The 57496-nt window shown below is 63.9% G+C and carries 50 protein-coding genes and 1 tRNA gene (1 of these 51 cut by a window edge); 25 read left to right on the top strand and 26 right to left on the bottom strand.

Annotated elements, in window-relative coordinates:
- The 8 genes from sucC to IVB31_RS28840 all read left to right on the top strand — a co-directional run.
- Positions 1-696 carry the 3' portion of an ADP-forming succinate--CoA ligase subunit beta gene (sucC, locus tag IVB31_RS28875; protein ID WP_247330908.1) on the top strand. It extends 501 nt beyond the left edge of the window, so only the last 696 of its 1197 coding nucleotides appear in the window; the start codon falls outside the window, past its left edge; the stop codon is at positions 694-696.
- Positions 697-700: 4 nt separating this feature from the next.
- On the top strand, positions 701-1180 hold the full coding sequence (locus IVB31_RS28870) for a DUF1579 family protein (protein WP_247330906.1): 480 nt from the start codon (positions 701-703) through the stop codon (positions 1178-1180).
- A 33-nt stretch (positions 1181-1213) separates the two neighbouring features.
- Positions 1214-2098 carry a succinate--CoA ligase subunit alpha gene (gene sucD / locus IVB31_RS28865; RefSeq protein WP_247330904.1) on the top strand — a complete coding sequence of 295 codons (885 nt, stop codon included), beginning with the start codon at positions 1214-1216 and terminating at the stop codon, positions 2096-2098.
- Positions 2099-2236: 138 nt separating this feature from the next.
- On the top strand, positions 2237-5215 hold the full coding sequence (locus tag IVB31_RS28860) for a 2-oxoglutarate dehydrogenase E1 component (protein ID WP_247330901.1): 2979 nt from the start codon (positions 2237-2239) through the stop codon (positions 5213-5215).
- Positions 5216-5395: 180 nt separating this feature from the next.
- The gene (gene odhB / locus IVB31_RS28855) at positions 5396-6640 is read left to right on the top strand and encodes a 2-oxoglutarate dehydrogenase complex dihydrolipoyllysine-residue succinyltransferase (protein WP_247330898.1); all 1245 of its coding nucleotides are present in this window, start codon (positions 5396-5398) and stop codon (positions 6638-6640) included.
- A gap of 55 nt (positions 6641-6695) precedes the next feature.
- Positions 6696-7457 (top strand): SDR family oxidoreductase, encoded by a 762-nt coding sequence (locus tag IVB31_RS28850; RefSeq protein ID WP_247330896.1) that lies wholly within the window; start codon positions 6696-6698, stop codon positions 7455-7457.
- Positions 7458-7514: 57 nt separating this feature from the next.
- On the top strand, positions 7515-8915 hold the full coding sequence (gene lpdA / locus IVB31_RS28845; protein WP_247330894.1) for a dihydrolipoyl dehydrogenase: 1401 nt from the start codon (positions 7515-7517) through the stop codon (positions 8913-8915).
- 34 nt (positions 8916-8949) lie between these two features.
- Positions 8950-9480 (top strand): hypothetical protein, encoded by a 531-nt coding sequence (locus tag IVB31_RS28840; RefSeq protein ID WP_247330892.1) that lies wholly within the window; start codon positions 8950-8952, stop codon positions 9478-9480.
- Positions 9481-9680: 200 nt separating this feature from the next.
- Here the strand turns inward: IVB31_RS28840 and IVB31_RS28835 are convergent, their stop codons facing one another.
- Complete coding sequence (locus IVB31_RS28835; RefSeq protein ID WP_247330889.1) at positions 9681-10271, bottom strand: DUF4337 domain-containing protein; 591 nt, start codon at positions 10269-10271, stop codon at positions 9681-9683.
- A 113-nt stretch (positions 10272-10384) separates the two neighbouring features.
- Entirely contained in the window at positions 10385-11350 is a 966-nt protein-coding gene (locus IVB31_RS28830) for a tyrosine recombinase XerC (RefSeq protein ID WP_247330887.1), read from the bottom strand.
- Between the two features lie 112 nt (positions 11351-11462).
- On the opposite strand from IVB31_RS28830, the gene IVB31_RS28825 reads away from it, so the two are divergent.
- Positions 11463-13673: a primosomal protein N' gene (locus IVB31_RS28825; protein WP_247330885.1), complete on the top strand. Its 2211-nt coding sequence runs from the start codon at positions 11463-11465 to the stop codon at positions 13671-13673.
- A gap of 339 nt (positions 13674-14012) precedes the next feature.
- On the opposite strand, the gene IVB31_RS28820 is transcribed toward IVB31_RS28825, so the two are convergent.
- A complete protein-coding gene (locus IVB31_RS28820; RefSeq protein ID WP_247330883.1) occupies positions 14013-14519 on the bottom strand; it encodes a septal ring lytic transglycosylase RlpA family protein in 507 nt (168 codons plus the stop codon).
- A 650-nt stretch (positions 14520-15169) separates the two neighbouring features.
- Between IVB31_RS28820 and IVB31_RS28815 the strand changes: the two genes are divergently transcribed.
- The 6 genes from IVB31_RS28815 (at position 15170) to IVB31_RS28790 (ending at position 22134) form a co-directional block, all read left to right on the top strand.
- The gene (locus IVB31_RS28815; RefSeq protein WP_247330880.1) at positions 15170-15730 is read left to right on the top strand and encodes a F0F1 ATP synthase subunit delta; all 561 of its coding nucleotides are present in this window, start codon (positions 15170-15172) and stop codon (positions 15728-15730) included.
- Complete coding sequence (atpA, locus tag IVB31_RS28810; RefSeq protein ID WP_247330878.1) at positions 15730-17259, top strand: F0F1 ATP synthase subunit alpha; 1530 nt, start codon at positions 15730-15732, stop codon at positions 17257-17259. Before IVB31_RS28815 ends, atpA begins: the two co-directional genes overlap by 1 nt.
- Positions 17260-17411: 152 nt before the next feature.
- Positions 17412-18287 carry a F0F1 ATP synthase subunit gamma gene (locus tag IVB31_RS28805; RefSeq protein ID WP_247330876.1) on the top strand — a complete coding sequence of 292 codons (876 nt, stop codon included), beginning with the start codon at positions 17412-17414 and terminating at the stop codon, positions 18285-18287.
- Between the two features lie 68 nt (positions 18288-18355).
- Positions 18356-19798 (top strand): F0F1 ATP synthase subunit beta, encoded by a 1443-nt coding sequence (atpD, locus tag IVB31_RS28800; protein ID WP_247330874.1) that lies wholly within the window; start codon positions 18356-18358, stop codon positions 19796-19798.
- Between the two features lie 87 nt (positions 19799-19885).
- Positions 19886-20293, top strand: coding sequence for a F0F1 ATP synthase subunit epsilon (locus IVB31_RS28795; RefSeq protein WP_247330872.1), 408 nt, complete (start codon positions 19886-19888; stop codon positions 20291-20293).
- A 149-nt stretch (positions 20294-20442) separates the two neighbouring features.
- Positions 20443-22134: an adenylate/guanylate cyclase domain-containing protein gene (locus IVB31_RS28790; protein WP_247330870.1), complete on the top strand. Its 1692-nt coding sequence runs from the start codon at positions 20443-20445 to the stop codon at positions 22132-22134.
- Positions 22135-22282: 148 nt separating this feature from the next.
- On the opposite strand, the gene IVB31_RS28785 is transcribed toward IVB31_RS28790, so the two are convergent.
- From IVB31_RS28785 to proB, 10 genes are all read right to left on the bottom strand, one after another.
- Positions 22283-22783 (bottom strand): RNA pyrophosphohydrolase, encoded by a 501-nt coding sequence (locus tag IVB31_RS28785; protein WP_247330868.1) that lies wholly within the window; start codon positions 22781-22783, stop codon positions 22283-22285.
- Positions 22784-22847: 64 nt separating this feature from the next.
- Complete coding sequence (locus IVB31_RS28780; protein ID WP_247330865.1) at positions 22848-23354, bottom strand: RNA pyrophosphohydrolase; 507 nt, start codon at positions 23352-23354, stop codon at positions 22848-22850.
- A gap of 77 nt (positions 23355-23431) precedes the next feature.
- Positions 23432-24661, bottom strand: coding sequence for a divergent polysaccharide deacetylase family protein (locus IVB31_RS28775; protein WP_247330863.1), 1230 nt, complete (start codon positions 24659-24661; stop codon positions 23432-23434).
- Positions 24662-24818: 157 nt separating this feature from the next.
- Positions 24819-26177, bottom strand: a complete 1359-nt coding sequence (locus IVB31_RS28770; RefSeq protein ID WP_247330861.1) for a S41 family peptidase — start codon at positions 26175-26177, stop codon at positions 24819-24821.
- Positions 26174-27508 carry a peptidoglycan DD-metalloendopeptidase family protein gene (locus IVB31_RS28765; protein WP_247330859.1) on the bottom strand — a complete coding sequence of 445 codons (1335 nt, stop codon included), beginning with the start codon at positions 27506-27508 and terminating at the stop codon, positions 26174-26176. Before IVB31_RS28765 ends, IVB31_RS28770 begins: the two co-directional genes overlap by 4 nt.
- A gap of 33 nt (positions 27509-27541) precedes the next feature.
- Positions 27542-28024, bottom strand: a complete 483-nt coding sequence (rlmH, locus tag IVB31_RS28760; protein WP_247330857.1) for a 23S rRNA (pseudouridine(1915)-N(3))-methyltransferase RlmH — start codon at positions 28022-28024, stop codon at positions 27542-27544.
- 118 nt (positions 28025-28142) lie between these two features.
- Positions 28143-28508 (bottom strand): ribosome silencing factor, encoded by a 366-nt coding sequence (gene rsfS / locus IVB31_RS28755; RefSeq protein WP_247330855.1) that lies wholly within the window; start codon positions 28506-28508, stop codon positions 28143-28145.
- 195 nt (positions 28509-28703) lie between these two features.
- Positions 28704-29348 (bottom strand): nicotinate-nucleotide adenylyltransferase, encoded by a 645-nt coding sequence (locus tag IVB31_RS28750; RefSeq protein ID WP_247330851.1) that lies wholly within the window; start codon positions 29346-29348, stop codon positions 28704-28706.
- Between the two features lie 22 nt (positions 29349-29370).
- Entirely contained in the window at positions 29371-30666 is a 1296-nt protein-coding gene (locus tag IVB31_RS28745) for a glutamate-5-semialdehyde dehydrogenase (RefSeq protein ID WP_247330849.1), read from the bottom strand.
- 136 nt (positions 30667-30802) lie between these two features.
- Positions 30803-31924 (bottom strand): glutamate 5-kinase, encoded by a 1122-nt coding sequence (gene proB, locus IVB31_RS28740; protein WP_247330847.1) that lies wholly within the window; start codon positions 31922-31924, stop codon positions 30803-30805.
- Positions 31925-32121: 197 nt separating this feature from the next.
- Between proB and IVB31_RS28735 the strand changes: the two genes are divergently transcribed.
- Positions 32122-33087 carry a Bug family tripartite tricarboxylate transporter substrate binding protein gene (locus IVB31_RS28735; protein ID WP_247330845.1) on the top strand — a complete coding sequence of 322 codons (966 nt, stop codon included), beginning with the start codon at positions 32122-32124 and terminating at the stop codon, positions 33085-33087.
- 134 nt (positions 33088-33221) lie between these two features.
- Here IVB31_RS28735 and IVB31_RS28730 read toward each other — a convergent pair whose 3' ends face one another.
- From IVB31_RS28730 to IVB31_RS28720, 3 genes are all read right to left on the bottom strand, one after another.
- Positions 33222-34856: an alkaline phosphatase family protein gene (locus IVB31_RS28730; RefSeq protein ID WP_247330843.1), complete on the bottom strand. Its 1635-nt coding sequence runs from the start codon at positions 34854-34856 to the stop codon at positions 33222-33224.
- A gap of 220 nt (positions 34857-35076) precedes the next feature.
- On the bottom strand, positions 35077-36117 hold the full coding sequence (obgE, locus tag IVB31_RS28725; RefSeq protein WP_247330841.1) for a GTPase ObgE: 1041 nt from the start codon (positions 36115-36117) through the stop codon (positions 35077-35079).
- A gap of 101 nt (positions 36118-36218) precedes the next feature.
- Positions 36219-36698, bottom strand: coding sequence for a MaoC family dehydratase (locus tag IVB31_RS28720; RefSeq protein ID WP_247330839.1), 480 nt, complete (start codon positions 36696-36698; stop codon positions 36219-36221).
- A gap of 123 nt (positions 36699-36821) precedes the next feature.
- On the opposite strand from IVB31_RS28720, the gene IVB31_RS28715 reads away from it, so the two are divergent.
- Positions 36822-37736: a DMT family transporter gene (locus IVB31_RS28715; protein WP_247330836.1), complete on the top strand. Its 915-nt coding sequence runs from the start codon at positions 36822-36824 to the stop codon at positions 37734-37736.
- 84 nt (positions 37737-37820) lie between these two features.
- On the opposite strand, the gene IVB31_RS28710 is transcribed toward IVB31_RS28715, so the two are convergent.
- From IVB31_RS28710 to rplU, 3 genes are all read right to left on the bottom strand, one after another.
- Positions 37821-38414 carry a GNAT family N-acetyltransferase gene (locus IVB31_RS28710; RefSeq protein WP_247330834.1) on the bottom strand — a complete coding sequence of 198 codons (594 nt, stop codon included), beginning with the start codon at positions 38412-38414 and terminating at the stop codon, positions 37821-37823.
- A 156-nt stretch (positions 38415-38570) separates the two neighbouring features.
- Positions 38571-38840 carry a 50S ribosomal protein L27 gene (gene rpmA / locus IVB31_RS28705; protein ID WP_092028004.1) on the bottom strand — a complete coding sequence of 90 codons (270 nt, stop codon included), beginning with the start codon at positions 38838-38840 and terminating at the stop codon, positions 38571-38573.
- Positions 38841-38937: 97 nt separating this feature from the next.
- Positions 38938-39327: a 50S ribosomal protein L21 gene (gene rplU, locus IVB31_RS28700; protein WP_247330832.1), complete on the bottom strand. Its 390-nt coding sequence runs from the start codon at positions 39325-39327 to the stop codon at positions 38938-38940.
- 333 nt (positions 39328-39660) lie between these two features.
- Between rplU and IVB31_RS28695 the strand changes: the two genes are divergently transcribed.
- A complete protein-coding gene (locus IVB31_RS28695; RefSeq protein ID WP_247330830.1) occupies positions 39661-40806 on the top strand; it encodes an ROK family protein in 1146 nt (381 codons plus the stop codon).
- 480 nt (positions 40807-41286) lie between these two features.
- On the opposite strand, the gene IVB31_RS28690 is transcribed toward IVB31_RS28695, so the two are convergent.
- Positions 41287-41544 carry an alpha/beta fold hydrolase gene (locus tag IVB31_RS28690; RefSeq protein WP_247330828.1) on the bottom strand — a complete coding sequence of 86 codons (258 nt, stop codon included), beginning with the start codon at positions 41542-41544 and terminating at the stop codon, positions 41287-41289.
- 167 nt (positions 41545-41711) lie between these two features.
- On the opposite strand from IVB31_RS28690, the gene IVB31_RS28685 reads away from it, so the two are divergent.
- From IVB31_RS28685 to IVB31_RS28665, 5 genes are all read left to right on the top strand, one after another.
- A tRNA-Ser gene (locus IVB31_RS28685) sits at positions 41712-41801 on the top strand.
- Positions 41802-42277: 476 nt separating this feature from the next.
- Entirely contained in the window at positions 42278-44962 is a 2685-nt protein-coding gene (locus tag IVB31_RS28680; RefSeq protein WP_247330826.1) for a DNA methyltransferase, read from the top strand.
- The gene (locus IVB31_RS28675; protein ID WP_247330824.1) at positions 44959-47121 is read left to right on the top strand and encodes a DEAD/DEAH box helicase; all 2163 of its coding nucleotides are present in this window, start codon (positions 44959-44961) and stop codon (positions 47119-47121) included. The genes IVB31_RS28680 and IVB31_RS28675 overlap by 4 nt, the downstream gene beginning before the upstream one ends.
- Positions 47114-48160 carry a GIY-YIG nuclease family protein gene (locus tag IVB31_RS28670; RefSeq protein ID WP_247330822.1) on the top strand — a complete coding sequence of 349 codons (1047 nt, stop codon included), beginning with the start codon at positions 47114-47116 and terminating at the stop codon, positions 48158-48160. The genes IVB31_RS28675 and IVB31_RS28670 overlap by 8 nt, the downstream gene beginning before the upstream one ends.
- Before the next feature lie 496 nt (positions 48161-48656).
- A complete protein-coding gene (locus IVB31_RS28665; RefSeq protein ID WP_247330820.1) occupies positions 48657-49517 on the top strand; it encodes a DMT family transporter in 861 nt (286 codons plus the stop codon).
- Between the two features lie 7 nt (positions 49518-49524).
- Here the strand turns inward: IVB31_RS28665 and IVB31_RS28660 are convergent, their stop codons facing one another.
- Both IVB31_RS28660 and IVB31_RS28655 read right to left on the bottom strand, forming a co-directional pair.
- On the bottom strand, positions 49525-50739 hold the full coding sequence (locus IVB31_RS28660; RefSeq protein WP_247330818.1) for an EAL domain-containing response regulator: 1215 nt from the start codon (positions 50737-50739) through the stop codon (positions 49525-49527).
- 593 nt (positions 50740-51332) lie between these two features.
- Positions 51333-52496, bottom strand: coding sequence for a hypothetical protein (locus IVB31_RS28655; protein WP_247330816.1), 1164 nt, complete (start codon positions 52494-52496; stop codon positions 51333-51335).
- A 341-nt stretch (positions 52497-52837) separates the two neighbouring features.
- Here IVB31_RS28655 and IVB31_RS28650 point away from each other — a divergent pair, with 341 nt between their 5' ends.
- A complete protein-coding gene (locus tag IVB31_RS28650; protein WP_247330814.1) occupies positions 52838-53461 on the top strand; it encodes a helix-turn-helix transcriptional regulator in 624 nt (207 codons plus the stop codon).
- Positions 53462-53493: 32 nt separating this feature from the next.
- Here the strand turns inward: IVB31_RS28650 and IVB31_RS28645 are convergent, their stop codons facing one another.
- The 4 genes from IVB31_RS28645 to IVB31_RS28630 all read right to left on the bottom strand — a co-directional run bounded on the left by IVB31_RS28645 (position 53494) and on the right by IVB31_RS28630 (position 56029).
- On the bottom strand, positions 53494-53742 hold the full coding sequence (locus IVB31_RS28645) for a hypothetical protein (RefSeq protein WP_247330812.1): 249 nt from the start codon (positions 53740-53742) through the stop codon (positions 53494-53496).
- Between the two features lie 162 nt (positions 53743-53904).
- Positions 53905-54282, bottom strand: a complete 378-nt coding sequence (locus IVB31_RS28640; protein WP_247330810.1) for an Hpt domain-containing protein — start codon at positions 54280-54282, stop codon at positions 53905-53907.
- A 151-nt stretch (positions 54283-54433) separates the two neighbouring features.
- A complete protein-coding gene (locus IVB31_RS28635; RefSeq protein ID WP_247332279.1) occupies positions 54434-55132 on the bottom strand; it encodes a Crp/Fnr family transcriptional regulator in 699 nt (232 codons plus the stop codon).
- 186 nt (positions 55133-55318) lie between these two features.
- The gene (locus IVB31_RS28630) at positions 55319-56029 is read right to left on the bottom strand and encodes a Crp/Fnr family transcriptional regulator (RefSeq protein WP_247330808.1); all 711 of its coding nucleotides are present in this window, start codon (positions 56027-56029) and stop codon (positions 55319-55321) included.
- A gap of 437 nt (positions 56030-56466) precedes the next feature.
- Here IVB31_RS28630 and IVB31_RS28625 point away from each other — a divergent pair, with 437 nt between their 5' ends.
- Entirely contained in the window at positions 56467-56949 is a 483-nt protein-coding gene (locus tag IVB31_RS28625; protein ID WP_247330806.1) for a response regulator, read from the top strand.
- Positions 56950-57496: the final 547 nt, after the last annotated feature.

Here is a 57496-nt window from a genome sequence, read left to right as displayed (position 1 = left end):
CATCACGGCCGCACCGTCGCCAATGCGCTCAAGCTCTCCGGCGACCTCGCCAAGCAGGCCGAGAAGCTCACCGCGCAGCTCTACGCAGCCTTCGTCGCCAAGGACATGTCGATGCTCGAGATCAACCCGCTGGTCGTGACCAAGCAGGGCCAGCTCCGCGTGCTCGACGCCAAAGTGTCGTTCGACGACAACGCGCTGTTCCGTCATCCCGAGGTGCTCGCGCTGCGCGACGAGACCGAGGAAGACGCCAAGGAAATCGAGGCGTCGAAATACGACCTCAACTACGTCACGCTCGACGGCAACATCGGCTGCATGGTCAACGGCGCCGGTCTCGCCATGGCGACCATGGACATCATCAAGCTCTACGGCATGGCGCCGGCGAACTTCCTCGACGTCGGCGGCAGCGCCAGCAAGGAGAAGGTCGCGGCCGCGTTCAAGATCATCACCGCGGATCCGAACGTGAAGGGCATCCTGGTCAATATCTTCGGTGGGATCATGAAGTGCGACGTGATCGCCGAGGGCGTCACGGCTGCGGTTCGTGAAGTCGGCCTCAGCGTGCCGCTGGTGGTCCGCCTCGAAGGCACCAATGTCGAGCTCGGCAAGAAGATCATCCGTGAATCCGGCCTGAACGTGGTGCCGGCCGACAATCTCGACGACGCCGCGCAGAAGATCGTGAAGGCCGTCAAGGGAGGCTGAGGCCATGACCCAGGACCATCTCGCCGCATCGTCCCCGCTTCCGGAGCACGCGCGTCTTGCCGCGTTCGCCGGCGAATGGAATGGCGAAGAGGTGGTCTTTCCGTCGCGCTGGACGGAGGGCGGGACTGCGACCTCGCACGTCGTGGCGCATATGGATCTCAACGGCTTCTACCTGATCCAGGACAGCGTCCAGACGCGCGAGGGCAAGCAGAGTTTCGCCACCCATGGCATCTTCACCTTCGACCGCGAAGATCGGACCTACAAATTGTTCTGGTACGACTCGCTCGGCTACACGCCGCCCTCGCCCGCTTCGGGCGGGTGGGTCGGCAAGACCCTGACGCTGGTGCGCGGCTCGCTCCGCGGCAATGCGCGCCACGTCTACGAGATCATCGACGACAATTCCTATTCGTTGAAGATCCAGTTCTCGCCGGACGCGGAAGGCTGGGCCGACGTGCTCACCGGCGTCTACCGCCGCATCCACTGACCTCTCACTGTTAGTTTCGCGAAAGCAGACCTCATGTCCATCCTGATCGACAAGAACACCAAGGTCATCTGCCAGGGCTTTACCGGCAAGAACGGCACCTTCCATTCCGAAGCCGCGATTGCCTATGGCACCAAGATGGTCGGCGGCACCTCGCCGGGCAAAGGCGGCTCGACCCATCTCGGCCTGCCGGTGTTCGACACCGTGCGCGAGGCGCGTGAGAAGACCGGTGCCGATGCGTCGGTGATCTACGTGCCGCCGCCGGGCGCGGCGGACGCCATCTGCGAGGCCATCGATGCCGAGATCCCGCTGATCGTCTGCATCACGGAAGGTATCCCGGTCATCGACATGGTGCGGGTGAAGCGCTCGCTGGCCGCCTCCAAGTCGCGCCTGATCGGGCCGAACTGCCCGGGCGTCATGACCGCCGGCGAATGCAAGATCGGCATCATGCCCGCCAACATCTTCAAGACCGGCAGCGTCGGCATCGTTTCCCGCTCCGGCACGCTCACTTACGAAGCGGTGTTCCAGACCTCGCAGGAGGGCCTCGGCCAGACCACCGCGGTCGGTATCGGCGGTGACCCGGTCAAGGGAACCGAGTTCATCGACGTCCTCGAAATGCTGCTGGCCGACCCCAAGACGGAGTCGATCATCATGATCGGCGAGATCGGCGGTTCGGCCGAGGAAGACGCCGCCCAGTTCCTCAAGGACGAGGCCAAGCGCGGCCGCATGAAGCCGATGGTGGGCTTTATCGCCGGTGTGACCGCACCTCCCGGCCGCCGCATGGGCCATGCCGGCGCGATCATTTCGGGCGGCAAGGGCGACGCCGGTTCCAAGACCGACGCGATGAAATCCGCAGGAATTACAGTGTCCCCGTCTCCCGCCCGCCTCGGCCACACGCTTGCCGAAAAATTGAAGGGCTAATTCACTTCTTCGTGCTTTTCCGGGCGAAGTTTCGCAGCAAATAGGGTAAATGGTGCCTGTCCGTCGAGCCTCTGCCGGGAAGCTCGACGCCAGCGCCGTTTGTTATGCGCGAACCGAAAAATCGCCAGGAACTCAAGTATGTCTCGCCAGGACGCGAACGCAGCCTTTGCCCTCTCCTCCTTTTTGCAGGGCACCAACGCCACCTACATCGACGAAATCTACGCCCGCTACGAGAAGGACCCGTCCTCGGTCGACGCCGAGTGGCAGGAATTCTTCAAGAGCCTCAACGACCAGCCCGCTGACATCAGCAAGAACGCCGAAGGCCCGTCCTGGGAGCGCGCCAACTGGCCGCTGATCCCGCAGGACGATTTGACCTCCGCCCTGGACGGCAATTGGGCCGAAGTCGAAAAGGCTGTCGGTGCCAAGATCGCCGCCAAGGCGCAGGCCAGGGGTGCTGACAAGGGTGGTGACAAGGGCGGCGGCCTCTCCTCCGCCGACGTGCTCCAGGCCACCCGCGACTCGGTCCGCGCGCTGATGCTGATCCGCTCCTACCGCATGCGCGGCCACTTCCACGCCAAGCTCGATCCGCTCGGCATCGAAGCCCAGCGCAATCGCGAAGAACTCGACCCGCGTACCTACGGCTTCAGTGAAGCCGATTTCGACCGCAAGATCTTCCTCGATCACGTGCTCGGCCTCGAATACGCCAGCCTGCGCGAAATCACCGCGATCTGCGAGCGGACCTACTGCCAGACGCTCGGCGTCGAGTTCATGCACATCAGCAATGCCGCGCAGAAGGCCTGGATCCAGGAGCGCATCGAGGGCCCGGACAAGGAAATCTCGTTCACCCGCGAAGGCCGCCGCGCCATCCTGATGAAGCTGGTCGAAGCCGAAGGCTTTGAAAAATTCTGCGACACCAAGTTCACCGGCACCAAGCGCTTCGGTCTCGACGGTGCGGAATCACTGATCCCCGCGCTCGAGCAGATCATCAAGCGCGGCGGCAATCTCGGCGTGAAGGAAGTCGTGGTCGGCATGCCGCATCGCGGCCGCCTCAACGTGCTGACCCAGGTGATGGGCAAGCCGCATCGCGCGCTGTTCCACGAATTCAAGGGCGGCTCGGCCAATCCCGACGCGGTCGAAGGCTCGGGCGACGTCAAATATCACCTCGGCGCCTCCTCGGACCGCGAGTTCGACGGCAACCGCATCCATCTGTCGCTGACCGCCAACCCCTCGCATCTCGAGATCGTCGATCCCGTGGTGCTCGGCAAGGTCCGCGCCAAGCAGGACCAGCACGGCGATCCGCCGGACCAGCGCATCTCGGTGATGCCGCTGCTGATGCACGGCGACGCCGCGTTCGCCGGCCAGGGTGTGGTTGCGGAGTGCTTCGGTCTGTCGGATTTGAAGGGCTACCGCACCGGCGGCTCCGTGCACTTCATCGTCAACAACCAGATCGGCTTCACTACCTATCCGCGTTATTCCCGTTCTTCGCCCTATCCGTCGGATGTGGCGAAGATGATCGACGCGCCGATCTTCCACGTCAACGGCGACGATCCGGAAGCCGTGGTGTTCGCGGCCAAGGTCGCGACCGAGTTCCGGCAGAAATTCCACAAGCCCGTCGTCATCGACATGTTCTGCTACCGCAGGCATGGCCATAACGAGGGCGACGAGCCGGCTTTCACCCAGCCGGTGATGTACAAGAAGATCGCGGCCCACCCCACGACTCTGGAGCTCTACGCCCGTCGCCTGATCAGCGAAGGCGTGCTGACTGAGGGCGAGGTCGACAAGGCCAAGGCGGACTGGCGCGCGCGGCTCGATGCCGAGCTCGAAGCCGGCTCCGGCTACAAGCCCAACAAGGCCGACTGGCTCGACGGCAAGTGGGCGGGCTTCAAGATCGCCGACCAGGAAGAAGATGCGCGGCGCGGCGTCACCGGCGTCGACATCGCCGAGCTGAAGGATATCGGCCGCAAGATCACCAAGGTGCCGGACGGCTTCCGCGCCCACCGTACCATCCAGCGCTTCCTCGAAAACCGCTCCAAGGCGATCGACGGCGGCACGGGCATCGACTGGGCGACCGGCGAGGCGCTGGCGTTCTGCACGCTGCTCCGGGAAAACCACCACGTCCGTCTGTCGGGACAGGATTCGGAGCGCGGCACCTTCTCGCAGCGCCACTCGGTCCTGATCGACCAGGAGGACGAGAGCCGCTACACGCCGTTCAATCATCTCGGCGAGCAGGGGCATTACGAGGTCATCAACTCGCTGCTGTCGGAAGAAGCGGTGCTCGGTTTCGAATACGGCTATTCGCTCGCCGAGCCGAACACGCTGACGCTGTGGGAAGCCCAGTTCGGCGACTTCGCCAACGGTGCGCAGGTCGTGTTCGACCAGTTCATCTCCTCGGGCGAGCGCAAATGGCTGCGCATGTCGGGCCTCGTCTGCCTGCTGCCGCACGGCTATGAGGGCCAGGGACCGGAGCATTCCTCGGCGCGTCTGGAGCGTTACCTCCAGATGTGCGCGGAGGACAACATGCAGGTGGTCTACCCGACCACGCCGGCGAACTACTTCCACGTGCTGCGGCGCCAGCTGCACCGCGAGATCCGCAAGCCGCTGATCGTGATGACGCCGAAGTCGCTGCTGCGTCACAAGCGGGCGGTGTCGCGTCTCGAGGAGCTCGCCAAGGGAACGACCTTCCACCGCATCCTGTACGATGACGCCCAGATGCTGCCGAGCGAGGCGATCAAGCTCGTCCCCGACGAGAAGATCCGCCGCATCGTGCTCTGCTCAGGCAAGGTCTATTACGACCTCTACGAGGAGCGCGAGAAGCGCGGCATCGACGACATCTATTTGATGCGCGTCGAGCAGCTCTATCCGGTGCCGCTGAAGGCGCTGGTGGCCGAGCTGTCCCGCTTCAAGAAGGCTGAAGTGGTGTGGTGCCAGGAAGAGCCCCGCAACATGGGTGCCTGGCACTTCATCGAGCCCTATCTGGAATGGGTGCTGAACCAGGTGAGCGGCGTAAGCCGGCGTCCGCGTTATGTCGGCCGCGCCGCTTCCGCCGCGACCGCCACTGGTCTGATGTCCAAGCATCAGGCGCAGCTGAAGGCGTTCCTGGACGAAGCACTGAGCTGAACTTTCTGAACTGCGTCATGCCCCGCCCCCACTGCGTCAACGCGCACAAGGGCGGGGCATCCGGCAAGTTGCGACGTGCTCGTGAATGCGATGCGTCCCGCTTGCCGGATGGCCTGCTTTTTGCGGGCCAATGACATCCGCATTTGTGACCGCACCGGCGATCTCCTTAAGGAAAAGACCATGACTGAAATTCGTGTGCCGACGCTCGGCGAATCCGTCACCGAGGCCACCATCGGCCGCTGGTTCAAGAAGGCCGGCGATCCCGTCGCCGTCGACGAGCCCCTTGTGGAGCTGGAGACCGACAAGGTCACCATCGAAGTCCCGGCGCCGTCCGCCGGCACGCTGAGCGAGATCATCGCCGCCGATGGCGTGACCGTCGCGGTCGGTGCGTTGCTCGGCCAGATCACCGAGGGTGCCGCTGGCGCTGCCAAGCCGGCCGCCGCTCCGGCCAAGCCCGCTGCGGCTCCTGCCGCCGCGGCTGCCGCCTCCGCGCCCGCGCCGGCCGCGAAGGCGCCTCCGGCCGACGCCCCGCTTGCCCCGTCCGTGCGAAAACTCTCGGCGGAGACCGGCGTCGATGCCTCGACCGTTCCGGGCTCCGGCAAGGACGGCCGCGTCACCAAGGGCGACATGCTCGCTGCGATCGAGCGCGCGGCGTCCGCGCCGACCCCGGTCAACCAGCCCGCCGCCGCCGTGCAGGTGCGCGCGCCGTCGCCGGCCGATGACGCTGCCCGCGAGGAGCGGGTCAAGATGACCCGGCTGCGCCAGACCATCGCACGCCGCCTCAAGGACGTGCAGAACACCGCGGCCATGCTCACGACCTTCAACGAGGTCGACATGACCAACGTCATGGCGCTGCGTGCGCATTACAAGGATGCGTTCGAGAAGAAGCACGGCTCGAAGCTCGGCTTCATGGGCTTCTTCACCAAGGCCGTGGTGCAGGGCCTGAAGGACATCCCGGCGGTCAACGCCGAGATCGACGGCACCGACCTGATCTACAAGAACTATTACCACATCGGGGTCGCCGTCGGCACCGACAAGGGCCTGGTCGTGCCCGTGGTGCGCGACTGCGACAACAAGTCGATCGCCGACATCGAGAAGGGCATCGCCGATTTCGGCCGCCGCGCCCGTGACGGCCAGCTCAAGATCGACGAGATGCAGGGCGGCACCTTCACCATCACCAATGGCGGCATCTACGGCTCGCTGATGTCGACCCCGATCCTGAACGCGCCGCAGTCCGGCATCCTCGGCATGCACAAGATCCAGGAGCGGCCGATGGTCGTCGGCGGCAAGGTCGAGGTGCGCCCGATGATGTATCTGGCGCTGTCCTACGATCACCGCGTCATCGACGGCAAGGAAGCCGTCACCTTCCTGGTGCGCGTCAAGGAAAGCCTGGAAGATCCGGCGCGCCTGGTGCTCGATCTCTGATCCCTGATGCTCTACGAGCGCCGTCGCATGATCGCGCGACGGCGCGTGTCGAACCATGGAGGCGCGTGTGACCGATAAAGTCGTTGTCATCACCGGCGGCAGCCGCGGCATCGGTCGCGCCACGGCGCTCGCGGTCGCCGCGCGCGGCTTCCGCGTCGTGGTCGGCTATGCCAGCAACAAGCAGGCGGCCGACGAGGTTGTCGCACAGATCGCGGCCAGCAATGGCAAAGCCATTGCGGTGAAATGCGATGTCGCCGAGGAAAGCGATATTGTCGCGCTGTTCAAGGAAGCCGACAAGTTCGGCACGCTGGGCGCGCTCGTCAACAATGGCGGCATCGTCGGCCAAAGCGGCGTGCGCGTCGACGAGATGTCGGCCGAGCGCATCCAGCGCGTGATGGCGGTCAACGTCACAGGCTCCATTCTCTGCGCGCGCGAAGCCGTCAAGCGGATGTCGACCAGGCATGGCGGCAAGGGCGGCGTCATCGTCAATCTGTCATCGGTTGCTGCCAAGCTCGGCGCGCCCAATACCTATGTCGATTATGCCGCGTCCAAGGGCGCGATCGATTCCTTCACCATCGGCCTCGGCTACGAGGTCGCGAGCGAAGGCATTCGCGTCGCGGGCATCCGCCCCGGCCTGATCGATACCGAAATTCACGCCTCCGGGGGCGAGCCAGATCGGCACCATCGCCTGGCCCATATGGTGCCGATGAAGCGCGTCGGCACCGCGGACGAAATTGCCAATGCCATCGTCTGGCTGATGTCCGACGAGGCCTCCTACGTCACCGCAGCCACACTCGATGTGTCCGGCGGACGCTGACGCGCCGCGCGGACGCTGACACATCCTCATCACGCTAAACTTACGGGACTTTCTCTCATGGCTACCTACGATCTCGTCGTCATCGGCACTGGACCTGGCGGTTATGTCTGCGCGGTGCGCGCAAGCCAGCTCGGCATGAAAGTCGCCGTGGTCGAAAAGAACGCCACGCTCGGCGGCACCTGCCTCAATGTCGGCTGCATGCCGTCCAAGGCGCTGCTGCACGCCTCCGAGATGTTCGAGGAAGCCGCGCACTCCTTCGCCAAGATGGGCATCAGCGTCTCCGCGCCGAAGCTCGAATTGCCCGCGATGATGAACTTCAAGCAGCAGGGCATCGACGGTAACGTCAAGGGCGTCGAGTTCCTGATGAAGAAGAACAAGGTCGACGTGCTCAAGGGCACCGGTAAGATCCTCGGCACCGGCAAGGTCGAAGTCTCCGCCGACGGCAAGTCGCAGGTCATCGAGACCAAGAACATCGTGATCGCGACCGGCTCGGACATCGCGCGTCTCAAGGGCATCGAGATCGACGAGACGCGCATCGTGTCGTCGACCGGCGCGCTGTCGCTGGACAAGGTCCCCGGCAAGCTCCTGATCGTCGGCGCGGGCGTGATCGGCCTCGAACTCGGCTCGGTCTGGCATCGCCTCGGCGCCGAAGTCGTCGTCGTCGAATTCCTCGATCGCATCCTGCCCGGGATGGACGGCGAGATCGCCAAGCAATTCCAGCGCATCCTGGAAAAGCAGGGCTTTGCATTCAAGCTCGGCGCCAAGGTCACGGCCGTCGACACCTCGGGCAAGACGCTGAAGGCGACGATCGAGCCCGCGGCCGGCGGCGCTGCCGAGACGCTGGAGGCCGACGTCGTTCTCGTCTGCATCGGCCGCGTGCCCTACACCGACGGGCTCGGCCTGAAGGAAGCCGGCGTTGCGCTCGACAATCGCGGCCGCGTGCAGATCGATCCGCATTTCGCCACCAGCGTGAAGGGCGTTTATGCCATCGGCGACGTCGTCGCGGGCCCGATGCTCGCGCACAAGGCCGAGGACGAAGGCGTCGCGGTGGCCGAGATCATCGCAGGCCAGGCCGGCCACGTGAACTACGATGTTATTCCAGGCGTCGTGTATACCACGCCGGAAGTGTCCTCCGTCGGCAAGACCGAGGAGGAGCTGAAGCAGGCGGGTGTGGCTTATACGGTCGGGAAGTTTCCCTTTACCGCCAACGGCCGCTCCAAGGTCAACCAGACCACCGACGGTTTTGTGAAGATTCTCGCAGATGCGAAGACCGATCGCGTGCTCGGCGTTCATATTATCGGCATCGAGGCCGGCGAAATGATCCATGAAGCCTGCGTTCTCATGGAATTTGGCGGCAGCGCGGAGGATCTCGCGCGCACCTGCCACGCGCATCCGACCCGCTCGGAAGCCGTCAAGGAAGCGGCGCTTGCGGTCGGCAAGCGGGCCATCCATATGTAGGGACGCGCCCAGCACCGAATCGGGCGGGAAACATATGCTGCGCCGCCTACTTCAACCGGTCTGGGTCCTGCTGGCGATCATCTTCCTGATCGAAGCCTGGCTGTGGGACCATTGCGAGCCGATCGTCGCGCGATTTGTCGCGGCCATCCCGCTCGCACGATTCAAGCAATGGCTGACCGAGCGCGTCGATGCGCTGCCGCCGGCCATGACGCTGGTCGTGTTCGCGGTGCCGATCATCCCGCTGTTTCCGCTCAAGCTGATCGGCCTGTATCTGCTGACGCATGAATACTGGCTGACCGGCGTCTCCACCTTTCTGTTCGCAAAACTGCTCGGCGTCGGCGTCACCGCCTTCGTGTTCGACGTGACGCGCGACAAGCTGATGGAGATGGGCTGGTTCGAGCGGCTCTATCAGCTCGTGATGAAGCTGCGCGCAAAAGCCTCGGAGCTGGTCGACCCAATCAAGCAGCGCATCCGCGAGCTGATCGCCGGCAACGGTGAGGGCTGGTCCTCCCGCACGCTGCGTTTGATCCAGCGTTTCCGCAAGAGCGTGCACGAAGCGCGCTGAGCGTGGCGGCGATTGGACTTGTCGGGCCAGAGCTTGCGCCAAATCTCCAGTGTCGTCCCGGCGAAGGCCGGGTTCCATAACCACAGGGAGAAGTTGGGCGAAGACTCGTCGTTCGGTATTCCTGCCACCCGTATTCGATACATCACGCGGTATGGGTCCCGGCCTTCGCCGGGACGACGGCGGAGTTGGTCACATCAGCCTCAATGCAAATGCAGCAGATGCGGCAACCACAGGCCGAGCCCGGTCATGGCGATGCCGGCGATCGTCAGCAGGCCAGCGACATAAGCGAGCCCAATCATGCCGGTGATGATGGTGGCCGAGGCGAGAACGATGCCGATCTGGAAGGCGGCGGACGCCAGCTCGAAGTGATGATACTTCGCAGTCGCCTCGTCGCGTTCATGCTCGGCGTGCTTGGCCTTTTCGGCCAGCTGCTCGGTGCCTTCGCCGGTCTCGGGCTCGGAGCGGTAACGCTGCGCGGTCTTCTGCCAGTCCTCGATCTGCTTCTGAGCCGCGGCCTTGGTGGCATCGTCGGTCGCGGCGCCGAACGTCAGCTTGCCCTGCTCGGCCGCGGTCACCACCACGGTGCGGCGGATGCTCTTGGCCTGGAAGAACGCCCAGAGGTTGGAAGCCTCGACGTTCTTGCTGATCGATTCGGTCTGGGCGCCCTTGCCGAGCGTCTCGGAGATCGCCAGGAACAGCGCCAAGACGGCGATCAGGAGCGCGATCTTCTTGTTCGAGCCGGACGCGTGTTCGGCGTGCTCGGCATGCTCCATGCTTTCGTGTGCGCTCATGAGTCCTCTCCTGTGTCGGTTCCGCACGATTGACCGAACCGCGGGCGCCGCGCAAGAGGCACGCGAGCTATGACAGCTTCATGTCAGGATTCATCGGCAATTCGGCGCCTCTCTCACCGCCGCGGATGCGCGCTGGCGTAGACCTCCAGCAGGCGCTCGGAATCGATGCCGGTGTAGATCTGCGTGGTCGAGAGCGAGGCATGGCCGAGCAATTCCTGGATCGCGCGCAGATCCCCGCCGCGCGACAGAAGATGCGTCGCAAAGGAATGCCGAAGCGCGTGCGGCGTCGCGCTGTCGGGCAGGCCGAGCGCGCCGCGCAGCCGCTCCATCGCGAGCTGGATGATGCGCGGGCTGAGCGGGCCGCCGCGGGCGCCGACGAAGATCGGTCCCTCCGGCGGCAACGGATGCGGGCACATCGACACATATTCCTGAACGAGCGCGAGCACGTTCTGGAGCACCGGCACCATGCGGGTCTTGTTGCCTTTGCCTGTCACGATCAGCACGTCGCCCTCGCCCGGACGCGGCACCTCGCGGCGCGTCAGGCCGAGCGCTTCGGAGATGCGCAGGCCGGAGCCGTACAGCAGCGCCATCACGGCGGCGTCGCGCGCCAGAATCCAGGTTTCGCGATCCTCGCCGGCGCGTTCGTCGGCGTCCGTAAGACGTTTTGCAGATGCCATCGGCAGCGGCTTCGGCAAGGTCTTGGCCACCTTGGGTGCGCGGATCGCCGACAATGCCCCGACCTTGCCCTTGCCCTCGCGTTCGAGAAAGCGGCCGAACGAGCGCAGGCCCGCGAGCGCGCGCATCAACGAGCGGCCGGCGATCTCGTCGGCGCGGCGCATCGCCATGAAGGCGCGGATGTCGGTGGCCTCGAGCGCGGCGAAACGCTTGAGCGTCACGCGCTCGCCCCAATGGGCACAGAGGAAATCCAGGCACTGCCGCAAATCGCGGCCATAGGCCTCCAGCGTCTTCGGCGACAGCCGCCGCTCGGCGCCGAGATGCGACAGCCAGCGCGTCATCTCCTGCGCGATCGAGGGATCGGCGCTGGCGAGCTCGATTTGGGGGGCGGCCGCTTTGCTCATGCGCTCTGGACGTAATGATTCCGCTCAGTATATCGCATCACACCCGTTTACTGTTCGCTAAGGCCGTCGCGGGCGGCTAGCTTCAAGGCCTCAAGGTTCCGATTCTCCACCCATGGATCATTCGCCGCGCAGCACCGCCGCCGCTACCAACGCGACCCGCATGGTCGACGTGCTGGTGCCGGTGGCGCTCGACCAGACCTATTCCTACAAGGTGCCGCGCGGGATGGAGCTGAAGGCGGGCGATCTCGTCGGCGTGCCGCTTGGCCCGCGCGAGGTGCTCGCAGTGGTCTGGGCGGAAAACGCCAACCCCGATCCGCGCCTGCACAACCGCCTCAAGGAAATCAGCGAAAAGCTCGACTTTCCGCCGCTGAAGCCGGAGCTGCGCGCCGTCGTCGACTGGGTCGCCAATTACACTCTGAGCCCGCGCGGCATGGTGCTGCGCATGTGCCTGCGGATGGGCGAGAATCTCGGCCCGGAGCGGGTGCGCGCCGGCGTGCGCCTGGTCGGCGATCCTCCCAAGCGGCTGACGCCGGCGCGGCAGCGCCTGATCGAGGTGCTGTCGGACCGGCTGCTGCATGGCAAATCCGAGGCCGCCAAGGAAGCCGGCGTCTCGGCCGGCGTGATCGACGGCCTTGTCGACGAAGGCACGCTCACGGTCGAGCCGATGCCGCCGCCGCCACCGCCGCCGGCCCCCGATCCGGATTTCGGCCGGCCGGATTTTTCGCCGCTCCAGCGCGCTGCCGCCGATACGATGCGGGCGCTTGCGGCCAATGGCACGTTCCACGTCGCGCTGCTCGACGGCGTTACCGGCTCCGGCAAGACGGAAGTTTATTTCGAGGCGGTCGCGGAGGCGATCCGCCGCGGAAAACAGTCGTTGATCCTGATGCCGGAGATCGCGCTCACCGGCCAGTTCCTCGACCGCTTCGCGCAACGTTTCGGCGTGCGGCCGATCGAATGGCACTCCGAGCTGACGCCGCGCACCCGCGCGCGCAATTGGGCGGCGATCTCCGAGGGCACCGCGCCGGTCGTGGTCGGCGCGCGCTCGGCGCTGTTTCTGCCTTACGCCAGTCTCGGCCTCATCATCGTCGATGAAGAGCACGACCAGGCCTACAAACAGGACGAGGGTGTGCATTATCACGCCCGCGACATGGCCGTGGTGCGCGCGCATATCGCAAAGATTCCGGTCGTGCTGGCCTCGGCCACGCCGTCGGTCGAATCCGAGGTCAACGCGCGCAAGAACCGCTATCAGCGCATCGCGTTGCCCTCGCGCTTCGGCGGCCAGCACATGCCGCATATCGAGGCCATCGACCTGCGCCGCGAGCCGCCGGCGCGCGGCCGCTTCATCTCGCCGCGCCTGGCCTCCGAGATCAAGATCGCAATCGAAAAACGCGAGCAGGCGCTATTATTCCTCAACCGCCGCGGCTATGCGCCGCTGACGCTATGCCGCGCTTGCGGCCATCGCTTCGCCTGCACCATCTGCGATGCCTGGCTGGTCGATCATCGTTTCCGCCAGCGCCTGGTCTGCCATCATTGCGGCTTCTCGATGCCGCGTCCGCAAACCTGCCCGCATTGCGCGGCGGAGGAATCGCTGGTCGCGGTCGGGCCCGGCGTCGAGCGCTTGCAGGAGGAGGCGGCCGCGCTGTTTCCCGAGGCGCGCACCATGGTGCTGTCGAGCGATCTCATCACCTCGATCGAGACCATGCGCAGCGAGCTTGCCGAGATCGCCGAGGGCCGCGTCGACATCATCATCGGCACGCAGCTCGTCGCCAAGGGCCACAATTTCCCGCGGCTCAATCTGGTCGGCGTGGTCGATGCGGATCTCGGTCTCTCCAATGGCGATCCGCGCGCCTCCGAGCGCACCTGGCAATTGCTCAACCAGGTGATCGGCCGCGCCGGGCGCGAGCAGGGCCGCGGCGTCGGCTATCTTCAGACCCACCAGCCCGATCATCCCGTGATGAAGGCGCTGATCGCCTGCGACCGCGAGGCCTTCTACGACAGCGAGATCGATCTGCGCGAGCGCACGCTGTATCCGCCGTTCGGACGGCTCGCGAGCCTGATCATTTCCGCCGGTGACCGGCCGAGCGCCGAAGGCTTTGGCCGCAGCCTGGTTGCGCTCGCGCCGCGCGACGAGCGCGTGGTGGTGCTGGGGCCCGCGGAGGCGCCGCTCGCCGTCATCAAGGGACGCTATCGTTTCCGCATCCTGGTGAAATCGGCGCGCGGCTTCGATCTGTCGGATTATTTGCGCAACTGGCTCGCAGTGTGCCCGAAGCCGAAGGGCAATCAGAAGCTCGAAGTGGATGTCGATCCGCAGAGCTTTTTGTAGAGGGCTGCAAAACTCTCTCCCCGTCATTGCGAGCCAAAACCGCCGTCTCGTGCCCCGGACGCAGCGCAGCGCCTCTTCGGCAGTGCGCTGCAGAGCCGGGGCCCATGCCGCAGCGATCCGTGTCGCTTTCTGGGTCCCGGCTCTGCGCAGCAACGCTACGCGCTGCAGCGCGTCCGGGACACGGGAGGGACGGTTGCGCTGCTCTTACGGCAAGACAACAAAAAGCCCGCCGTCCCCCAAGACGGCGGGCTTGTTCACCCCGCGCTGATCCCGCCGCTCACATGTCCGGGCGGACGATGACGAGAACTTCGCTTGTGCGGTGAGGCGCTATCGCGCGCTTTAAGAGACCACTTCCGCAGTGACGCGGCCGACGCCGGCGCCGGTGAGGCCGATGGCGCGGGCAGCGCCCGTGGAGAGGTCAAGGACACGGCCGCGAATGAACGGGCCACGGTCGTTGATGGTGACGACGACGCTCGAGCCGCCATGGGTGACGCGCAGCTTGGTGCCGAACGGCAGCGAACGGTGCGCCGCGGTCATGGCGTTCTGGTTGAAGCGCTGGCCCGACGCGGTCTTGCTGCCGGACTCGTTGCCGTAGAACGAAGCCATGCCGGAGAAGCTGCGGCCGGTGCCCGACGACGGTGTCATCGACGCATTGGCGTTGCGCCAATCGGAGGTCGTGTTGGCCTCGTTCTCTGCTTGGTGGCGATGATGATGGTGGGAATACCGGTGGTGATGCCGGGATTTGGCGGAAGCTTCGGTGGCAGTTCCAGCGACAAGGAGAGTTGCGGCAACGAAAGCGATCGTACGCGGCCGGGTCACAGAGCCCAGCGTCTTCAAAGACAGCATTTAGTGGTCCCTAAGCTAGTATTGCCACATATGTGGCAAGTGGAGCCCCCATGTGTTTGCGAGCGGGTTGGCGTTTCCATTCCTAATGAGGCATGAATTGGGCAGTAAATCAGTTCCGTGTCGTCATGAAATATCTTGTTACCGTCGCTCGATATTCAATCGATGTTCCGTAATCTTGGATTTTAATGATTTGTTAACTTAGTGACTTCTTGCGAATACTGAAGAACGAAGTCATGTCTTTCTGTCTTTAGAATTGCGTAAGTATTCGCGAGTGGAGCCGAACGGGCCGGAAATCACGGCTCAGCGATCCGTGCTCATGGCCGCTATGCGCTGAGGGTTGGAACGATTGGGACGGCGGGCGGCTGGTGGGCCTCGTCCCGGGCGCGCTGCAATTCCGTCGGGTGGCATGTCGTCAGCGCGTGGTCGTGGAGTGCGACGAACTGGCGACAGAACGTCATGCCTTTAATTTGGCGTCATGTTGCACCTGCGCGCCTGCTATGTTAGCAAAGCCGCGATTTTAACGAGCCCGGCACTTCCGTGCAGGGTCGAAAATCGAAGTCCCGCTTGAATTCCAAGGGCTTGGATCGCTAGGCGCCGCTTTGTGGCGACGGTTTTTCCCTTGCGAGTTTGACAGCAAAAAGAGCGCGTCTGTGGCTGCAGAAGATACGTCCGTTTCAGGTGTGTCCGGCCGTTATGCAACGGCCTTGTTTGAACTGGCCCGTGACCAGAAAGTGGTCGACGAGGTCAAAGCCGATCTCGAAAAATTCGAGGGCTTGCTGAACGAAAGCGCCGATCTGAAGCGCCTCGTCCGCAGCCCGGTGTTCGCGGCCGAGGCCCAGTCCAGGGCCCTCTCGGCCGTGCTGGAAAAGGCCGGGGTCGCCGGCATCTCCGCCAATTTCCTCAAGGTCCTGACCGCCAACCGCCGCCTGTTCGCGGTGGCTGACGTGATCCGCGCCTACCGCGCCCTCGTCGCCAGGTTCAAGGGCGAGGCGACCGCCGACGTCACCGTGGCGGAGGCGCTCTCGGACAAGAATCTCGACGCCCTCAAAGTCGCCCTGAAATCGGTGACCGGCAAGGACGTCGCGCTCAACGTGAAAGTCGACCCCTCGATCATCGGTGGCCTCGTGGTCAAGCTTGGCAGCCGCATGATCGATAGTTCGCTTCGCACCAAACTCAATTCGATCAAGCACGCGATGAAAGAGGCAGGCTGATGGACATCCGCGCCGCGGAAATTTCCGCGATCCTCAAGGACCAGATCAAGAATTTCGGCCAGGAAGCTGAAGTCTCCGAAGTCGGACAGGTGCTGTCCGTCGGCGACGGCATCGCCCGCGTCTACGGTCTGGACAACGTCCAGGCCGGTGAAATGGTCGAGTTCGAGAACGGCACCCGCGGCATGGCGCTGAACCTCGAAACCGACAATGTCGGTATCGTCATTTTCGGCGCCGACCGCGAGATCAAGGAAGGCCAGACCGTCAAGCGCACCCGCGCCATCGTGGACGCGCCGGTCGGCAAGGGCCTGCTCGGCCGCGTCGTCGACGCGCTCGGCAACCCGATCGACGGCAAGGGTCCGATCCAGGCCGACAAGCGCATGCGCGTCGACGTCAAGGCGCCCGGCATCATCCCGCGCAAATCGGTGAGCGAGCCGATGGCGACCGGCCTCAAGGCGATCGACGCCCTGATCCCGATCGGCCGCGGCCAGCGCGAGCTGATCATCGGCGACCGTCAGACCGGCAAGACCGCGATCGCGCTCGACACCATCCTGAACCAGAAGCCGCTCAACGCGCAGCCCGACGAGAACATCAAGCTGTATTGCGTCTACGTCGCGATCGGCCAGAAGCGTTCGACCGTCGCCCAGTTCGTGAAGGTGCTGGAAGAGCAGGGCGCGCTGGAATATTCGATCATCGTCGCCGCAACCGCTTCCGATCCGGCGCCGATGCAGTACATCGCCCCGTTCACCGGCTGCACCATGGGCGAGTACTTCCGCGACAACGGCATGCACGCCGTCATCATCTATGACGATCTGTCCAAGCAGGCCGTCGCCTATCGCCAGATGTCGCTGCTGCTGCGCCGTCCGCCGGGCCGCGAAGCCTATCCGGGCGACGTGTTCTATCTGCACTCCCGCCTGCTCGAGCGCGCGGCGAAGCTGAACAAGGACCAGGGCTCGGGCTCGCTGACGGCGCTGCCGGTCATCGAAACCCAGGCCAACGACGTGTCGGCCTACATTCCGACCAACGTCATCTCGATCACCGACGGCCAGATCTTCCTGGAAACCGACCTGTTCTTCCAGGGCATCCGTCCCGCCGTGAACGTCGGTCTGTCGGTGTCGCGCGTCGGCTCGTCGGCGCAGACCAAGGCCACCAAGAAGGTCGCCGGCAAGATCAAGGGTGAGCTGGCGCAGTACCGCGAAATGGCGGCGTTCGCGCAGTTCGGCTCCGACCTCGACGCCTCGACCCAGCGCCTGCTCAACCGCGGTTCGCGCCTGACCGAGCTGTTGAAGCAGCCGCAGTTCGCGCCGCTGAAGATGGAAGAGCAGGTCTGCGTGATCTGGGCCGGCACCAACGGCTATCTCGATCCGCTCCCGGTTTCCAAGGTGCGTGCGTTCGAGGACGGCCTGTTGTCGCTGTTGCGCGGCAAGAATGCCGAGATCCTCAACGCGATCCGCGACAGCCGCGACCTCTCCGACGACACCGCCGCCAAGCTGAAGTCGGTGGTCGAAGGTTTCGCCAAGAGCTTCGCGTAATAGAGCGTCACATGGCCGGGCTTCTTGTCCCGGCCATCCATGCCTTGCCGCGTTGAGACGAAGAATTGGATGCCCGGGACAAGCCCGGGCATGACGATTGGGATAGGCTAGCGGCTTGATCCAATGGGTCGAACCGCCGGGGTGCACGAAGAATGGCGTCACTTAAAGACATGCGCGTCCGCATCGCCTCGACCAGGGCGACGCAGAAGATCACCAAGGCCATGCAGATGGTCGCAGCGTCCAGATTGCGCCGCGCCCAGCAAGCGGCCGAGGCGGCGCGGCCTTATGCCGACAAGATGAGCGCGGTGATCTCCAACATCGCCAGCGCCGCCGCAGGTTCGCCCGGTGCGCCAGCGTTGCTCGCTGGCACCGGCAAGGATCAGGTCCACCTGCTGCTGGTCTGCACCGGCGAGCGCGGCTTGTCCGGCGCCTTCAACTCGTCGATCGTTCGCCTCGCGCGCGAGCGCGCCCAGGCGCTGATCGCGCAGGGCAAGGAAGTCAAATTCTTCTGCGTCGGCCGCAAGGGCTACGAGCAGCTGCGCCGCCTGTTCGACAAGCAGATCGTCGAGCACCTCGATCTGCGCAGCGTTCGCCAGCTCGGCTTCGTCAACGCCGAGGACATCGCCAGGAAAGTCCTGGCGCGCTTCGACGCCGGCGAGTTCGACGTCTGCACGCTGTTCTACGCGCAGTTCAAATCGGTGATTGCCCAGATCCCGACCGCGCAGCAGATCATTCCGCTGATCGTCGAGGACAAGGCGGCGAACGCGCCAACGACGTCCTATGACTACGAGCCGGAGGAAGACGAACTCCTCTCCGGCCTGTTGCCGCGCAATATCGCGGTGCAGATCTTCCGCGCGCTCCTGGAAAACAACGCCTCGTTCTACGGCGCGCAGATGAGCTCGATGGACAACGCCACCCGCAACGCGGGTGAAATGATTCGCAAGCAAACCCAGATCTACAACCGAACCCGTCAAGCCCAGATCACCAAGGAGCTGATCGAGATCATCTCCGGCGCCGAGGCGGTCTGACGCACGAACCAAACGACGGTTGTTCAAGTACAGAATTTCGCAAGTCCAGAACTTCGAAGGAGAGCCTCATGGCTACAGCAGCTAACCAGGTCGGTCGCGTCACCCAGGTCATGGGCGCCGTCGTCGACGTTCAGTTCGAAGGCCATTTGCCGGCCATTCTCAATTCGCTGGAAACCAGAAACGGCAACATCCGCCTCGTGTTGGAAGTCGCGCAGCATCTTGGTGAGTCCACAGTGCGCACGATCGCGATGGACGTGACCGAAGGTCTGGTGCGCGGCCAGGAAGTGACCGACACCGGCGAGCCGATCGCGGTTCCGGTGGGTGCGGGCACGCTCGGGCGCATCATGAACGTGATCGGCGAGCCGATCGATGAAGCCGGCCCGATCTCGTCTGAAGGCAAGCGCCCCATCCACCAGGAAGCGCCGACCTACACCGACCAGGCCACCGAGGCCGAAATTCTCGTTACCGGTATCAAGGTCGTCGATCTTCTTGCTCCGTACGCGAAGGGCGGCAAGATCGGCCTGTTCGGCGGCGCCGGCGTCGGCAAGACCGTGCTCATCCAGGAGCTGATCAACAACGTCGCCAAGGCGCATGGCGGCAATTCAGTGTTCGCCGGCGTCGGCGAGCGCACCCGCGAAGGCAACGACCTCTATCACGAGTTCATCGAATCGAAGGTCAACGCCGACCCGCACAATCCTGACCCGAGCGTCAAATCGAAATGCGCGCTGGTGTTCGGCCAGATGAACGAGCCGCCCGGCGCCCGCATGCGCGTCGCTCTGTCCGGCCTGACAGTCGCTGAGCACTTCCGCGACCAGGGCCAGGACGTGCTGTTCTTCATCGACAATATCTTCCGCTTCACTCAGGCCGGCTCGGAAGTGTCGGCGCTTTTGGGCCGAATTCCTTCGGCGGTGGGTTATCAGCCGACGCTCGCCACCGACATGGGCGCGCTGCAGGAGCGCATTACCACCACAAACAAGGGCTCGATCACCTCGGTGCAGGCGATCTACGTGCCGGCTGACGACTTGACCGACCCGGCGCCGGCGACGTCGTTCGCGCATTTGGACGCCACCACGGTGCTGAACCGTGCGATCTCGGAAAAGGGCATCTACCCGGCGGTCGATCCGCTCGACTCGACCTCGCGCATGCTGCAGGCGAACATCGTCGGCGAAGAACACTATACGACCGCGCGCATGGTTCAGCAGGTGCTGCAGCGCTACAAGTCGCTCCAGGACATCATCGCCATTCTCGGCATGGACGAGCTTTCGGAAGAGGACAAGCTGACGGTGGCCCGCGCCCGCAAGATCGAGCGCTTCCTGTCGCAGCCGTTCCACGTCGCCGAAATCTTCACCGGCTCGCCCGGCAAGTTCGTCGACCTCGTGGACACCATCAAGGGCTTCCGCGGTCTCTGTGAAGGCAAGTATGACCACCTCCCGGAAGCCGCCTTCTACATGGTCGGCACCATCGAAGAGGCGGTCGAGAAGGGCAAGAAGCTGGCGGCGGAAGCGGCCTAAGGGACGAATGGCGAATAGGGAGTAGCGAACAGAGCCGCTGCTCCCCTCGCCACTCACCATTCGCTACTCACCATTCGCAGGTAATCCATGGCCTCCTTCCACTTCGATCTCGTCTCTCCGGAAAAGCTCGCATTCTCGGGCCAGGTCGACCAGGTCGACGTTCCCGGCGTCGAGGGTGACTTCGGCGTGCTGGCGGGACATGCGCCGGTCGTGGCTGCGATCCGGCCGGGCATCCTCACCATCACCAGCGGCGGCAAGCACGAAAAGGTCATCGTGCTCGGCGGCATCGCCGAAGTCTCCGAAAAGGGCCTCACCGTGCTAGCCGACGTCGCGACGTCGCTGGCCGAGCTCGACCGCGCCCAGTTCGCCGCGACCGTCTCCGAGATGGAAGAAGGATTGAAGGAGCACGAAGGCAGCGAGCTCGATCAGGCCATCGCGCGGCTCGACCACTTCAAGAGCATCCAGCAGCAGCTCAACTCGACGGCTATGCACTAAGCCCCGGCGCATCGCACCGGGGCTCAAGCTACAAATTCCTGAATGAGTTCAGCGCTCGTCACGGTAGTGGCGGGCGCTGAAACTTTGTTGCACCGCGCCGCCGATAGCGGCATTCTGCGCTCGCGAATTTGTTCCGGGGCGGGACGCAGATGAAACGCAAGATCGCAGCGATTTTCGCAGCCGATATTGCCGGTTACTCAAGGCTGGTCGCGGAAGACGAGGAGGAGACGCTGCGGCGTATGGCCTCCTATCGCGAGGTCGTCGACGATTTCATTGCCAAGGCGGGCGGGCGCATCTTCAATACCGCCGGCGATGCCGTGCTCGCCGAATTTCCGAGCGCGGTCGATGCGGTGCGCTGCGCGATCGATATCCAGGAATCCCTGCGAACCCGCAACATGGCCTATCCGCCGAGCCGGCAGATGTCGTTCCGCATCGGCATCACCATCGGCGACGTGGTCGAGCGCGACGGCGATCTGCTCGGTGACGGGGTCAATATCGCCGCCCGGCTCGAAGGCCTCGCCGAGGTCGGCGGCATCTGTGTTTCCCGCGCCGTGCACGAGCAGGTCGCCAACAAGCTGTCGGTGCAGTTCGCCGATATCGGCGCGCAGGAAGTGAAGAACATCCCGACGCCCGTGCACGCCTACATGGTGGCGATGCGGCGCGAGGACGGCACTTACAACACGCCGAAGGTGAAGAAGGTGGCCTCCAAGGTGGCCGCGGCACCGGTGTGGATGTGGCCGCTGGTGGTTGCCATCGTCTCGGTCGCCGCCATCGTCGTCACCGGCTTGCTCTACAACACCAAGCTCAAGCAGACCGTGACCGCCGCAGTGACGCCGGCCGCCGCGCCAAGTGCTGCGATACCAAGTGCTGCGCCGAGCGCAATGCCGACGGCGGTGGCTGCGGCGCCGAGTTCTGCTCCGAGCCCCGCGCCGACCCAACTCGCCAAGGCGCCGATGGCTCCGTCGAATGCCGGCGCCGCAATGGCGCCGATGCCGTCACCATCCGCTTCGCATCTCACAGGCAAGCTTGCTGCCGACAGCGTGCCCTTCATCAACGAGCGTGTCCGCAGCTATCTGGCTGGCGATTATTCCGCCGCCGGCGATTACAAAGCCTTCGCGCTCAATATCGCCGGCTTCACCGGCTCGGCGTTGAACCAGCCAAACGAGGAGGCCGCGCGCAACTCAGCGCTCGAGCAGTGCCAGAAGCGGGCCGATGCCGCGCAATCGCCGCGGCGTTGCGAGCTCTATGCGATCGGCAACACTATCGTCTACACGCATGGCCAGCCGCCGATGCCGCCGCAGCCTTGGCTCCGGCAGGATCCCATGACCGAGCGGGCCTTCGCGTCGAAGGATTTTCCGATGGTGCGCGATCCCGCAAAAGTCCGGCTTGAGAACATGTTCGTACCAGCGGCGAAATCCCGCTCGGTCGCGCTCGGCCCGGGCGGTCAATACTTCATGACGTTGGGCGCACCATCCACCGACGATGCCGCGCGCCGTTCGCTGGAATCCTGCGGCGCGATCGCCGGCGTCGCCTGCATGATCGTCGCGGTCGACGACAATTTCGTCGTGCCGATCCCGACCCTGCTCAGGATCACCGGCTTCTTCCATGCCGCCTCCAACGCCTCGATCATGGCCGATTCCCGCGACGAGGTGGTGCGCAAGCTCGGCGATGGCATGGGCTGGAACGCAGTCGCGGTCGGCACCGCGGGCCGGCCGGGCCTCGGCCTGAAGGCCGCGGACGAGCAGACCGCCGTCAGTTCCGCGCTCGCCGATTGCGCCAAGCGCGACAGCGATTGCCACGTCATCGCGATCGGCCCGTTCACGGTGGGGCCGATCAATTAGAGTCCCTGCGGGATGAAACCCGAAGGGCGCTCCAAGGGGGAAGGGAGAAGGGAGCGGAGAATGATGTCCCCCCAACACGCAAATCTCCCGCGAATCCTCTAATGATTTCAACCCCGTTCTACTGTGCATGGGGTTGTTTTCGCGTTTTTTAGGTTGCGAAGGCCGCGAAATGCCGGGCCACTGCGCGGTAGACGTCGCGGCGGAACGGCACCACGAGATCGGCGACGCGGTCGAGCCGCTCCCAGCGCCAGGCGTCGAATTCCGCGGGCTGGTCGTTGCGCGGCGTCAACGGATCAATCTCGTCATCCTTGCCGGTGAAGCGCAACGCGAACCACTTCTGGCGCTGCCCCCGGAATTTCGCGAGGCGATGCGTCTGCGGTCCGTCGTAAGGGGGGAATTCGTAAGTCAGCCAGTCGGTCTCGCCGAGATAGGCCGCGCTCTTGACGCTGGTCTCCTCCCAGAGCTCGCGCAGCGCCGCATCGCGCAGGTTCTCACCTTCGTCGACACCGCCTTGAGGCATTTGCCAATCGAGACCCGGCAGGACGATCTCGGGCCCGTCGCCCTTGAAGCGGTGCCCAATCAGCACCCGGCCGGCGGCATTGAACAGCGCGATCCCAACATTGGGACGGTAGGGCTTTTCATCGGTCACGCTTGGATCTTTCGTTGTCATTCCGAGGGATGCATTAGCACCGAACCCGGAACGACAATTTGATTTACTCCTCCGCCAGCGCGGAAAATTCCTTCACCACGCGCTCATAGACCGGGCGCTTGAACGGGATGATCAGCCCCGTCAGATTCTTCATCGGCTCCCAGCGCCAGCTCACGAACTCGGCCTTGTGGCCGCCGCCGCCGGGCTTTTCGACGTTGATCTCGCTGTCCTTGCCGGTGAAGCGGACTGCGAACCACTTTTGGCGCTGGCCACGATAGCGGCCCTTCCAGGTGCGGCCCGCAACTGTGCGCGGAATGTCGTAAGTGAGCCAGTCCGGAACCTCGCCGAGCCGCTCGACCGAGCGCACGCTGGTCTCCTCATAGAGCTCGCGCCGGGCGGCATCCCAATTGTCCTCGCCGGGATCGACGCCGCCCTGCGGCATCTGCCAGACATGGGTGTCGTCGACATGCTCGATGCCGCCGGCGCGGCGGCCGATGAACACCAGGCCCTTCGTGTTGATCAGCATCACGCCGACGCAGGTCCGGTAGGGCAGATCCTCGTAACGCGCCATTCCGCCAGACCCTCTCGCATGCTGTCGGTAAGGCTCGATCCGGCCCCGCGGGACCCGTGCCGTACCAATCCGTTGATCTAGCTGGATTTTGATTTCAGCATCGCGGTTGTCAATGGCACCAAAAGGATACCTCGGTCGCCCAAAGTCTTGGTCCAGGCGCCGATGCGCTCGATCGAGACCGGGAGGGCGGAGGCGATGCCTACGGCCGCGCCACGCTCGCGCGCCGCCGCTTCGAGCTTGCTGAGGGCGCGGTCGATCTCGGCGGGGGTCGGCACCACGTCGATCGCGATATCGCCCTTGCCGAACGGCATCGCCTGGCTTGCCGCGGCCTGGGGCGCGATGCTGCGGGGCGAGGAGCCGTCGTCGAAGAAGCCGAGGCCGCGCTTGGCCGCCTCGCGGATGATCGGCTGCATGGCCGCGTCCGTTGCGATGAAGCGGGCGCCCATGAAATTGGTAAGGCCGGCATAGCCCTGCATCCGGCTCAGATGCCAGTACAGGCGGTCCATGTTCTGGTCGGCGCTGAGCGAGGTCAGCAGCGTCTGCGGCCCCGGATCGTTGTCGGGGAAGTCGTAGGGCTCCATCGGGATCTGGAGGAAGATCTCGTGGCGCTGGGCGCGGGCCCGCTCGGCGAGCTTTCCTGGATCAGATCCATAAGGCGTGAAGGCCAGCGTCACCGCCGGCGGCAGCCTCATGATGGCATCGGTGGTCTTGGCAGCGCCGACGCCGAGGCCGCCGATCAGGATCGCGACAACAGGCATCCTGGCGGCCTTGGCGCGGTCCGCATCCGCCGCATAGACGTTGAACGGCTTCAGATCACCGGCAACCACGGGGATCATGCCGTAGCGCGATTTCTCCAGCAGCTTGGAATCGATCCCGGCCATGACGGGCGGCGGCGCGGAGGCGGCCTCGACCTTGTCGGCGGCATTGCCGCCGCCGATCACCACGTCGTGGCGCGTGCCGGTGGAACCGTCGATCATGGTGACAGTCTTCTGCTCGCCCGGCTGCTTCGAGGCTTCCTTGGCCTCGTGCTTGCTGTCTTGCTTGCTTTCCTGGCCGTGGTCGGAGGCGGCCGGCTTCTCGTCGCTGGCCTTGTCTTCGGCTTTGGGTTCGCGGATCGCAAGCCGCGTCATCGGCTCGCCGCCGAGCGGATCCTTGTTGAAGATGGCGAAGCCGGCAAAGGCGACCAGGAACAGGCCGAGCAGGACCGCAAGCAACTGCATGGCCGTGAACGGCAGCCGCCGCCGGTGTTTCCGGCGCGGCTTGTCCTGTCCGAGCGGGGCGCTCAGATCATCGGCCGTTTCAGTCATGCGCGATCCCGAATCACTCACTGAATACGATACCACGCCGGGGTCAAGCGGCGGCAGGCCGGGATAGGCCGGGGATGTCGGGAGTTCCAAGCAAAAAGGGCGGCTCCAGGAGCCGCCCTTTTCGTTGGATTGCGTGATGCCGGAACCTGGCCGAAGCCTAGTTTGCCGCTTTGGGCTTGTCGGTCGTGGCCTTGTTGTCGCTGCCCGGCGTGGGCGCCGCGGAGGCGCTGTTCTTGATGCCGTGGAGCAGGTCGTCGGCGAGCTTGAGCGCCTTGTCGTCCTTGGCGTCCGGCGGAACGTAGGACTGCGAGCCGGTCTTCTCGTCGCCGTCGTTCTTGAGATGGCCGCGCAGCGAAGCTTCGCCCTTGGTGTCGGTGCGCGACTTCAGCTCGTCCGGCACGTCCTGCAGCACTTCGATGTCGGGCACGATGCCCTTGGCCTGGATCGACTTGCCCGACGGCGTGTAATAGCGCGCCGTGGTCAGACGCAGCGCGCCGTTGCCGCTTCCGAGCGGAATGATGGTCTGCACCGAGCCCTTGCCGAACGAACGCGTGCCGACGATGGTCGCGCGCTTGTGGTCCTGCAGCGCACCGGCGACGATTTCGGACGCCGAGGCCGAGCCGCCATTGACCAGCACGATCACCGGCTTGCCCTTGGTGAGGTCGCCCGCATGGGCGGCGCGGCGCTGGGTCTCCTCGGCATTGCGGCCGCGGGTCGACACGATCTCGCCCTTCTCCAGGAACGAATCGGAGACGGTGACCGCTTCCTCCAGGAGACCGCCGGGATTGTTGCGGAGGTCGATGACGTAGCCCTTCAGCTTGTCGCCGATCTGATTCGAGAGGTTGGCGACCTCGCGCTTCAGGCCTTCGGTGGTCTGCTCGTTGAAGGTGGTGATGCGGATATAGGCGATGTCGTCGGCCTCGATGCGGGCGCGCACCGAGCGGACGCGGATGTTGTCGCGCACCAGCGTGACGTCGATCGGATTGTCCTGGCCCTTGCGGATGATCTTGAGCTTGATCTTGGTGTTGACCGGACCGCGCATCTTCTCGACCGCCTGGTTCAGGGTCAGGCCCTGCACCGCCTCGTCGTCGAGATTGGTGATGATGTCGTTGGCCATGACGCCGGCGCGCGAGGCGGGCGTGTCGTCGATCGGCGAGACCACCTTGATCAGGCCGTCTTCCATCGTGACCTCGATGCCGAGGCCGCCGAACTCACCGCGGGTCTGCACCTGCATGTCGCGGAAGCTCTTGGCGTCCATGTAGCTCGAATGCGGATCGAGGCCGGTGAGCATGCCGCTGATCGCGGATTCGATCAGCTTGGTGTCGTCGGGCTTCTCGACATAGTCCGAACGCACGCGCTCGAAGACGTCGCCGAACAGATTGAGCTGGCGATAGGTGTCCGCGGTGGCGGCGCGCGCGCTGGAGCCCATGAAGACCGCGCGCGGCTGGGTCACGAACAGCGTCAGCGCAGCACCGGTGGCCGCGCTGAGGAGGATAACTGAAGTCTTGCGCATCATCCGCGAACCTTCTCGCCTTCATTTGCGGCCCACCATGGGCCTGGATCGATTGGAGTGCCGTCCTTACGGAACTCGACATACAGCACAGGTTGACTCGCGTTCGTGGCGAGAATGGAGGCGACTTGAGAGGTCGATCCCATCGTCGCGACCGGCTCCCCCGTGAGCACAAACTGACCGATGTTGACCGAAATGCGCTCCATCCCGGCGATCAGGACATGATACCCGCCACCGGCATTGAGGATCAAGAGTTGTCCATAGCTTCGGAACGGGCCGGCATAGACAACCCAGCCGTCACACGGCGTCGTGACCTGGGAGCCCGGCCTGCTGGCCAGCGAAATGCCCTTCTGGACCCCGCCGACCCCGTCGGAACCGCCGAAATCCCTGATCTTGTTACCGTTAACCGGCAGAGGCAGGAGGCCCTTCGCCGCGACGAAGGCAATCGCGGGGGTGGTCCGGGAACGGTCCTTGAAAGTGCCGGGGCCGGGCTTGGCGCTGGCGGCGGCATTTGCAGCTGCCTTCGCCTCGGCCTGCCTTGCGGCCTCGGCCGCCTTCTCGGCCGCCCTGGCGGCGCTTTGCAGATCCTGCTCCATCTTGGCGATCAGCCCCTGGAGATCGCCGACCTGTCTCGAGAGCGCGACGGCGCGGGAATTCTCGGCGTCGAGGTCTTTTTCGCGCGAGGCCTGCTGGCGCTGCCGCTCGTCGACCAGAGCGGAGAGCCGGGTCTGGTCGTTGCGGACCTTGTCGCGGTCGGAGGCGAGCTGGTCGCGCTCGGTCGCGATGGACTTGCGCAAGGCCACGAGCTCGCCGAGCTCGCCTGCGATCTTTTCGGCGCGGCCGCGCAATTCCGGCACGACGGCGCCGAGCAGCATCGCCGTGCGCAGCGATTGCAGCGCGTCCTCGGGCCGCACCAGCAGCGCCGGCGGTGTCCGCCTTCCGGCGCGCTGCAAGGCAGCCAGCACCTCGACGATGTCGGCGCGGCGCGACTCGAGCGAGCCGCGCATCGCCAGCTCGCGGCCGTTCATCGACCGCAGCCGCGCTTCGGCTTCGTCGATCTTGGTCTCGACGGTGCGCACATTGGCGGCGGTGTCGATCAATTGTTGATTGAGTTGGGTACGGTCCTGGCCGAGCGAGGTGATCTCCGACTTCAGCTTGGCCTGCGCCTCTTCCGCGCTCTTCTTGCTCGCGCGCGCGGCTTCCAGCTCCTGCTCGCGCTGCTTGATCGCGTCGGGCGAGACGGCCGCGGTCTGCGGTGCCGTCACCGTCTGAGCTTGCGCGAGGCTTGCGCCTGAGACGCTCGCGATCAGCAGCAGGTTGAGGACGGGCGCTCGCATCGCTTCAGACAAAGGTGCTCGTTGTGGCGCGCATCACGCGCGGTGATAGGGGTGGCCGGCCAGAATGGTGGCGGCCCGATAAAGCTGTTCCAGAAGCATGACGCGGACCATTTGATGCGGCCAGGTCGCAGAGCCGAACGCGATCGCGAGCTTGGCCTTACGGCGCAATTCGGGCGAAAGTCCGTCCGCCCCTCCGATCATGAAGATAGTATGTCCGGCCCCCTCGTCGCGCCAGCGGCCGAGATGCCGTGCGAATACGGTCGAATCCAGGTTCTGGCCGCGTTCGTCCAGCGCCACCAGGATCGATTTTTCGGGAATATGTGCGGAGATCGCCGCGGCCTCTTCGGCCATCCGGGTGGCCGTATCGCGCGCGCGGCTTTCGGGCAATTCGTGGATGGCGAGCTCGCGGAATCCGAGCTTGCGGCCGGCCTCGTCGAACCGCTCGAAATAGCGGTCGGCAAGCTCCCGTTCGGGGCCCTGCTTCAGCCGGCCCACCGCAATGACAGCAACACGCATGATGTCTTCAGGGTCGCGTTTTCAAGACCGCGCGCAAGATGCGCGCGCACGACGCTAGCATGCGCGTCAGCCGATTCGAAATCGGCTCGGTGAGCCCAAGACTCAGTGAGCCCAAGGCTCAGGGAGCCTGGATCGCCTTCGCCGCCCCTGGGCCCTGGGTGTACAATCTCTCGAGACTGTAGAACTCGCGGACCTCGGGTCTGAACACGTGCACGATCACATCGCCGGAATCGATCAGCACCCAGTCGCAATTGGGCAAGCCCTCGACGTGGATGTTCTTGATGCCGTTTTCCTTGAGGCCCTTGGCGACGTTCTCCGCGATCGCGCCGACGTGCCGGTTGGCCCGGCCGGTGGTGACGATCATGTAGTCGGAGTAGGCCGATTTGCCGCGAAGGTCGATGGTGACCGTCTCTTCCGCCTTCATGTCGTCGAGGCGGGAGAGGATCAGGCTCAGCGTCTTGTCGGCGTCGGGTTGCGCCGTCAAGGCCGCAGCTTTGGTCGATGTTTTACGCGCCGGTTTTGCCTTGGGTAAAACAGACTTGGACAATACAGATGTGGTCAGGGACCATTCCTTTCACTGTATCGCGAACGCCGAATCCAGCGCTCACTGGCTACACTACATCATGTGGGGTTAAGGGTTTCAATATGCCAGAGAGCCCCAGCTCCGGCACAGTCTGACTCACTTCGTACCTTTCCAGCTCCCGTCCGGGTTCCGCAGACCCGTCGAGGAGAGATTCAGCTTCATTCCAGTCAAAAAGACCCACGCCGGCGCGGCCCGGTCCGCAAGCAGGGCTGCCTCATTCTCGGGCATGCGGTAGCGCTTGAGCGCCTGGGCGGCGGGCGAGGCGAGGGCGCGAAAACTCTGCGGCGGGCGATCGATGACCGCAATCGGCACCTGATCGGCGATGCGCCGCCAGTGCTGCCAACGATGGAATTGAGCGAGGTTGTCGGCGCCCATAATCCAGACAAAGCGCAAGCCCGAGAGGCGGCGGCGCAAGGTGTTGATCGTGTCGATGGTATAGCGCGTGCGAATGACGGATTCGAGACAGCTCACCTCGATCCGCGGGTCGTCGGCAACGTCGCGCGCCGCCTGCATCCGCTCGCCGAGCTCATGCAGCGTGCCGTTCTCCTTCAGCGGATTGCCTGGCGTCACCAACCACCACACGCGATCGAGCTGAAGGCGTTTCAGCGCAAACTGGCTGATCGCGCGATGGGCCTGGTGCGGCGGGTTGAACGAGCCGCCGAGCAGGCCGATGCGCATGCCCGAAGTGTGAGTTGGTATGGCTTGCGCGAAGAAACGTGGCGCGACGAAATTGTTACTCAATGCCCCCGCCCCGCGACGTTACTTACGGCCGCGTCTGCCCGGTGCCGTGAACGCGATATTTGAAGCTCGTCAGCTGCTCGGCGCCAACCGGGCCGCGGGCATGGAATCGGCCGGTGGCGATGCCGATCTCGGCGCCGAAGCCGAACTCGCCGCCGTCGGCGAACTGCGTCGAGGCGTTGTGCAGCACGATCGCGGAATCGACCTCGCTCAGGAATTTCTTCGCAGCAGCCTCATCCGCGCTCACGATCGCATCGGTGTGGTGCGAGCCGTGGTTCTGGATATGCGCGATCGCGCCGTCGACGCCGTCCACCACTTTCGCCGCGATGATCGCGTCGAGATATTCGGTGTCCCAATCGTCCTCGCTCGCGGGTTTTACGCGCGCATCGGTCTTTTGCACGGCGTCGTCGCCGCGCACTTCGCACCCCGAATCGATCAGCATCTCGACCAGCGGCTTCAGGTTTTTCGCGGCAGCGGCGCGATCGACCAGCAGCGTTTCGGCGGCGCCGCAGACGCCGGTGCGGCGCATTTTTGCGTTGAGCACGATCGACTTGGCCATGGCGAGATCGGCGCTGGCGTCGATGTAGACGTGGTTGACGCCTTCGAGATGCGCGAACACCGGCACGCGCGCTTCCTGCTCGACGCGCGCGACGAGGCTTTTTCCCCCGCGCGGCACGATCACGTCGACGGCGCCGTTCAATCCGGACAGCATCATGCCGACCGCCGCACGGTCGCGCGTCGGCACCAGCGTGATCGCAGCTTCGGGCAGGCCGGCTTCGCGCAGGCCCTGCACCAGGCATTCATGGATGGCGCGGCAGGAGCGGAAACTGTCGGAGCCGCCGCGCAGGATCACGGCATTGCCCGACTTCAGGCAGAGAACGCCAGCGTCCGCCGCAACGTTCGGCCGGCTCTCGAAAATCACGCCGACGACGCCGAGCGGCACGCGCACGCGCTCGATGGTCATGCCGTTCGGCCGCTGCCAGCTCTCGGTGACGATGCCGACCGGATCGGCGATGCCGCGCACGATGCCGATGCCCTCGGCCATCGCCTCGATCCGCGCCGGGGTCAGCGTGAGGCGGTCGATGAAGGATGAGGTGGCATTGACGGAAGCGCGGGCATCAGTGACGTCCTCGGCATTGGCCGCAAGGATCGCCGCAGCATTGCTGCGGATCGCCCGCTCCATGGCTTCCAGCGCCCGGTTCTTCTGCTCCGGCGGCGCCAGCGCCAGCACGCGCGCGGCAGCGCGGGCACGGGCACCGAGATCGGTCATCAGCGCCTGAAGATCGGCATTGCCGTCGACGGCTTTCAGGGGGGCGGCCATTGGAGTCTGAACCTTCTGCTAAGGCAGTGTCCTAGCACGGAAATCCCGCGTCTGCGAAGGGTCGGCAGGGTATGGCTGGTCTCCCCGGCCGCACGCCGGCTAGGTCATTGGCCCAGCAAAAGGGCCGCCGCGGCCCTTACCCGCCCATCACCAGGTCGTCGCGGTGGATCATCTCCGAGCGCCCGCTGATGCCGAGGATGGTCATCACGTCCGGGGAGGAGCGGCCCTTGATCCGCTCGGCCTCGTCGGCGTCGTAGGCGATCAGGCCACGGCCGACCTCGCTGCCGTCGGGGCCGCGCACGATCACGGCGTCGCCGCGGGTGAACTGGCCCTCGACCTTGATCACGCCGGCAGGCAGCAGGCTGGCGCCGGCGCGCAATGCCGCGACCGCGCCGGCATCGATCGTCAACGTGCCCTTCGGCTCCAGCGAGCCCGCGATCCAGCGTTTTCGCGAGGTGATGGGATTGGCCGGCGTCAGGAACCAGGTGCAGCGGCCGCCATCGGCGATCGCCTGCAGGGGGTGCTCGATCTTGCCGGAAGCGATCAGCATATGCGTTCCGCCGGTGGTCGCGATCTTGGCAGCCTCGACCTTGGTGCGCATGCCGCCGCGCGAGAGTTCGGACTCGGCGTCGCCCGCAACCGCCTCGATCTCCGAGGAGATGCTGTCGACGACGGGAATGAGCTTGGCGTTCGGGTTGTTCTTCGGCGGGGCGTCGTAGAGCCCGTCGATGTCGGACAGCAGCACCAGCAAATCCGCGCTCGCCATGGTGGCGACGCGCGCGGCGAGGCGGTCATTGTCGCCGTAGCGGATCTCGTTGGTGGCGACGGTGTCGTTCTCGTTGATCACGGGGATCGCGCGCCACTCCAGCAGCTTGCCGATGGTGGAGCGCGCGTTCAGATAACGGCGGCGCTCCTCGGTGTCCTGCAGCGTGACCAGGATCTGGCCGGCGCCGATGCCGTGAGCCCCGAGCACCTCGGACCAAATGCGCGCGAGCGCGATCTGCCCGACGGCAGCGGCGGCCTGGCTCTCCTCGAGCTTCAGCGGGCCGCGCGGCAGCTTGAGCCTGCTACGGCCGAGCGCGATCGAGCCCGAGGAGACCACGAGCACGTCACGGCCCTCGCGGTGCAGCTTGGCCATGTCGTCGGCGAGCGCCGCGAGCCAGGACGCCCGCACCTCGCCCTTGTCGGAATCGACCAGCAGCGCGGAGCCGACCTTGACGACGATGCGGCGGAATTGACTGAGTTCGGGGCTGGCCATGGATGGATGTGTTGGCGCGTGTGACGAATTGCTCGGGCTTGGTGACGGCGGAGCAAAAAAGCCGGCGCCGGGTAAGGCCTGCTTTTGCAGCAGGACGATGGCCGGCGCAAGGCGGCGGGCCCGGTAAACGGCGCTTGTCGGGGACGCCCGCCTGGCTCTAACTGTCGCCAACCATAATGGGCTCAAAGAGGAAACCAATGGATCGCCGCAACTTCATTGCCGGATGCCTTGGGTTGCCGCTGCTGGCGCCGGCGGGCGGGGCGCAAGCGCAGGCCGGGCTGAGCAAGATGATCTTCCCGTTCGCGGCGGGCGCCGGCGGCGACACGCTGTGCCGGCTGATCGCGCAGGAGATGGCGCCTGCGCTGCAGCGGACCATCGTGGTCGAGAACCGCACCGGCGGCGACGGCCTGATCGGCATCAAGGCGGTGAAGGGGGCCAGCCCCGACGGCAGCATGGTGCTGGTGACGACCGGGCCCACGATGTACCTGCTGCCGATGGTGGAGACGACACCGAGCTTCGATACGGCGAAGGACTTCATGCCGGTGTCGCTGCTGGCGCGGTTCGAATTCGCCGTCGTGACCGACCCCGCGATCGATGCCGCCGATTTCAAGGGATTTGTCGCCTGGCTGAAGGCGCATCCGGACAAGGCGTCGTTCGGGGTACCGAGCAACGGCACCATTCCGCATTTCATGGGCTCCAGGCTCGAGAAGGACCTTGGCATTCCCCTGACGCGCGTGCCCTATCGCGGCAGTACGCCCATCCTCAGCGACATCATCGGCGGCCACATCTCGTTCGGCATCGTGACATTGGCGGATGCGTTGCCGCAGCACCGCGCCAAGGGCGTGAAGATCATCGCGGCTTCGAGCGCGGAACGTTCGCCCTTCGCGCCTGACGTTGCGACGCTGAAGGAGAGCGGCATCGATCTCGTTGCCGACGCCTGGTACGGCATGTGGCTTCCGGCCGGCAGCCCGCCGGACTTTGCGAGCAAGCTCGGCGCGGCCGCCAGCGCCGCGCTCGCCAAGCCCGAGGTGAAGGAGAAGCTGACAGCCATCGGCCTGATCCCGGTCGGCAGCAACGCGGAAGGCCTGACGAAGGAGCTCGCCGCGAACACCGCCTTTTGGCAACCGATCGTCAAGGCGACGGGATACAAGATCGAGAATTGAGGCGCCGCGCGCTACTCCATCCCCTCATCCTGAGGAGCGCGGAACGCGCGTCTCGAAGGATGAAGGCCCGGCTGCAGCGGCGGGGGCCTTCATGGTTCGAGACGGCGCTTTCGCGCCTCCTCACCATGAGGGTTTTACAGCTTCGCGCGCTGCGCGATTCCGTCCTTGATCGACGCGAGCTCTTTCTCGTCCCAGATGCCGATCAGGACGCCGGCCTTCACCTGGAGCTGGTTGTCCGCGTAGGCCGCGATCTTCTCGCGGGGCGTGGTGATGTGGTCGTTGGGGTGCAGCGCCCAGTCGAACAATTCCGCCTGCAACCGCGCGATGATGCCGGCGCAATCAGGATCGTCGCCGCGATCCAGAAACTCTTCCGGATCAGTTTCGAGGTCGTACAACATCGGGCGGAAGCCGGAGGCGTGAATGTATTTCCAGCGGCCGTCGAACACCATGAACAGGCGGCAGCGTTCGATCGGCTGGTTCAGCTTCAGCCGCACGTCCTGCATGGAATAGTCGTATTCGGAGAAGGCCACCTTGCGCCAATTGGGCGGCGTCGGCCCGCGCAGCAACGGCAGCAGCGAGCGTCCTTCCAGGATGTGGCCCGGCACCTTGCCGCCGAAATAATCGACGAAGGTCGGCGCGAGATCGATGCCTTCGACCAGCGCATCGCTGCGCGTGCCGCGCGTCGCGTCGGCCTCTTGCGAGGGATCGATGACGATCAGCGGAATCTTCGCCGATTGCTCGTGGAACAGATCCTTCTCGCCCATCCAGTGATCGCCGAGATAATCGCCGTGATCGGAGGTGAACACGATCATGGTGGTGTCCGAGAGGCCGCGCGCCTCCAGGAATTTCATCAGCACGCCCACCTGGTCGTCGATCTGGGTGATCAGGCCCATATAGGTCGGGATCACCTTCTCGCGGGCCTCGTCGCGCGCCATGTTGCGGGAGTAGCGCATGTCCATATAGGCGCCGAACACCGGATGCGGGTTTTGGCGCTCGTGCTCGGAGCGGATCGCCGGGATCATGTCATCCGTCGAATACATGCTGGCATAGGGTTCGGGCGCGATATAGGGCCAGTGCGGCTTGATGTAGGACAGATGCAGGCACCACGGCCTGCCGTCGGTCTCCGCTTCGCTGATGAAATCCATCGCGCGGCGCGTCATGTAAGGTGTCTCGGAATGCTCGTCCGGCACGCGCGCGGCTTTATCGGCATGCACCAGCAGCCAGCCATTTTGCAAGGAGCCGTCCTCGGCCGCACCGGAATTGGCCCAATGCTCCCAGGGATTGGGCGCATCAAAACCCTGCTGGCGCAGATATTCGTCGTATTTCGGACGTGGCCGTCCCGTCGGATGCAGGCCGTCGTCACGCTCATATGGCTCGAAGCCGCATTCGGCGACGTGCACGCCGATCATCGATTCCGGCGGGATGCCGAGCGCCTTCATGCCTTCGAGATCGGGCGCCATGTGGGTCTTGCCGACCAGCACGTTGCGCACGCCGATTTTCTTGAGGTGATCGCCGAGGGTGGGCTCGCCGACCCGCAAGGGCCAGCCGTTCCAGTGCGAGCCGTGCGAGCGCATGTAGCGGCCGGTGTAGAAGGACATCCGCGACGGGCCGCAGATCGGCGATTGCACATAGGCCTTGCTGAAGAGCACGCCACGCTTGGCCATGGCGTCGATGTTCGGCGTCTTCAAGGTGGGATGGCCGGTGCAGCCGAGATAGTCGTAGCGAAGCTGGTCGCACATGATCCAGAGAACGTTCTTCGCGCGCGCCATGAAGCATCCCTGCCGTTTTTTGATTGGCGGATGCTGCGCTATCGAGGGCGCGAAGACAAGCAGGGCGCCCGATTCCGCTGCGTCACAAGTAACGGGCCTCATCCTGAGGAGCCCGCGACCAGCGGGCGTCTCGAAGGATGGCCACGGGCGAGAGCCGGGCCTTCATGGTTCGAGACGCGCGTTCCGCGCTCCTCACCATGAGGTCTTCAAGCCGGATTGTTCAAACCGACCACGGCTCCGCTTCGGCCGCGCTCTTCGCCTTGGCGGAGACCGGGCTCTCGCCGATCACGTCCGCCAATGCGCGCAACGCTTCCTTCACGCCGTCGCCGGTGACGGCGGAGAGCAGCAGCGGCGTCTTCTTGGCGGCGCGCTTCAGCCGCTCCTTCTGCTTCTTCAACTCGTCCGGCTCGACCGCGTCGATCTTGTTCAGCGCGACGATCTCGATCTTGTCGGTGAGCTGCCCGGCATAGGCGTCCAGCTCCGTTCGCACCGTCTTATAGGCCTTGCCGGCATGCTCGCAGGTCGCATCGACGAGATGCAGCAGCACGCGGCAGCGCTCGACATGGGCGAGGAAGCGGTCGCCGAGGCCCACCCCTTCATGCGCGCCTTCGATCAGACCGGGGATGTCCGCCAGCACGAATTCGCGGCCGTCGGCATTCACGACGCCGAGCTGCGGATGCAGCGTGGTGAAGGGATAGTCGGCGATCTTCGGCTTGGCCGCGCTGACCTTGGCGAGGAAGGTCGACTTGCCGGCATTGGGCAGGCCGACGAGGCCCGCATCCGCGATCAGCTTCAGCCGCAGCCAGATCCAGCGCTCTTCGCCGGGCTGGCCGGGATTGGCGTTGCGCGGCGCGCGGTTGGTCGAGGTCTTGAAATGCGCGTTGCCGAAGCCGCCATTGCCGCCCTCGGCCAGCACGAATTTCTCGCCGACAGTGGTGAAATCGTGGATCATGGTCTCGCGATCCTCATCGAAGATCTGCGTGCCCATGGGAACCTTCAGCACGATGTTCTTGCCGTTTGCGCCATGGCGGTCCGAGCCCGAGCCGTTCTCGCCCTTCTGGGCCTTGAAGTGCTGCTGGTAGCGATAGTCGATCAGCGTGTTCAGCCCGTCGGCGACTTCGATGATGACATTGCCGCCGCGGCCGCCATTGCCGCCGGACGGACCGCCGAATTCGATGAATTTTTCGCGGCGGAACGCCACGCAGCCGTTCCCGCCGTCACCGGAGCGGATATAGACCTTTGCTTCGTCTAGGAATTTCATGGGCCATAGGTAGGCCAGCCGGGCACGTGCGGCAACCCGGAATGACCCGCAAATCGGCCGAATTTCGGCGATTTCGTGCCGTGCTTAACCCCAAGACGACTTCAGAGGGGACGGCAGCGGATCAGGAATTTCTGCGTGCCCTCCAGCACCAGCTCCTTGCGCTGGTTGAACACGGTGCTTTTGAGCGTGACTGTGCCGGTCGTGCGTCCCGGCACGAGCTCGGTGACCTCCAGCGCGGGATAGATGGTGTCGTCGGCGAACACGGGCTTGAGGAACCGGCTCGACTGCTCGAGGAAGCCGACCAGGGACTCCTCGACCATGAACGGAAACAGGCCCGCGCCGGGTGCGGTGTGGATCAGCGTCTGAAAACCGTGCGCGAGCAGGTTTGGCATGCCGCGACTGCGGCAATACTCCACATCGTAATGCACCGGATGGGTGTCGCCGCTCGCGGTCTGGAACGCGGCGAACACCGCCGAGGTCTGAGTGCGGCTCGGCAGCACGAAGCGCTCGCCGACCACGAAATCCTCAAACCAGCGTTGCGCGGGGATCATGCGATGCCGGGCCGGGTCGAAGTCGGTCATGTCGGTGCACCATCAGGACGAACTGGGAGAACGATCCGTATCGCGCGGCGCGCGGCGCGACAATGCGCTCAATTCGTCGGAGACGGGCTTGTCCCGCACGCCCACGCGATTAAAACGGCGCTGATGCCCCTGTTCAAGAATCTCTCCGCCTATGACGAACGCTCGGCGCGGCTGGCCGGCATTGCACTCATGGTGCTGTCGATCTTCATGTTCTCGTTCGGCGACGCCATGGGCAAGTTCCTGGTCGGGACTTATTCGGTGGGGCAGCTCCTGTTCTTGCGCGCCTGTGCGGCGCTGCTGCTGCTGTCGCCGCTGGTCTGGCGGCAGCGTCACCAGTTCCTGCATCTGGAGCGGCCGCGCTTGCAGCTGTTTCGTGTGGTGCTGTCGACGCTAGAGGTGGCCGCCTTCTTCCTCGCGGCGGTCTATCTGCCGCTTGCCGACGTCATCACCTATTATCTCGCCGGTCCGATCTTCGTCACCGCGATGTCGGCGATCTTTCTGGGTGAGAAGGTCGGCTGGCGGCGCTGGACGGCGATCCTGATCGGCTTCTGCGGCGTGCTGATCGCGCTGCGGCCATCGGCACAGACGGTGAGCCTGCCGGCGCTGATCGCGCTCGGCGGCAGCCTGTCCTTCGCGACGCTGATGCTGATCACGCGCTCCTTACGCAAGACGCCCGATATCGTGATGGCGTCGTCGCAATTCGTCGGCACGTTTTTGCTGGGCGCGGGACTGTCGGCATTCCACTGGGTGCCGCCGACATCAGGCAGCCTCGTGATCTTCGCGCTGGCGGGATGCGTCTCGGTGACGGCGCTGTTTTGTGTGAACCGCTCGCTCAAGCTGGCGCCGGCCAGCGTCGTGGTGCCCTACCAATATTCGATGATCGTCTGGGCCGTGATCTTCGGCTTCGTCGTGTTCGGCGATGTCCCCTCACTCGCCACCATCGTCGGCGCCGCCATCATCATCGGCGCCGGGTTCTATATCTATCTGCGCGAGCGTGATCTCGGCCGTGCCGGCGGAGAGATGAATCCGCCGGCGTAGCTGCGGTCAAACTGTCGTCCCGGCCCCCGTGCGCAATTGCGCACTAGGCCAGGACGACATCGGTATTTGAGGCAGCGCTGATGCCTACCTCATCCTTCGCGCACTGCTCCAGCTCTTCAACGACGACCACACCCCGCGCGAGAGGCGGAAGCAGTCGACGGGGGTGGACGAGCCCAGCGCCAGGAAGCGATGCAGCTGGACGCCGCTCCACTGGAAGCCGCACTTCTCCAGCACGTTGCGCGAGGCCGGGTTGGTGACGCGCGCACCCGCATAGAGGTGATCGTCCTCGAATTCCTCGAAGAAGAAGTCGATGGCGCCGCGCGCGGCTTCGGTGGCAAATCCCCGGCCCCAATGTTCGACGCCGAGCCAATAGCCGAGCTCGGCATTGTCGGGCGTCGAGCGGTCGATGCCGACCATGCCGACCGGATCGCTGTCATGCTCGATCAGGAACACGCTCTCGCTGCCGAGCGCGGCGGTGGCACGGACGAAGGCGACGGCATCGTCCTGCGAATAGGGATGCGGGAGGCGGCGGGTGTTTTCGGCGACACGGCGGTCGTTGGCGAGGAGGGCGATGGTCCTGACGTCGGCCAGCGTCGGCCGCCGCAAGGTCAGCCGCTCGGTGGCGACGACGCTTGGTCTCGCCTCCCGCAAATTCGTGCCCGAAAAATCCTGCAACATGTCCGGCTCCGTCGAAGTCACCAAGTGAAAAGTGAGCAAGTCAAACGAAAGGGGAGGCCGGTTTCCCTGCCTCCCCTGGAGCCTTCGATCTCTTTGATCTCAAGGACTCCGCCGGTTCGGTCTGGGACCCGGCGGACTCCAAATTTGATCCACCGTCTATTCAGCCGCCTCTGCGACCGGGAGTACCGAGATGAAGGTGCGGCCGTTGGCTTTGGCCTGGAACGTGACGCGACCCTCGATCTTGGCGAACAAAGTGTGGTCCGTGCCCATGCCGACATTAAGGCCGGGATGCCAGGTGGTGCCGCGCTGACGCGCAATGATGTTGCCGGGAATCACAACTTCCCCGCCGAACGCCTTGATACCGAGGCGCTTGCCCTTGGAATCGCGACCGTTACGCGATGAACCGCCTGCTTTTTTGTGAGCCATGGCTCGTCTCCGAAATCCTGAGTATTTCTAGATCAATTCCTTGACGGAATCATTTCACAATTTCTCACGCATCAATTCGTGATGGCGCGTGATCAAATTATGCGGCGGCTTCTTCGGCGGCCTCTACCTTGGCGACCTTTTCCCGCTTCGGGCGCGGACCCTTGGTGGGCTTGGCGTTGTCGGTCAGGATTTCGCTGATGCGCAGCACCGTGATCTCGTCGCGGTAGCCGCGCTTGCGGCGCGAGTTCTTGCGGCGGCGCTTCTTGAACGCGATGACCTTGGGGCCACGCTTGTGGTCGAGCACTTCGACCGCAACGGACGCGCCGGCGACCGTGGGCAGACCCAGGATCGGCGTGTCGCCGCCGACCAGCAGAACTTCGTTCAACTGCACGATCGAGCCGACTTCGCCTTCGATCTTGCCTACTTCGAGAACATCATCCGGAACGACGCGGTACTGCCGGCCGCCGGTTTTGATGACTGCGAACATCGTTTTTTCTCCGTGTTCAAATCCCGGCCTCGCGACGGGAATCGTCCGGGCCGGCTTTTTGTCAGTCGCTATGGGTTTATGCGAGTTTTGCGCGGGCGGGGATTATCCCTTTGAAAACCCACGCAAAAACAAGCGGCGCGAGAAACGCCCCGCGCCGGTCGCGGGACTTATAGCCGCTCGCCCTCGGGAGTCAAGAAAAACCGCCGAAAACAGCCCGGATTCGAAGCATTTGGGCCGATCCGGGCCCGCAAAGCGAATCTCTGCCCGCGCTGCAACCAACAGGTTCCGCTGCCGTTGTCCTCACGAATTAAGTCAAACGGGCAAGGGGCTTTCATGGCAACGGACGAGCTGGTCAAAACGACGACGGGCATCGCCCATCACGGGGCGGAGCGGCTGCCCTCGGTGGATATCGACAGCTTCAACATCGAGATGAAGGACGAGGACGGCTTCATCGGCGACCGCGCCAGCAAGGGCGCGTTCCGGGAAATCCTCGAGCGCTGGCGCAAGCCGCTGCGCAAGTCCGGCGAGGACCCGTTCGGCAAGGAGGCATCGGACGAGATCAGCAAGAAGACCCTGGACGCCATCCTGGTCGGCGACGACACCGAGGCCTGGGCAGTGGTGCACAGCGCCATCGAGGACTTCGCCCAGGAGCTCGCTTACGTCACCCGCCGCTTCCTCAAGTCCAAGGCCTGGGCCAAGACCGAGCGCATCGTGGTCGGCGGCGGCTTTCGCGATTCCCGGCTCGGCGAGCTCGCGATCGCGCGCACCGAGATCATCCTCATGTCCGAGGATTTCAAGATCGACATGGTGCCGATCCGCCATCATCCCGACGAAGCCGGCCTGCTCGGCGCGCTGCATCTGGCGCCGTCGTGGATCTTCGAGGCCCATGACAGCATCCTCGCGGTCGATATCGGCGGCACCAACATCCGCTGCGGCCTGGTGGAGACCAGCTGGAAAAAGGCAAAAGACCTGTCGAAAGCCAAGGTCGTGAAGTCCGAGCTGTGGCGTCATGCCGACGACGAGCCGACGCGCGAAGGCGCGGTGAAGCGGCTGACGAAGATGCTGAAAGGGCTGATCACCGAGGCTGAGAAGGAAGGCTACAAGCTGGCGCCGTTCATCGGCATCGCCTGTCCCGGCGTGATCAATGCGGACGGCTCGATCGAGAAAGGCGCGCAGAACCTGCCGGGCAATTGGGAGAGCAGCAAGTTCAACCTGCCGGCGAGCCTGCTCGAGGGCATCCCGCAGATCGGCGAGCACGACACCGCGATCCTGATGCACAATGACGGCGTGGTTCAGGGCCTCTCCGAGGTGCCGTTCATGCAGGACGTCGATCGCTGGGGCGTGCTCACCATCGGCACCGGCCTCGGCAATGCCCGCTTCACCAACCGCCGCAAGGACAACGGCAAAGACAAGGATAACGGAAAAGACGGGGATTCCACGGGCAACGGAAAGAAAAAGGCCAAGTCCGACAAGGAGTAACCTTGACTGGTTAGGTTAAGGGCCGGATTGCGTTGCGGTGCACGGGCTGCACGCTAGGGTTCCGCCGTCGCCTCACCTGGCCGGCGAAGCCGCCCTTCCCAGCCAGAATTTAATGAGCGGCACGGGACCGCCAGTGTTTACCGCGTCTGGCGGTCCCACCCCTTTTCGGGCCGGAGCCTCCCCTGATCTCAACTCCCGATCGGACTGGCACAAACTGCACTGGCCGGCCGCGCGCCCACGTCTAAAATGCCCGCCATGGGCAGCGATCTCATGTTTCGCGTCGTGGTGATCGGGCTCGGGACCTTGCCGGTTCTGCTCACGGCCCTGGCCGTGTTTGGCGACACGCGATAGTGCGGCAAAGCCGCCGGCGAGATTGCCGGTCTTGAAGAATTGTCGGCGAAGGCGTTGCGGACATCGTCGAACGCGTCCTTGCAATGCGCCCAGCCTTTGCGGACGTGGCTGATCGAGAGCCGATAGCTGTCACGGCTCGCGGCGATGAGCCGCGAATCGGTCAATGCCGAGCTCGTCCATCAGCGCCGGCATGTCCGCGGTGTGGCCATCCGGTCCATAAGGCCCGCCAGGCTTGTCGCTGTCGCCGAAGCCGCGCAGATCCGGCGCGATCAGCATGAAACGACCGGCCAGACGCGCCATGACCGGCTCCCAGGTCAGCCGGAGTTTCGGCCAACCATGCAGCAAAAGCAGCGGTTTTCCCGCTACCAGCACGGACCAGCTGGACATCGGCACCATTGGCCTTGATCGTGAGATGCGCAACGGCAGTTCCTCCCGGCAGCAAGGGATGCGGGGCGAAAGAGGCCGCGGATTTTCCCCTTTCGCGCCTTGTCTGGCCCGCCATCCTCGCCTATTAACGCCTCAACCACGGGGGCCCGCCCCCGATTTGGCGCCTAGGAGAGGTGGCAGAGTGGTTGATTGTACCGCACTCGAAATGCGGCATAGGTGCAAGCCTATCGGGGGTTCGAATCCCTCCCTCTCCGCCAAAGTCCCTCAGAAATCCCTTTAAGTCGGCCATTTTCGATGGTGGGTTCATTTTGGCCCATACTTTGCCCATACCCGTGAACTGCTCACGGATACGGGTTATTGGCCTTGGTGGCGGCGTTTCAAGCCCCATTCTTGGAAGCTATTCCGTGCCTTTCGGAAGCAGGGTACGATAGCCCACGCAAGCCGCTAGATGGATCTCGACACGCGCCGGCCGGGTCAGAACGGCAGCACCCGACAGCCCACGCAGTTTGACTGGCCGAAAAGCTCGATGTGTACCAATCTTGGGTCACCCCTTTAGAATTCGGGCAAGGAAGAGTGGACGTGATCGAGCTCATCGAGCTTGGGAGGGTCATCGGGTCTGAGGCGCTAGGTCGTCAGGAAGCTCAACAAACGCTGAATCTCCGCTTCTGGACCCGTTGTATACGCTGGCAATGGCTGCTTCTGGATAAGCTTCTTAGGAATAAATTCAAACAACATGCTGACCCCCGGAGAAATTTACTCGAACCTCGATGATCTCGCCGCCAATCCGCCGGCGGGAGGGGAGTTCGGCTTGGCACTGATGGAGGCGGTAGGAGCCCCGCGCTCTACAATCACGAAACTCCGCGATACCGCGAAGGGTGGCGAATTCACCTGGGCACGCATGCTGCGGTTTGAGGCGACCGAACCGGGGGGGGCGGATGCGGCGCTGGACCGTATGCGAGCTGAAGCAGAGGCTTCGCCCAAGGGACGCCGTCCCCGCGTGCTGCTCGCCTATGACGGCGAACGGATCGCCGCCTACGACACAAGCCCGAGGTTTGACGAAGAGCCGCTGCGCGTTGGCCTCGACATGCTATCGCTGGAAGGCGATGTCTTCTTTCCGCTGGGCGGACACGAGCGCTACGTTCCGAAAAAGGAGCGCATGGCCGACGTGCGGGCGACGCGCTTCATCTCACGTTTCCACGACGCGGTGCGCGACGCTAACCCGGATTGGAAAACGGAGGCCGATCGACACGCACTCAATATCTTCATGGCGCGCGTGCTGTTCTGCCTGTTCTCGGATGATGTCGGCATCTTCGAAAAGGACGCGTTTGAGATCGCCGTGCGCCAATCGACGAGCGTAGACGGCACGGATCTCGCTGCGTTCCTCAAAGGCGCGTTCCGGCACATGGACACGGAACGCGACAAAAGGTCGTCGGAAACGAAGGGCTGGTCCAAGCTGGAGTACGTCAACGGATCTCTGTTCGAAGAAGATGTGCCCATGCCGGTGCTGGACGGGCGCTGCCGCAAGCTGCTTCTCGACTGCGCAGGGCTGAACTGGAAGCTTATCAACCCTGATATCTTCGGCTCAATGCTCCAGGCTGTCGTCGACGTGGACAAGCGCGGCGAGCTGGGAATGCACTACACGTCCCCGGCTAACATCATGAAGGTGCTGGAGCCCATCTTGCTTGATCCGCTCCACACGGAGCTGGAGCGGGCGGGGGCGAATAAGGTACGGCTGCGCAACTTCCTCGAGCTACTCGGGCGCGTCCGCGTGTTCGATCCGGCCTGCGGCTCGGGCAACTTCCTCATACTTGCCTATAAGGAGCTGCGGTCGCTGGAGATCGAAGCGATGCGCCGCCTCGCGACGCCGCGCCTATCAGGCATAGCGCTGGAGCAGTTCTTCGGAATCGAGATCGACGACTTCGCGTGCCAGGCAGCGCGGCTGGGCCTATGGATCGCAAAGTACCAATGCGATCAGCAGTTGGAACTGAATCTCGGCCAGCGCACCGACTTCCTGCCCCTGCAGAAGGCGGGTGTGATCGTGAACGGCAATGCGGCCGAGATCGACTGGCTAAAGGCTTGCCCTCCGGATACGGCGGCGGAGACGGTGGTGGTGGGGAACCCGCAGTTCAAGGGCTCCAAACACCAGTCTAAGGCGCAGCGTGCCGATATGAAGGCGGTATTCGCGGGCCGCGTTTCAAACTGGGGCGAACTCGACTATGTAGCTATCTGGTTCCTGAAGGGGGGCGAATACGCTCGCAAGACTGGTGCACCTTTCGCTTTCGTGTCCACAAACTCCATCGTGCAGGGCGCGGCGGTGCCGACATTGTGGCCCTACCTTTTGGATGGGCTTGAAATCCGCTTCGCACACCGCTCGTTCAAATGGTCGAACCTTGCTGCGAATAATGCGGGCGTGACCTGCGTTATCGTTGGTATCGGGCCGCCCAATGCCGCGCCTAAGCGCCTATTCGACGGCGACACGGTTCGTGACGTAGAGGTGATCGGCCCTTACTTGGCGCCCGGCACTCTGACGATCGTGGAGAAGCGTCGCAAGCCGCTCGCTTCCGACTTCGGGCCGATGGTATTCGGCAACATGCCCAACAATGGGGAAGCGCTGCTACTCGACCGAAACGAGCGCGACGCTTTGATCGAAGCATACCCCGAGGCCGCATGCTTTGTGCGGCGACTATACGGATCGCAAGAATTAATGAAGGGTATCGAACGGTATTGCCTATGGGTGCGGAATGACCAGGTGAAGATGGCGCAAGCGGTACCACTTCTGGCAGAGCGATTCGAACGGGTAAAAGTTAAGCGGCTTGAGAGTCCTGACGCGGCTGCGCGCAAGATGGCCGAAACGCCTTGGTCCTTTCGTGAGCAGAACGAGGCTAGTTCGCACACGATTATGGTGCCGGGGGCGGCGAGTGAGGACCGTCACTGGCTGCCAGTTGAGGTGAAGGACGAGACCGCCATCGTTTCCAATCTTGCTTTTGGCATCTTCGACGGTGCGATCTGGCAGGCTGCGGTCCTATCCTCGCGTTTGCATCGGCTGTGGTTGGAGACGGTAGGTGGGCGTCTCAAGGAGGATCCGCGCTACTCGAACACGCTCGTGTGGAATACCTTCCCTCTCCCCTCGCTCTCGGAACGGCGCAAAGCGGAGCTGGAAGAACACTGGTGGGCGATTAACGAGGCCCGCCACGAAGCGGGTTTCGGCCGCCCGCTCGGCGATCTCTACGCCCCTGCGAACATGCCACGCGGCTTGCGCCGCGCCCATGAAGAACTGGACGAGACGATGGAGACGATCTTCGGCTCGCGCCGCTACCGGTCTGACGCCGACCGGATCGAGCACATGCTACAACTATATGCACGCATGGCCGTGGGAGAGCCGAAGCCGTCCGAAATCAAAGAAGAGGTGATCGCATGAGCGAGACGAAGAACAAGGCGGGCGAAAACGGTCTCGGCTCTATCACGCTCAACTACGATGGAACGGGCGCGTCCAAGGCGACCGACGCTATCGGTATGCGCGCCATGCAGGCCCGGGTATGGGGTAAGAGAGATGCGCAGCACCTGCTGGTAAAGTCCCCGCCAGCTTCGGGCAAGTCGCGTGCCGCCATGTTCGTGGGACTGGAAAAGCTGCGCACCAAAGCAGTCGAGCGCGTGGTGATCGCGGTCCCCGAGCGGTCTATCGGTGCCTCATTTCGAAACACGGAACTCGCCCCGGGTGGCTTCCACTCGGACTGGAAGCTCGACTTAGACCTCTGCACCGTCGGTTCAGAGACTGGTAGCAAGGTTGAAGAGCTAATCGCGTTCCTTCGCGGCGAGAGTAGTGCACGGACGGCACTCTGCACTCACTCTACTCTGCGAGCCGCCTACGCAAAGACGAATGACGTGACGCTGTTCGACCGCGCGCTCATCTGCGTGGACGAGCTGCATCACGCTTCCTCTGACGAGAACAGTAGGCTGGGCAACCTATTGCGAGGCCTGATTGACCGGGCCGGCGAAGCGGGACACGACGCCGCGCACATCCTCGCCATGACGGGGTCGTACTTCCGCGGCGATGGCACGGCTGTCCTACATCCACAGGACGAGGCACGTTTCGAGCGGGTAATCTACACCTACTACGAACAGCTGAACGGCTACGAGCACCTCAAGACGCTCCGCATCAACTTCCGTTTCTATCAAGGCAAGTACCTCGATGCGATTGGCGATGCCCTCGACCCCCACCTGAAGACGATCGTGCACATCCCTCATGTCGGCTCGGCCGAGGGCAGCGGAGTTAGCAAGATGTTTGCGGTCGATGCGATCGTGGATGCGATTGGCGACCGCTTGGGCAAAAACTCCAGAACTAGCACCGACCTCACGACCGGTTTTGTGCACCTCACAGCTGGCGATCGCACGCTCAAAATAGCGAACCTCGTGGACGATAGCGCCGATCGCGAAAAGGTGCTCGCGAGTCTGCGGACGGTGAAGAACCGCAACGATATCGACATCATCATCGCGCTCGGCATGGCCAAGGAGGGCTTCGACTGGGTGTGGTGCGAGCATGTTCTCACAGTCGGCTACCGAGGCTCCCTGACCGAAGTGGTGCAGATTATTGGACGTGCAACACGTGATGCACCAGGCAAGGCGGAGGCACAATTCACCAATCTTGTCTCCGCGCCCTTCGCTAACGATGAGGCAGTGAGCCGCGCCGTCAACGATATGCTTAAGGCCATCTCGGTATCGCTCCTGATGGAGCAAGTGATGGCACCCGTCTTCAAGTTCCGGACGCATAAAGGCGCGGACCAGTTCGACGGCTCGCCTAGTGACAGCTCGAAGTTGGGGCCGGTGACCAACGCAGGCGAGATTGAAATCATTGGCATGCCGGAGATCGACGAGAAGGCGGTCGAGGCAATAGAGAACGACTTCAACGACCTATTTGCTGATGTGCAGAACGACTCGCGGACGCTAACTGTTATGATCAATCCTGACGACCACCACACGGACGTCATGTACGACCTCGTAGTGACGGACGTAATAAAGCGGCGTTATCCAAGCTTTTCCGAAGACCAAGTCCGGGACACAGTAGGGCTGTTTGGTGTGCGTGCCGCACTGGGCCGTGAAGTCGCCAAAGACCCGAGCATTATTCAAACGCCCGGCATGTCCGAAGAGGAGCAGTCCACATTGGCAGGGCCGGACGAAGGCAGTAGCGAGCGCGCCACAACCGCGCCAAGCGCCGGTGATCGCTTCGTACAGCAAGCAAGGCGGTTCATCAACGTGAGGGAACTGCAGGTCGATCTGCTGGGTGGTCGCCGTGACTTCGACGACGCTTACGAGTTGTTGTCAAAGGAGCTCTCCGAGGAATTGCTTGCTCGCCTCCACGGCGAAGTTCGCGCGCTGAAGGTAAGTATGACGCAGGATGAGGCCGAGAAACTTTACCCGCGAATCAAAGAGTTTATTCAGCGCGAGGGCCGCGAGCCAAATCTGAACTCGCCCAACGGCCGTGAGGTGAGGCTTGCAGATGGTTTGGCATTTCTGCGCAAGCTCTCGCGAGAGAAGCGCGCAGCCATGGCGGGAGCTGACGAAGGACAGGTCGATGCCTGAAACAATCGACTACTTGAATGACGAGCTTCTACTTACACCCGACGAAAAGCCGAGGGCGGCGCGAACACCGCTTCTCGCCCTTGCAGTCGAGGTGATCGAGCGCATCAACGCCTTTGTGGACGAGACCGGTGCTGAGCCGATTTCTCAACCAGGGCGGAGTGTTCGAGAGCGCATGCTTGCAAATGAATTGTCTGGGTTGCGCTCATCAAAGGCGAATCTAGATGGGCTCGCTTCCTACGATAACCACAACCTCGTGTTCGGCGCAGCGGGGACAGCCGACCCTCTCGATGATCCTCTGCTCTCCGATGGCCTCGACATCTTCGATGTGCGCGACGAGCTTAAGCCGATGGCACGACCCGACTTTGTCGCTGACCGACGCCCGTGCCCCGATTTCGATCGCTTCGAGCCGCTATTCGAGGGCATTCGCAAGTCCGTCGAGGAAGGAACGCGCAAACCCCAGCCCTTTCGGCAGGAGCGCGTCGAGCTAGGCGAGTTCTTCGTCCTCAAGGGTCAGCTTGTCCACGTTGTGGACTTTCGCGACGAACACCGGCGCAACGGCAAGCCAGACGCCCGTCTGCGCGTCATCTTCGATAACGGCACAGAATCGAACCTGCTGATGTCATCGCTCGTTCGGCGGCTTTATGAAGATAAAGATGCCCGCCGAATCGGTGTGACGAACGTTGGCCCTTTGTTTGAGGGCGCGCGGACCGGCTTCGTATACATCCTGCGCTCCCTTTCGGAGAAACCAGAAGTCGAAGGATTGCTTAAGGTCGGCACCACATCGGGAGTAGTCGAGGACCGCATAGCGCACGCAGAAACGCAGTCGACATACCTATTTGCGCCCGTAGCGATCGTGGAAACCTATGAGCTAGTGGGCCACTCCGCGAAGGAGGTCGAACAGCACATTCACCGCTTGCTTCGACCGTTTCACGTGGCCTTGCGGGTGACTGGACCGGATGGACGAACTTTCAGTTCGACGGAGTGGTTCAAGGCGACGCCAGACCTGGTTGAAAAGGCTATCAACCAAGCTCTCGCTTAGGGGCGAGGATGAAAGGCGATCGATAGTCTGCCTCAATAAATTTTGGCTGCGGAATGTTGCCGAGAACACCGAGTCCTTCTGGCTGCCAACTGCTACAGGGAAGTTATATCCCGACTTCGTGGCTCGGCTTAAAGACGACCGCACCATGGTGATCGAGTACAAGGGCGCCCAGCTGGCTGGCGGTGGAGTAGACGATACGAACGAGAAACGAACAGCGCTCCTATCGATCAAGTCTTGCAATGATAACATCCTGCTCCTGTTTTGCCCGACGAGTCAAACCACGCGCGACGTCGTCCGAATCCGCCGATGCCATGATCGCTGCCCGGCAGGACAATTCCGCCCCCACGTAAGTCATTGATCTTGCAGTCCCCGTCTACTGTGCATGGGGTTGTTTTCGCGGTTTTTGTTGTCCAGCCCCGGAAGGCTCAAGGGTTATTGTCACGCCACCCCGGCTGGCATCTCCAGATCGGACCACCACCCACAAGACGAGACAGACATGCACTCTTCCGCCACCGGCTGGGGCAACGGGCTTCTTGGCGTCATCATCTTCAGCGGCTCGCTGCCGGCGACGCGGGTGGCGGTCGGCGGGTTCTCCGCGCTGTTCCTGACCTCGGCGCGAGCGGTCATCGCGGCGCTGATCGGTGTGGCCGTGCTCGGCCTGCTCCGTCAGGCGCGGCCGGCGCGCAATGATCTCGTCTCGCTCGCCATCGTCGCCATCGGGGTCGTGGTCGGCTTCCCGCTGTTGACGGCGCTCGCGCTCCAGCACATCACCTCGGCGCATTCGATCGTCTTCATCGGGCTCTTGCCGCTGTCGACCGCGATCTTCGGCGTGCTGCGCGGCGGCGAGCGGCCGCAGCCGATGTTCTGGCTCTTCGCCATTCTCGGCAGCGCCACGGTCGCGGGCTTTGCCCTCTCCAACGACGGTACCGCCTCGCTCACCGGCGATCTGCTGATGGTCGCGGCGATCGTGCTGTGCGGGCTCGGCTATGCCGAAGGCGCCGCGCTGTCGCGCCGGCTCGGCGGCTGGCAGGTGATCTCCTGGGCGCTGCTGCTGGCGTTGCCGCTGATGCTGCCGATCATGATCCTGACCTGGCCGTCGAGCTGGAGCGGCGTCGGTGTGCCCGCCTGGATCGGGCTCGCCTACGTCTCGATCTTCAGCATGTTCGTCGGTTTCATCTTCTGGTATCGCGGGCTCGCGCTCGGCGGCATCGCGCGTGTCGGCCAGTTGCAGCAGCTTCAACCGTTCTTCGGTCTCGCGCTCGCAGGCCTTCTGCTGCACGAACCGGTTGCCTGGAGCATGATCGCGGCGACCGCGCTGGTGGTCGCCTGCGTGTTCTTCGCGCGGCGGTTTGCCTGAGGCCGCCTCACGCGCCCCCCATCACCGTCCGCGTCAGTGTGCTGCGCGCAAACTTCTTCAGCGGCATCGGCTTGCCGAACAGAAAACCCTGCACGAGGTCGAAGCCGAGCTCGTTCGCGGCGACGAGGTCGGCGCGGCTCTCGACGCCCTCGGCGACGGCATGCACGCCATAGCCATGTGAAAGCTCGACGATGTGGCGGCACACCGTGCGCTTGAGGCGATCATTGCCGCTGCCGGTGACGAAGTGCCGGTCGGCCTTCAGCTTGATGAAGGGAATTTTGCCGAGGTCCATCAGCGACGGCCAGTTGGCGCCGAGATTGTCGATCGACAGGCCGATATTGTGCAGGCGCACTTCGCGGGCGACCTCGACGAGGAGATCGAGGTCGCGGATCGCCTCCTCGCTGTCGATCTCGATCGTCAGCCCGCCGAACGCCGGATGCGTCGGCACGCGGCGGCAGAGATCGCGCACGGCCTGCGGCTCCTTCAGATACGACGCCGGCAAATTGATCGAGAGATCGACCGGGCTCTGCTGCTCCAGCAGATAGTGCCAGTCTTGCATGGCGCGCTCGATCACGAATTCGGAGAGGTCGCGCAGATGCGGGTCGTGCTCTTCAGGGATGAAATAGGCCGGCGGCACCACGCCCCAGGTCGGATGCCGCATCCGCACCAGCGCCTCGGCGCCGCTGCGGATCAGCGTGCGCGCGTCGATCTTGGGCTGGTACCAGAGCTCGAGCCAGCCGGCATGCAGCGCCTCGCCGACATGCACGGCCGGGCTCGGTGCCGGCTCGTCCGGCAACAGCATCGCGACGCGCTCGCGCAACGTCTCCGCGGCAAAGGGCGTCGTCAGCGGCGGCAGCATCGCAAGGCCATATTCCTCGCCGACCTGCTGCACCGCCCTGACGATGATCGACTCGCGGGCGCCGACGGTCAAAACCTTGCCGTCGAACGCCTCGCGCACCAGCGTTTCCAGAAACGTGCCGGGTTCGATGCCGTCGGCGGCGATGCCGAGCAGGATCAGGTCGGGCAATTCGTTTGTCAGCAAGGTTTGCAGCTCGTCGGCGCTCGCGCATTCGGTGGTGACGAAGCCGAGATCCTCCAGCACTTCGGCGAGGAAAGCGCGCAGATGGCGCTTGCCGTCGGCGACGCAGGCGCGCGGCGTCACCTTTCGCCGTCCGAAGGTTCTTGGCCTTCGTCCGGCGAGTTCAACAGTTTCATCGTTCATCGCAAACCACTCCCGTTCCGCGATCGGTGTTAGCGATGGGAGCAGTTTCAAATATGGAAGGCTTCAGTCGATCGTTGAATTATCTGGGTAACGTTAAAGCCCGCATCATGTCTAAAATTGTCGAGGTCGCGTTGGAGAAGTTTTTACGTCCTGCCGCGCGTCGCGCGCAAGAGTGCGGCAATCGCCGGAGATTTCCGCGACGTGCAGTGCGGCGGTATGCACGCGCGGTGTCCTGCGATTGGACGAAGCCGCGCGCGCTTCGCCCAATTGAATAATGCTCGCCTTATTTGCCGGCGGCCCTCGCGCGATGCGCGCATGCTGCCGCTTCTCGCGTGACGGTTCTGCGTCAATGCGTCCGGCGGCGCTGGCGCCACTGTGAAGCACATCACATGCGTATTGCTGCAGCTGCGCTATTGCTCCGTGCAGCCGGTAGTGGGCTGTCGAGGATCAGCAATGACAACGCGGCGACTGCTGTATTGGTGGTTCAAATTCGTGCTGTCAGGACGATTTCTCGATCGCTTCCTGAGCCTGCCGCGCGCGCGTTAGAGCGTGATCCGGAAAAATGTGGCGCTCGCCGCGCTTTCGTCGCGAGATCAGGTTTGGCCGATCAATTTGCGGAACGCCGCTGCGCCGTCCCCGATCACGTCGCGTCCCTTCCAGGCCAGATAGCTCAGCTTTCCGCCGAGGGTGTCGTGGCTGCGCAGCCGGCGCGAGCCGAGAATGTGGCCGACATTGGAAGGGAAGCGGCTCACCTCGGCGGACACCAGCGCCGCGATCGCGTCCATCAATTGCTGGAGCCGAATGCCCCACTCGCAATGCTCGATGCCGTCGATGCGCACCCTGAGCGCATATTCGGTGTCGTAGATCTCGGTGAGCAGGTCGCGCGCGACCAGGACCCGGTTGTGCCGGAGCGCGATGCGGAGGGCGAGACGCTTGTCGTCGAGCCGGTCGAGCGCCATGTGAACGACGCAAGCATAGGGCGCGGCGGCGACGTCGGCGGCGCTCTTGCTCGCGGCTGGCCTGGTGGCAAGGCGCACCAACTCCCATGACGTCTTGAGCCGTCTCGCCAGCAGCGTCAGCGCGAACGGCAGTGCCTCGGGATGGACCTTCTTGAAGGCGTCGAGTTGCGCGATGATCTTGGCGACCTGGCCGTCGTCGAATTTCGTGATCTTCTCGGGCAGTTTTTCGTTGAACTTCGGCAGCGCAGCGCCGGCGCGCAGCACATGTTGCATCTTCTTCACGTCGTCGAAGGCGGTGCGCGATGCCGTGTATTGCGCGAGCTTGCCGCGCGCGAACTCGGTGCTCTCCGCCGATGCGAGCGTGCTCTCGAGAACCTTGACGACCTTGATCTGGAAGATCGATGCGATCTTCAGCACTTCCTTGGGATTGTTGGCGGTGACCTGGTCGTTGATCGCCTTGATGTAGTCGCGCGCCATGGTCGGCAGCAGGTCGCGGCAGATCCACTCCCAGATCGGGGTGAGAGTGTTGCGCGAGATCCGCCCCATGTTGGCATGCTCGGGCGCGCCGTCGATCAGGAGCAGCTCGAGCGGCGCGAAGAAATAGCGCGAGGGATTGGTGGCGCGGGCCTGACTCGATCCGTCCTTGCGAAATTCCGCGCGCAACTTGGCCTGAACGTCGCTCGAGCCCGGCATGTCGATGCCGCACAGCTCGAGCCGTTCGAGTTCGCTGAGCAGACAGCTGCGCGACAGTGGCGTCAGCTTCTGCAAGAATTCCGATAGCTGGTCGATCTCGTTCATCGCACGCAATCTTCCGCAACGATTCCAGCAGGCCCACCGGCCCAAGGCATGGAGGCATTTGCGCGCTCTCAATTGTGACATAGAGAAGCAAGTCGCCGTTAATATATCCGTAAAATCCGGGGACCTCGAAGGCCCGGCCGGGGACGGTGATCAAGGAGGCTTGCGGGGGTCCGCCCAAGCTTTGAGCGGGAAATATCAACCCCTGAGCGATGGGGGACAGCTTCGCGCAAGCATAAATTGTGCCGATGTCAGTATTTTAGCGCAAAACCGTCAAAATCACCGTAGTCATACGGAGCAAAAAGTTAACCACAGATCGGCTTGGGTTCCGCTAAACGAGTGACATGGGGTCACAGAATGATACGGCCACCGATTCGCGGCCGTCGGAATGGTACGAAAGCAGCGCTGCTCCAACTGAAGAGCTCGATTTCGTCCGCCTGAACGCGGCCCGTGCCAAGGCGGCCGACGAAATGGCCGCCGCCATCGCCCGCGAGCTCAACGGCCCCCTCACTGCGCTCCTGCTCTACATGGGCGAGATCAAGCATCACAGCGATCAGCTCGCGCCTGTCAGCGGCGACCGTGCCTATTTGCAGCGGGTGGTGGAGAATGCGCTGGCGCAGACCGAGCGGGTTTGCGGCCTGGTCAAGCAGCTTGCCGGTTCTCGCAAGGGTGGCCTGCCGATCGCATCCAGGGTCGAGGACGTTGAATCGAAGGCCGCGCGCGTGCCGCAGCCCCAGCGCGTGCCGAGCGCCGAGATCGTCGGCCTGTCAGGCCAGAAGCGGCTGACCAAGCGCGAGCGCGAGGTGCTGAGGCTGATCAGCGAGGGTTATTCGAACAAGCAGGGTGCGCTTCGGATGCAGATCAGTCCGCGCACCTTCGAGAGCCATCGCGCCGAGGCGATGCGCAAGCTCGGTGCGCGCAACACCGCGGACCTCGTCCGCGCGGCGCTGCTGCATTCGATCGACTGAGAGTTCTTGTGGCCGGGGAGCCCCGATCGCGCTCAGAAATAATCTTCAGCGAAGGGACGCGCGCGCGATGAGGGCCGCATCGGCTTGAGCTCTTCCTTCGGCGCGTTGGGAATGATCGTGATGGTCCAGCGGGGCGGCATGGTCGATTCCTGCTCCAGCACCGAACGCACGAAGCCAGTCACCGTCGCCTCGCCAGCCGTCACCGTCGCCATCCGGCCATTGAACTGTGCGATGCGGAAGCGACGGACCTCTTTCTGGTCCGCAGTCTCGTAGGTGAACATGGAAACCCTCCTGGTTTCCGGCGACTATCGCTACGTATGATTAGCCTTCTGTGAAAATCCCAAACCGTAGAAGTACGGCGGGGATGCACGCGTGAGTGGCTAGAGCGTTTTCCAGCGAAATGGATACCGGTTCGCGTGAAGAAAAGGCGTCAGAACGAGACTCTAGCCCTGCGGCTCCTGCGCTCGCGCGGTGGCGTAGGCGGCGTCCATCATGTCCAGGAGATCGCGGAATTCGGCGTCGCCGAGCCTCTCCGCGGTCATCTCCAGCCGCAGCGCCAGCGCCGCGAGCCTGACATAGCCGAACGTTCCGGCCGCGCTCTTCAGCGAATGCGCTTCGCGCGCGATCCTGGCGTGGTGCTGCGCAAGCGCCAGCGTGCGGAACAGTTGCAGGCGCGCGGAGGTCTCGCTCCAGAACACGTCGCGCACTTCACCGGCGCCGTCCTCGCCGATCTCGCGCACCAGCGCCTGGTACGCGCCCGGCTCACGCGCGGGCTCGGCATCGAGCGCTGTCTGCGCAGGCGCGACGGTTACTTCAAACATGGTCTTGCCTGCCTTGATCACGGTTGGTTTGCCGCCCGGCCCGGCGCGCGGCAGGCCCGTGTCTACGGCATCTGGATTTCAGTTCCGGTAGCAGGACGATCCAGGTTTGCAGGCCGGGATTAGCCGCCGGTTTACCACGCCGCGGCGCCGGTCAGCGCGGGCCGAGCAGCCGGTCATACTGCGCCTTCACGGTCGCGTAGCATTCGCACGCCGTCTGTCGCAGGCCTTCCAGGTTGAGGATCTGGATGTGTCCGCGGCTGTAGTGGATGAAATTCGCCTGCTGCAGGGTATTGGCGACCAGCGACACGCTGTTGCGCCGCGCCCCGATCATCTGCGCCATCGCCTCCTGGGTCAGCAGCAGGCGGTAGTCGCCCGAGAGATCATGGGTGTGCAACAGGCAGCGCGACAGCCGCGCCTCCACCGGATGGGCGGCATTGCAGCCGGCGGTCTGCTGGACCTGGGCATAGACCGCCAGCCCGTGACGCGTGAGCAGCGTTCGCAGGGTGCTGCTCTGGTCGGCTGCTATGCGCAGCCGGTCGAGGTCCATCACCGAGGCGGAGCCGGGAACCAGCACGATGGCCGTGTTCAGCGCGCAGGCATCGCCCATGGTCGAGAGCGTCCCGAGCAGGCTGTCGCGGCCGATCATGGCGACCTGCACATGCTCACCCTTGGCGAGCTCCACCACCAGCGAGATGACGCCACGGTGGGGAAAATAGGCGCGCTTGAGCGTCTCGCCGGTCTCGACCAGCACCGCTTCATGCGGCAGATCGACCGTCCGCAAATGCGGGCGGATCAATTCATAGTCGTCTGCCGAGAGCGCGGACAGGAAACCGTTGGAGGAACCCACCATCGTTTCCAAAGCTGCCTCCCGTCTCCTGCACCAGCTGGTCGCAGCAGGCGAACCGCTTGCGGCGAGGGTAAATTCTATCATGTTCCCGTCGGGATATATTGGCAATTGGGACAAGATGTCCGACCGGGCGATCGCCGCTGCGGCGCTGCCTGCACGTCCGCATCCAGGAAGGCTGCGCCGAGTTCGTCACCGCAGCGCTCCTACCAGGCGGGAGTGGCTGGCCTTCACCGCCGAATAGCAGTCGCAGGACGTGGTTTCCAGCGCCCGCGGGTCGATGATTTCGATCTGGCCGCGGGTGTAGTGAATGATGCCGGCGCGCTGAAGCGCATGCGCGACCAGGGAAATGGCGTTGCGCCGCACGCCTATCATCTGCGCCAGAGTCTCCTGTGTCAGCGGGAGAATTTCGCTGTCGGACAGGTCGCGGGCCCGCAAGAGCCACCGCGCCAGCCGCGCCTCGACCGAGTGCAGCGTATTGCAGAGCAACGATTGCTGCACGTGCGCGAGCAGGGCCTGCTCATGGCGGACCATCAGGCTGCGAAACGCCACGCTCGCGGCAGCGACCATGCGGAAAGCCGCGATTTCCAGCATTGACGCAGTCCCGGGGAAGAGCACGACGGCGTCGGCCGGTGCGATGCCGTCGGCGAGCGCTGCGCCACCGCCCACGACGCTGTCTCGGCCCAGCATCGCCACTTCGATCGTCTGTCCTTCGGAAAGGCTGACCGTGATCGATACGGATCCGCCATGCGGGAAGTAGACGTATCTCAACGCGGCGCCGACCTCGCCCAAGACAGATTCCCTGACCATTTCCACCGTCGCGAGATGCGGGCGCAGCATATTCAAATCGGCCGCGTCGAGCATTTGCAGCAATTGGTTGGGCGGGTGGCCGCTCGCGGTCATGCAGGTCGATCCGGCGCGTTCGATACACAATCGGCGCTGCACCCGGCTCGTCATCCAGTTGCGCGGCGACAAAAACCTATTATACAAGTTGTGTCGCCGTCCATATACCCGTTGGGGGGCAGACAGGCTGGCGCATTTGCGGCGGAAATAAGAATGGTGCGCTGATTCGCTCATACGCCTGCGCGCCGGTCCTGCGAAGGTTCGTGGGAAAAAGCGGCAAGGGGGCCTTCTTGAGCCGGAAGCATTGCATCCGCCCTGCCATTGGACGCCGGTCGAGCCGCGCCGCCTCGTTCGTTGGACGAGTGCCTACAATCCTCAAACATTGCTCCGAACCGTGGCGCCGCGTGGCCGCAGATTTTGCGCCATCGTCTTCTCCGCTTCCGCCAATGACGTTCGCGACCGTCGATTTCTCGATTTGAAAAAGCAAAGGAGAAAGCGTGCCCCACGGTTCAATTATTGAATCGCCGAAACGGGAAGCTCAAACGGGGACAGAAGATCTGCGTCATATTCTCGTTGTCGACGACGACCCGATGGTGTGCATGGCCATCGAGGTCTATCTCCAGCGCAACAATTTTCGGGTGACGATCGCCGAAGGAGGGGAAGCCGGACTTCGCGCCCTTGAACACGAGCAGTTCGATCTGATGATCATCGATATCTTTATGCCGCACATGCGCGGGTTCGAATCGATCCGGATCTTTCACGAGCGGGCGCCGGCCGTTCCGCTGATCGCGATGTCCGGCTACGCTTTCGCAGATCTGAATTCGCCAGCCCCCGATTTCCTCCGGATGGCGCTGGAGCTCGGTGCGGCGCGCTGTCTGCGCAAGCCGTTCACGCCGCACGCGCTGCTCGCCGCCATCAACGATTGTCTGGCGGAGCACCGTCCCGACGGCGACCTTGCTTCGGCCGCGCGCCTGGGTTAGCGCGGCATCGGCCGCAGCGGTCGCGGGTAACCGTTCGTTTACCGCAAACGCGGATCTCGCGAATCCCGGCAAGGCACCAAGCGACGGTGGCGAGAGCGCCCCGGATTGCAGGCGGCTCGATACAATTCCGCGAATGCCGCGCCTATCGTCCTTCACGAGCAGGGCTTTCCCGCGCGCGCCGTCTCGCCGTTATCGGCACGTTTACCTAACGCGTCCCGCCTTCGCGGCGTGGCGCCGGCTTTGCCGAAAAGCGCTGTCGCATGCGGTCGAACGGCAAACTTGTCTTCAATATCCGTATTAGCACGGAGGATGAAATTAACGGGACCGTGAAAGGGGATGTCTAACGATCCAAATAGGGCTTCCGTCCATGCCAAGCGTGGCTCGAGCGTCGAGGTCCAGGTCCAGGTCAGTAAGGCAGGCGTAGCTCATGGATGATCTGTTGCGGGAGTTTTTGACGGAGACCAGCGAGAGCCTGGACACCGTCGACAATCAGCTGGTGAAGTTCGAGCAGGAGCCGAACAACGCCAAGATCCTGGATAACATCTTC

The sequence above is a fragment of the Bradyrhizobium sp. 21 genome (assembly GCF_023073335.1).
GTDB lineage: Bacteria > Pseudomonadota > Alphaproteobacteria > Rhizobiales > Xanthobacteraceae > Bradyrhizobium.
This window is presented reverse-complemented; position numbering and strand designations above follow the sequence as displayed.

Bases quoted from the DNA above. Each gene is read 5' to 3' on its own strand.
- IVB31_RS28870 (WP_247330906.1), top strand. From the start codon at position 701: ATGACCCAGGACCATCTCGCCGCATCGTCCCCGCTTCCGGAGCACGCG.
- sucD (WP_247330904.1), top strand. From the start codon at position 1,214: ATGTCCATCCTGATCGACAAGAACACCAAGGTCATCTGCCAGGGCTTT.
- IVB31_RS28860 (WP_247330901.1), top strand. From the start codon at position 2,237: ATGTCTCGCCAGGACGCGAACGCAGCCTTTGCCCTCTCCTCCTTTTTG.
- odhB (WP_247330898.1), top strand. From the start codon at position 5,396: ATGACTGAAATTCGTGTGCCGACGCTCGGCGAATCCGTCACCGAGGCC.
- IVB31_RS28850 (WP_247330896.1), top strand. From the start codon at position 6,696: ATGGAGGCGCGTGTGACCGATAAAGTCGTTGTCATCACCGGCGGCAGC.
- lpdA (WP_247330894.1), top strand. From the start codon at position 7,515: ATGGCTACCTACGATCTCGTCGTCATCGGCACTGGACCTGGCGGTTAT.
- IVB31_RS28840 (WP_247330892.1), top strand. From the start codon at position 8,950: ATGCTGCGCCGCCTACTTCAACCGGTCTGGGTCCTGCTGGCGATCATC.
- IVB31_RS28835 (WP_247330889.1), bottom strand. From the start codon at position 10,271: ATGAGCGCACACGAAAGCATGGAGCATGCCGAGCACGCCGAACACGCG.
- IVB31_RS28830 (WP_247330887.1), bottom strand. From the start codon at position 11,350: ATGAGCAAAGCGGCCGCCCCCCAAATCGAGCTCGCCAGCGCCGATCCC.
- IVB31_RS28825 (WP_247330885.1), top strand. From the start codon at position 11,463: ATGGATCATTCGCCGCGCAGCACCGCCGCCGCTACCAACGCGACCCGC.
- IVB31_RS28820 (WP_247330883.1), bottom strand. From the start codon at position 14,519: ATGCTGTCTTTGAAGACGCTGGGCTCTGTGACCCGGCCGCGTACGATC.
- atpA (WP_247330878.1), top strand. From the start codon at position 15,730: ATGGACATCCGCGCCGCGGAAATTTCCGCGATCCTCAAGGACCAGATC.
- IVB31_RS28805 (WP_247330876.1), top strand. From the start codon at position 17,412: ATGGCGTCACTTAAAGACATGCGCGTCCGCATCGCCTCGACCAGGGCG.
- atpD (WP_247330874.1), top strand. From the start codon at position 18,356: ATGGCTACAGCAGCTAACCAGGTCGGTCGCGTCACCCAGGTCATGGGC.
- IVB31_RS28795 (WP_247330872.1), top strand. From the start codon at position 19,886: ATGGCCTCCTTCCACTTCGATCTCGTCTCTCCGGAAAAGCTCGCATTC.
- IVB31_RS28790 (WP_247330870.1), top strand. From the start codon at position 20,443: ATGAAACGCAAGATCGCAGCGATTTTCGCAGCCGATATTGCCGGTTAC.
- IVB31_RS28780 (WP_247330865.1), bottom strand. From the start codon at position 23,354: ATGGCGCGTTACGAGGATCTGCCCTACCGGACCTGCGTCGGCGTGATG.
- IVB31_RS28775 (WP_247330863.1), bottom strand. From the start codon at position 24,661: ATGACTGAAACGGCCGATGATCTGAGCGCCCCGCTCGGACAGGACAAG.
- IVB31_RS28770 (WP_247330861.1), bottom strand. From the start codon at position 26,177: ATGATGCGCAAGACTTCAGTTATCCTCCTCAGCGCGGCCACCGGTGCT.
- IVB31_RS28765 (WP_247330859.1), bottom strand. From the start codon at position 27,508: ATGCGAGCGCCCGTCCTCAACCTGCTGCTGATCGCGAGCGTCTCAGGC.
- rlmH (WP_247330857.1), bottom strand. From the start codon at position 28,024: ATGCGTGTTGCTGTCATTGCGGTGGGCCGGCTGAAGCAGGGCCCCGAA.
- IVB31_RS28745 (WP_247330849.1), bottom strand. From the start codon at position 30,666: ATGGCCGCCCCCCTGAAAGCCGTCGACGGCAATGCCGATCTTCAGGCG.
- proB (WP_247330847.1), bottom strand. From the start codon at position 31,924: ATGGCCAGCCCCGAACTCAGTCAATTCCGCCGCATCGTCGTCAAGGTC.
- IVB31_RS28735 (WP_247330845.1), top strand. From the start codon at position 32,122: ATGGATCGCCGCAACTTCATTGCCGGATGCCTTGGGTTGCCGCTGCTG.
- IVB31_RS28730 (WP_247330843.1), bottom strand. From the start codon at position 34,856: ATGGCGCGCGCGAAGAACGTTCTCTGGATCATGTGCGACCAGCTTCGC.
- obgE (WP_247330841.1), bottom strand. From the start codon at position 36,117: ATGAAATTCCTAGACGAAGCAAAGGTCTATATCCGCTCCGGTGACGGC.
- IVB31_RS28720 (WP_247330839.1), bottom strand. From the start codon at position 36,698: ATGACCGACTTCGACCCGGCCCGGCATCGCATGATCCCCGCGCAACGC.
- IVB31_RS28715 (WP_247330836.1), top strand. From the start codon at position 36,822: ATGCCCCTGTTCAAGAATCTCTCCGCCTATGACGAACGCTCGGCGCGG.
- IVB31_RS28710 (WP_247330834.1), bottom strand. From the start codon at position 38,414: ATGTTGCAGGATTTTTCGGGCACGAATTTGCGGGAGGCGAGACCAAGC.
- rpmA (WP_092028004.1), bottom strand. From the start codon at position 38,840: ATGGCTCACAAAAAAGCAGGCGGTTCATCGCGTAACGGTCGCGATTCC.
- rplU (WP_247330832.1), bottom strand. From the start codon at position 39,327: ATGTTCGCAGTCATCAAAACCGGCGGCCGGCAGTACCGCGTCGTTCCG.
- IVB31_RS28695 (WP_247330830.1), top strand. From the start codon at position 39,661: ATGGCAACGGACGAGCTGGTCAAAACGACGACGGGCATCGCCCATCAC.
- IVB31_RS28690 (WP_247330828.1), bottom strand. From the start codon at position 41,544: ATGTCCAGCTGGTCCGTGCTGGTAGCGGGAAAACCGCTGCTTTTGCTG.
- IVB31_RS28680 (WP_247330826.1), top strand. From the start codon at position 42,278: ATGCTGACCCCCGGAGAAATTTACTCGAACCTCGATGATCTCGCCGCC.
- IVB31_RS28675 (WP_247330824.1), top strand. From the start codon at position 44,959: ATGAGCGAGACGAAGAACAAGGCGGGCGAAAACGGTCTCGGCTCTATC.
- IVB31_RS28670 (WP_247330822.1), top strand. From the start codon at position 47,114: ATGCCTGAAACAATCGACTACTTGAATGACGAGCTTCTACTTACACCC.
- IVB31_RS28665 (WP_247330820.1), top strand. From the start codon at position 48,657: ATGCACTCTTCCGCCACCGGCTGGGGCAACGGGCTTCTTGGCGTCATC.
- IVB31_RS28660 (WP_247330818.1), bottom strand. From the start codon at position 50,739: ATGAACGATGAAACTGTTGAACTCGCCGGACGAAGGCCAAGAACCTTC.
- IVB31_RS28655 (WP_247330816.1), bottom strand. From the start codon at position 52,496: ATGAACGAGATCGACCAGCTATCGGAATTCTTGCAGAAGCTGACGCCA.
- IVB31_RS28650 (WP_247330814.1), top strand. From the start codon at position 52,838: ATGGGGTCACAGAATGATACGGCCACCGATTCGCGGCCGTCGGAATGG.
- IVB31_RS28645 (WP_247330812.1), bottom strand. From the start codon at position 53,742: ATGTTCACCTACGAGACTGCGGACCAGAAAGAGGTCCGTCGCTTCCGC.
- IVB31_RS28640 (WP_247330810.1), bottom strand. From the start codon at position 54,282: ATGTTTGAAGTAACCGTCGCGCCTGCGCAGACAGCGCTCGATGCCGAG.
- IVB31_RS28635 (WP_247332279.1), bottom strand. From the start codon at position 55,132: ATGGTGGGTTCCTCCAACGGTTTCCTGTCCGCGCTCTCGGCAGACGAC.
- IVB31_RS28630 (WP_247330808.1), bottom strand. From the start codon at position 56,029: ATGACCGCGAGCGGCCACCCGCCCAACCAATTGCTGCAAATGCTCGAC.